At 41.0% G+C, this 57671-nt stretch carries 46 protein-coding genes, 1 pseudogene and 1 riboswitch (1 of these 48 running past the window's edge); of the genes and pseudogenes, 28 read left to right on the top strand and 19 right to left on the bottom strand.

The genetic code is table 11. The features are described from left to right. The first annotated feature begins 110 nt into the window (after window positions 1-110). The 10 genes from CWC16_RS16525 to adk all read left to right on the top strand — a co-directional run bounded on the left by CWC16_RS16525 (window position 111) and on the right by adk (window position 11195). Window positions 111-968 carry an HvfB family MNIO-type RiPP peptide maturase gene (locus CWC16_RS16525; RefSeq protein WP_502705078.1) on the top strand — a complete coding sequence of 286 codons (858 nt, stop codon included), beginning with the start codon at window positions 111-113 and terminating at the stop codon, window positions 966-968. A gap of 10 nt (window positions 969-978) precedes the next feature. Beyond that, window positions 979-1731 carry an HvfC family RiPP maturation protein gene (locus tag CWC16_RS16530; RefSeq protein WP_138542303.1) on the top strand — a complete coding sequence of 251 codons (753 nt, stop codon included), beginning with the start codon at window positions 979-981 and terminating at the stop codon, window positions 1729-1731. 71 nt (window positions 1732-1802) lie between these two features. Beyond that, window positions 1803-1925: a hypothetical protein gene (locus tag CWC16_RS20370; protein WP_004588125.1), complete on the top strand. Its 123-nt coding sequence runs from the start codon at window positions 1803-1805 to the stop codon at window positions 1923-1925. A gap of 172 nt (window positions 1926-2097) precedes the next feature. Beyond that, window positions 2098-2643: an adenine phosphoribosyltransferase gene (apt, locus tag CWC16_RS16535; protein ID WP_138542304.1), complete on the top strand. Its 546-nt coding sequence runs from the start codon at window positions 2098-2100 to the stop codon at window positions 2641-2643. Between the two features lie 3 nt (window positions 2644-2646). Further along, entirely contained in the window at window positions 2647-5109 is a 2463-nt protein-coding gene (gene dnaX, locus CWC16_RS16540) for a DNA polymerase III subunit gamma/tau (RefSeq protein ID WP_138542305.1), read from the top strand. A gap of 59 nt (window positions 5110-5168) precedes the next feature. Beyond that, window positions 5169-5495 carry a YbaB/EbfC family nucleoid-associated protein gene (locus tag CWC16_RS16545; protein WP_055015242.1) on the top strand — a complete coding sequence of 109 codons (327 nt, stop codon included), beginning with the start codon at window positions 5169-5171 and terminating at the stop codon, window positions 5493-5495. A 5-nt stretch (window positions 5496-5500) separates the two neighbouring features. Beyond that, window positions 5501-6109 carry a recombination mediator RecR gene (recR, locus tag CWC16_RS16550; RefSeq protein WP_055015241.1) on the top strand — a complete coding sequence of 203 codons (609 nt, stop codon included), beginning with the start codon at window positions 5501-5503 and terminating at the stop codon, window positions 6107-6109. Between the two features lie 295 nt (window positions 6110-6404). After that, a complete protein-coding gene (locus CWC16_RS16555) occupies window positions 6405-8309 on the top strand; it encodes an MFS transporter (protein ID WP_138542306.1) in 1905 nt (634 codons plus the stop codon). 145 nt (window positions 8310-8454) lie between these two features. Next, window positions 8455-10368 carry a molecular chaperone HtpG gene (gene htpG / locus CWC16_RS16560; RefSeq protein WP_024033368.1) on the top strand — a complete coding sequence of 638 codons (1914 nt, stop codon included), beginning with the start codon at window positions 8455-8457 and terminating at the stop codon, window positions 10366-10368. A gap of 182 nt (window positions 10369-10550) precedes the next feature. Then, a complete protein-coding gene (adk, locus tag CWC16_RS16565) occupies window positions 10551-11195 on the top strand; it encodes an adenylate kinase (RefSeq protein ID WP_055015238.1) in 645 nt (214 codons plus the stop codon). Between the two features lie 107 nt (window positions 11196-11302). On the opposite strand, the gene tpx is transcribed toward adk, so the two are convergent. Beyond that, on the bottom strand, window positions 11303-11890 hold the full coding sequence (gene tpx, locus CWC16_RS16570) for a thiol peroxidase (protein ID WP_138542307.1): 588 nt from the start codon (window positions 11888-11890) through the stop codon (window positions 11303-11305). A 216-nt stretch (window positions 11891-12106) separates the two neighbouring features. Here tpx and CWC16_RS16575 point away from each other — a divergent pair, with 216 nt between their 5' ends. Both CWC16_RS16575 and CWC16_RS16580 read left to right on the top strand, forming a co-directional pair. Then, the gene (locus tag CWC16_RS16575) at window positions 12107-13111 is read left to right on the top strand and encodes a response regulator (protein WP_055018510.1); all 1005 of its coding nucleotides are present in this window, start codon (window positions 12107-12109) and stop codon (window positions 13109-13111) included. A 3-nt stretch (window positions 13112-13114) separates the two neighbouring features. Next, window positions 13115-14086, top strand: coding sequence for a sensor domain-containing diguanylate cyclase (locus CWC16_RS16580; RefSeq protein WP_138542308.1), 972 nt, complete (start codon window positions 13115-13117; stop codon window positions 14084-14086). 115 nt (window positions 14087-14201) lie between these two features. Here CWC16_RS16580 and CWC16_RS16585 read toward each other — a convergent pair whose 3' ends face one another. The 4 genes from CWC16_RS16585 to CWC16_RS16600 form a co-directional block, all read right to left on the bottom strand. Beyond that, window positions 14202-15716, bottom strand: coding sequence for a SpoVR family protein (locus tag CWC16_RS16585; RefSeq protein WP_138542309.1), 1515 nt, complete (start codon window positions 15714-15716; stop codon window positions 14202-14204). 17 nt (window positions 15717-15733) lie between these two features. Continuing rightward, on the bottom strand, window positions 15734-17017 hold the full coding sequence (locus CWC16_RS16590) for a YeaH/YhbH family protein (protein ID WP_138542310.1): 1284 nt from the start codon (window positions 17015-17017) through the stop codon (window positions 15734-15736). A 26-nt stretch (window positions 17018-17043) separates the two neighbouring features. Continuing rightward, window positions 17044-18966, bottom strand: a complete 1923-nt coding sequence (locus CWC16_RS16595; protein WP_138542311.1) for a PrkA family serine protein kinase — start codon at window positions 18964-18966, stop codon at window positions 17044-17046. Window positions 18967-19175: 209 nt separating this feature from the next. Further along, window positions 19176-19757 (bottom strand): Fe-Mn family superoxide dismutase, encoded by a 582-nt coding sequence (locus tag CWC16_RS16600; RefSeq protein WP_055015231.1) that lies wholly within the window; start codon window positions 19755-19757, stop codon window positions 19176-19178. A 266-nt stretch (window positions 19758-20023) separates the two neighbouring features. Between CWC16_RS16600 and CWC16_RS16605 the strand changes: the two genes are divergently transcribed. The 4 genes from CWC16_RS16605 (at window position 20024) to CWC16_RS16620 (ending at window position 28568) form a co-directional block, all read left to right on the top strand. Further along, window positions 20024-20362 carry a Grx4 family monothiol glutaredoxin gene (locus tag CWC16_RS16605; protein WP_016709200.1) on the top strand — a complete coding sequence of 113 codons (339 nt, stop codon included), beginning with the start codon at window positions 20024-20026 and terminating at the stop codon, window positions 20360-20362. A 666-nt stretch (window positions 20363-21028) separates the two neighbouring features. Further along, complete coding sequence (gene gltB / locus CWC16_RS16610) at window positions 21029-25486, top strand: glutamate synthase large subunit (RefSeq protein WP_138542312.1); 4458 nt, start codon at window positions 21029-21031, stop codon at window positions 25484-25486. 9 nt (window positions 25487-25495) lie between these two features. Continuing rightward, entirely contained in the window at window positions 25496-26911 is a 1416-nt protein-coding gene (locus tag CWC16_RS16615) for a glutamate synthase small subunit GltD family protein (protein ID WP_055015228.1), read from the top strand. Between the two features lie 637 nt (window positions 26912-27548). Continuing rightward, window positions 27549-28568: a GGDEF domain-containing protein gene (locus CWC16_RS16620; protein WP_249929296.1), complete on the top strand. Its 1020-nt coding sequence runs from the start codon at window positions 27549-27551 to the stop codon at window positions 28566-28568. A 12-nt stretch (window positions 28569-28580) separates the two neighbouring features. Here CWC16_RS16620 and CWC16_RS16625 read toward each other — a convergent pair whose 3' ends face one another. The 4 genes from CWC16_RS16625 to nadK all read right to left on the bottom strand — a co-directional run bounded on the left by CWC16_RS16625 (window position 28581) and on the right by nadK (window position 32205). Beyond that, the gene (locus tag CWC16_RS16625) at window positions 28581-28892 is read right to left on the bottom strand and encodes a hypothetical protein (protein WP_138542313.1); all 312 of its coding nucleotides are present in this window, start codon (window positions 28890-28892) and stop codon (window positions 28581-28583) included. A gap of 37 nt (window positions 28893-28929) precedes the next feature. Next, window positions 28930-30603: a DNA repair protein RecN gene (gene recN / locus CWC16_RS16630; protein WP_055015225.1), complete on the bottom strand. Its 1674-nt coding sequence runs from the start codon at window positions 30601-30603 to the stop codon at window positions 28930-28932. Between the two features lie 75 nt (window positions 30604-30678). After that, window positions 30679-31245, bottom strand: a complete 567-nt coding sequence (locus CWC16_RS16635; protein WP_138542314.1) for a hypothetical protein — start codon at window positions 31243-31245, stop codon at window positions 30679-30681. 75 nt (window positions 31246-31320) lie between these two features. Continuing rightward, the gene (gene nadK / locus CWC16_RS16640) at window positions 31321-32205 is read right to left on the bottom strand and encodes an NAD(+) kinase (RefSeq protein ID WP_055015249.1); all 885 of its coding nucleotides are present in this window, start codon (window positions 32203-32205) and stop codon (window positions 31321-31323) included. 280 nt (window positions 32206-32485) lie between these two features. Here nadK and CWC16_RS16645 point away from each other — a divergent pair, with 280 nt between their 5' ends. After that, a complete protein-coding gene (locus CWC16_RS16645; protein WP_055015223.1) occupies window positions 32486-33451 on the top strand; it encodes an HrcA family transcriptional regulator in 966 nt (321 codons plus the stop codon). A gap of 58 nt (window positions 33452-33509) precedes the next feature. Beyond that, complete coding sequence (gene grpE / locus CWC16_RS16650) at window positions 33510-34124, top strand: nucleotide exchange factor GrpE (protein WP_138542315.1); 615 nt, start codon at window positions 33510-33512, stop codon at window positions 34122-34124. A gap of 28 nt (window positions 34125-34152) precedes the next feature. Here the strand turns inward: grpE and CWC16_RS16655 are convergent, their stop codons facing one another. Continuing rightward, the gene (locus tag CWC16_RS16655; protein WP_138542316.1) at window positions 34153-35355 is read right to left on the bottom strand and encodes a Bcr/CflA family multidrug efflux MFS transporter; all 1203 of its coding nucleotides are present in this window, start codon (window positions 35353-35355) and stop codon (window positions 34153-34155) included. A gap of 195 nt (window positions 35356-35550) precedes the next feature. On the opposite strand from CWC16_RS16655, the gene CWC16_RS16660 reads away from it, so the two are divergent. Beyond that, a complete protein-coding gene (locus CWC16_RS16660; RefSeq protein WP_138542317.1) occupies window positions 35551-36348 on the top strand; it encodes a M48 family metallopeptidase in 798 nt (265 codons plus the stop codon). Window positions 36349-36568: 220 nt separating this feature from the next. Here the strand turns inward: CWC16_RS16660 and CWC16_RS16670 are convergent, their stop codons facing one another. The 3 genes from CWC16_RS16670 to CWC16_RS16680 all read right to left on the bottom strand — a co-directional run bounded on the left by CWC16_RS16670 (window position 36569) and on the right by CWC16_RS16680 (window position 39984). Continuing rightward, on the bottom strand, window positions 36569-37594 hold the full coding sequence (locus tag CWC16_RS16670; protein WP_055019805.1) for an alpha/beta fold hydrolase: 1026 nt from the start codon (window positions 37592-37594) through the stop codon (window positions 36569-36571). Between the two features lie 153 nt (window positions 37595-37747). Beyond that, on the bottom strand, window positions 37748-38536 hold the full coding sequence (locus CWC16_RS16675; RefSeq protein WP_138542318.1) for a nucleoside-binding protein: 789 nt from the start codon (window positions 38534-38536) through the stop codon (window positions 37748-37750). 134 nt (window positions 38537-38670) lie between these two features. Beyond that, window positions 38671-39984, bottom strand: a complete 1314-nt coding sequence (locus CWC16_RS16680) for a Na+/H+ antiporter NhaC family protein (RefSeq protein ID WP_004588096.1) — start codon at window positions 39982-39984, stop codon at window positions 38671-38673. Between the two features lie 339 nt (window positions 39985-40323). On the opposite strand from CWC16_RS16680, the gene dapB reads away from it, so the two are divergent. The 7 genes from dapB to CWC16_RS16715 all read left to right on the top strand — a co-directional run bounded on the left by dapB (window position 40324) and on the right by CWC16_RS16715 (window position 49875). Continuing rightward, window positions 40324-41121, top strand: a complete 798-nt coding sequence (dapB, locus tag CWC16_RS16685; RefSeq protein WP_138542319.1) for a 4-hydroxy-tetrahydrodipicolinate reductase — start codon at window positions 40324-40326, stop codon at window positions 41119-41121. A 364-nt stretch (window positions 41122-41485) separates the two neighbouring features. After that, the gene (gene carA / locus CWC16_RS16690; RefSeq protein ID WP_004588094.1) at window positions 41486-42622 is read left to right on the top strand and encodes a glutamine-hydrolyzing carbamoyl-phosphate synthase small subunit; all 1137 of its coding nucleotides are present in this window, start codon (window positions 41486-41488) and stop codon (window positions 42620-42622) included. 16 nt (window positions 42623-42638) lie between these two features. After that, entirely contained in the window at window positions 42639-45857 is a 3219-nt protein-coding gene (gene carB, locus CWC16_RS16695) for a carbamoyl-phosphate synthase large subunit (protein WP_055015214.1), read from the top strand. Between the two features lie 46 nt (window positions 45858-45903). Further along, on the top strand, window positions 45904-46380 hold the full coding sequence (gene greA / locus CWC16_RS16700) for a transcription elongation factor GreA (RefSeq protein WP_055015248.1): 477 nt from the start codon (window positions 45904-45906) through the stop codon (window positions 46378-46380). Between the two features lie 354 nt (window positions 46381-46734). Beyond that, complete coding sequence (locus CWC16_RS16705) at window positions 46735-47793, top strand: S66 family peptidase (RefSeq protein WP_055015209.1); 1059 nt, start codon at window positions 46735-46737, stop codon at window positions 47791-47793. 66 nt (window positions 47794-47859) lie between these two features. Then, a riboswitch (FMN riboswitch) is annotated at window positions 47860-48040 on the top strand. A gap of 241 nt (window positions 48041-48281) precedes the next feature. Further along, window positions 48282-48935: a 3,4-dihydroxy-2-butanone-4-phosphate synthase gene (ribB, locus tag CWC16_RS16710; protein ID WP_138542320.1), complete on the top strand. Its 654-nt coding sequence runs from the start codon at window positions 48282-48284 to the stop codon at window positions 48933-48935. Window positions 48936-49290: 355 nt separating this feature from the next. Continuing rightward, window positions 49291-49875, top strand: coding sequence for a class I SAM-dependent methyltransferase (locus CWC16_RS16715; protein WP_138542321.1), 585 nt, complete (start codon window positions 49291-49293; stop codon window positions 49873-49875). Window positions 49876-49927: 52 nt separating this feature from the next. Here CWC16_RS16715 and CWC16_RS16720 read toward each other — a convergent pair whose 3' ends face one another. From CWC16_RS16720 to CWC16_RS16730, 3 genes and pseudogenes are all read right to left on the bottom strand, one after another. After that, window positions 49928-50581: a nitroreductase family protein gene (locus CWC16_RS16720; RefSeq protein WP_138542322.1), complete on the bottom strand. Its 654-nt coding sequence runs from the start codon at window positions 50579-50581 to the stop codon at window positions 49928-49930. A gap of 78 nt (window positions 50582-50659) precedes the next feature. Further along, window positions 50660-51448, bottom strand: a pseudogene (locus CWC16_RS16725) (glycine betaine ABC transporter substrate-binding protein). A gap of 118 nt (window positions 51449-51566) precedes the next feature. Beyond that, window positions 51567-52670, bottom strand: coding sequence for an L-dopachrome tautomerase-related protein (locus tag CWC16_RS16730; protein WP_138542323.1), 1104 nt, complete (start codon window positions 52668-52670; stop codon window positions 51567-51569). Between the two features lie 503 nt (window positions 52671-53173). On the opposite strand from CWC16_RS16730, the gene CWC16_RS16735 reads away from it, so the two are divergent. Both CWC16_RS16735 and CWC16_RS16740 read left to right on the top strand, forming a co-directional pair. Beyond that, window positions 53174-54109 carry a LysR family transcriptional regulator gene (locus CWC16_RS16735; RefSeq protein WP_138542324.1) on the top strand — a complete coding sequence of 312 codons (936 nt, stop codon included), beginning with the start codon at window positions 53174-53176 and terminating at the stop codon, window positions 54107-54109. A gap of 13 nt (window positions 54110-54122) precedes the next feature. Beyond that, entirely contained in the window at window positions 54123-54308 is a 186-nt protein-coding gene (locus CWC16_RS16740) for a VOC family protein (RefSeq protein ID WP_249929297.1), read from the top strand. A 365-nt stretch (window positions 54309-54673) separates the two neighbouring features. Here CWC16_RS16740 and CWC16_RS16750 read toward each other — a convergent pair whose 3' ends face one another. The 3 genes from CWC16_RS16750 to CWC16_RS16760 all read right to left on the bottom strand — a co-directional run. Then, window positions 54674-55564 carry a dienelactone hydrolase family protein gene (locus CWC16_RS16750; RefSeq protein ID WP_138542326.1) on the bottom strand — a complete coding sequence of 297 codons (891 nt, stop codon included), beginning with the start codon at window positions 55562-55564 and terminating at the stop codon, window positions 54674-54676. Between the two features lie 105 nt (window positions 55565-55669). Then, entirely contained in the window at window positions 55670-56689 is a 1020-nt protein-coding gene (locus CWC16_RS16755; protein WP_138542327.1) for an alpha/beta hydrolase, read from the bottom strand. Window positions 56690-56959: 270 nt separating this feature from the next. Next, window positions 56960-57671, bottom strand: the 3' portion of a protein-coding gene (locus CWC16_RS16760; RefSeq protein WP_138542328.1) for an efflux RND transporter permease subunit. Its footprint extends 2438 nt past the window's final position; only the last 712 of its 3150 coding nucleotides appear in the window; the start codon falls outside the window, past its right edge — the gene reads right to left on this strand; its stop codon occupies window positions 56960-56962.

Genomic DNA, 57671 nt, shown 5'->3' on the forward strand with positions numbered 1-57671 from the left:
GGCGAAGGCAAATGTGGCGGCCAATAACAGGCTGATTTAAGTACCTGATTTACTCGGATATACGTTATGCTAAAAGGGCCAAAAGGCCCTTTTTGTTTAAGGAGATAATGATGAGAGCAACACAAAACTCAGCATTTGGAATGGTGGGCTTAGGTCTTCGTCGAGAGATGCTTGATGAACTACTAGCGCATACGCCAAAGCAAATTGATTTTATGGAAGTCGCGCCTGAAAACTGGCTTAAGCTCGGAGGGCGCTTTAAAAAACAATTTAAAACCTTAACTGACGCCAATAATTTTGTTTGCCATGGTTTATCGCTTTCTATCGGGTCGCCTGAACCTCTTGATATTGAATTTGTTAAATCGCTAAAAACGTTTTTTGATCAGCACAACATTAAACTATTCAGTGAGCACCTAAGCTACTGCTCTGGAAAAGGGCATATGTACGATTTAATGCCAATTCCTTTTACTGAAGAAGCTATTGCGCACGTTGTACCTCGCATCAAACAAGTGCAAGATGTTTTAGAGCGACAAATAGCCATTGAAAATGTCTCTTATTACGCGGCACCTGGCCAGCAGTTATCTGAGCTTGAATTTACTAATACGATTTTAGAGCAAGCTGATTGTAAACTACTGCTAGATGTGAACAATATTTATGTTAATTCAATTAATCATGGTTACAATGCTGAGACGTTTTTATTAGGGTTGCCTTCAAAACGCATTGCCTATGGCCACGTAGCTGGGCACTACAATGAAGCCGATGATTTAATTGTTGATACCCACGGCGCTGATGTTATTGACCCCGTATGGGACTTGCTTGATAAAGCGTACCAAGCGCATGGGGTGTTTCCTACCTTATTGGAGCGTGATTTTAATATCCCAAGTATAAATACACTTACAAAAGAGCTTGATATTATTCACGACTTACAAAATAAGCAGTTATGCGCATCGCCTACTCAGCAATTAGCATAAAGGAAGAAATATGAGCTTTATTGACAGTCAAAATGAGTTTATGGCGCACATACGAGAGCCTGAGCATAACCCAAAGCCTAAAGGTATTGAAGATAGACGCATGGCGATTTACCGCGACTTATTTTTTAATAATATTGCAGGGTTTATCTCATCTGGGTTTCCGGTGCTTAAAACGTTATACACACAACAGCAATGGCAAAAATTAGTAAGAGCATTTTTTAGTGAGCATGACTGCAAGTCACCTTATTTTTTAGACATAGCAGGAGAGTTTATTAATTACTTATCGAGCAGTTATACCCTGCAAGAATACGACTATGCATTTATGCTGGAGCTGGCACATTACGAGTGGATAGAGCTTGATGTTTCCGTGGCTAATGAAGATACTAGCGAGCAACGCTTAAAAAGTACTGAACTGACCAGTTCTGCACTTTACTTATCGAGTGTTGCGCGTAATTTAAGCTACCAGTATGCGGTTCAACATATCAGCACAGAGTATATACCCAGCACGCCATCTGAGCAGCCTAATTACTTTGTTGTATACCGCAATGATAACGATGACGTGCAGTTTTTAGCCACAAATGCAATGACCGCTTTACTACTTTCAATAATAGAATCAAAAGCGGGCATTGAATTTGAGAGTGTATGCCAGCAGGTTTTAGTTCATGCGCCTAATTTTAGTGAACAACAAATTGCGCAAGGCGCGTTAAGTACGCTTAATGCAATGTCCGAGCGGGGTATTATCGTGACAAAAAATCAACATTAAGGTCTTTATAGATTATTTTACTTCGTCTATCATGGCAGCCTTATTTGTCGTGCTTAAAAAAGGTTATACCAATGTCAGATGATAAAGACTTTAAAGATCCGTTTAACGCTACTTACTTTATTGCTTTTTTAGCAGTTTTTGTGGGTATTGGCTGTTTAAATGCGATTTTAGGCTGGATCACAAGCCTAACTTAAAGCTCCTAGTTCTATTAAGGCTGTTGTTTTTATCAGCCTTATGCTTCTTTTCTTCCTCCACCCGTATAATTTTCAAACCACCTCGGTATTAATAACAGCAAACTCGCATTTTAACGTCAGTTAAGGTTATAATCAGCTGCTTTGAAATATAAACTATTGAGCAATTAAACTTATGACTCAAGTAACACCCGCTATTATTAAAAACAGTATCGCAACCATTGCCGACTATCCTAAACTAGGCATTATGTTTCGTGATGTAACAACACTAATGGCAAATCCAGAAGCCTTTAAAGCAACAATCGATGCTTTTATAAACGAATATAAAAACCAAGGCTTTACAAAAATTATTGGAACAGAATCTCGCGGCTTTATTTTTGGTGCGCCGCTATCATACGCGTTAGGGATCCCTTTTATTCCTGTTCGTAAGCCAGGCAAGCTACCACGCGAAGTGATTCGCCAAGATTACCTACTTGAATACGGCGAAGACACATTAGAGCTTCATGTTGATGCTATTGTCCCAGGCGACAAAGTATTATTAGTGGATGATTTATTAGCTACCGGTGGCACAATTGAAGCCACAGCAAAGCTAGTTGCAAAATTAGGCGGCAAGGCCACTGATGCTGCGTTTGTTGTTTCATTACCAGAGCTTGGTGGTGAGCAGCGTATAGAAAAAATGGGTATTAAAATCTTAAAACTTGTTGAGTTTGAAGGCGAGTAATTGATGAGTTATCAGGTTCTAGCTAGAAAATGGCGTCCGCAAACCTTTCATGAATTGGTTGGCCAGTCTCATGTAAAGCAAGCGCTTGTTAATGCGCTTACACAAAATAGACTGCATCACGCTTATTTATTCACTGGAACCCGCGGTGTGGGTAAAACAACCATTGCACGCATTTTTGCTAAAAGCTTAAATTGTGATGAGGGTATATCGGCATCTCCTTGTGGACAATGTAGTAGTTGTACTGATATAGAAGCAGGGCGCTACATTGACTTACTTGAAATTGATGCCGCTTCTCGCACCAAAGTTGAAGATACTCGTGAAATTCTTGATAACGTTCAATATGCACCTACACGCGGACGTTATAAAGTTTACCTAATAGATGAAGTGCACATGCTCTCGAAGCATAGCTTTAACGCGTTATTAAAAACGTTAGAAGAGCCGCCAGAGCATGTGAAATTTTTACTGGCAACCACCGATCCGCAAAAGTTACCTGTTACCATTTTATCGCGCTGTTTACAGTTTAACTTAAATGCACTTTCGCAAAGCGAAATTAAAACTCAGCTTGAGCATGTACTTACTCAAGAGCAACTAAACTTTGATAAAGATGCGCTAAGTATTATTGCAAAAGCCGCCGATGGTAGTATGCGAGACGCCTTAAGCTTAACAGATCAAGCTATTGCGCAAACCAACGGCGACATAAACAACCAAGCCGTGCAAGCCATGCTTGGTTTAATGGACACACATTACAGCCAAAGTTTGCTGGCTGCTTTGTTAGCACAAGACGGTGGTGCACTAATGGATGAAATAGCCCAAGTAGCGAGCCGTAACCCTAACTATATTGCACTACTTGATGATTTAATTGCATTAACTCACCTTATTCAGTTAACTCAACTGGTCCCGCAGGCAGCGCAACTTGATGATAAAAACGCCGATTATATTAGCCATGTTGCACAGCACACTCAGGCTCAACAAGTACAGGTGTATTATCAGTTACTATTAAATGGTAAAAAAGACTTACAATGGGCACCAGAGCCTCGTTTAGGCTTTGAAATGATAATGCTACGTTTATTAGCATTTGAATCTGCAGGTACAACACCTGCTCAATCGCTTCCTGAGGCAAGCAACACACAAAGTGCAGCAACGCCTGCGCCTACCAATAGTAAAGGCCGTGCCGATGCGCTGCGTGATATATTAAATAAAAATAAAACGCCATCGCAAAACGAAACCCCAGCTGCGCAACCAATGGTTGAGCACAGCCAAAGCACTGCACAAAGTCATACAACTGATGAACCAGTAGCGCACCCGCCCACAGAGCAGCTAACTCGCTCGCCAAGTGAGCAACACAGCAACAGCGTAACACCTGCGGCTCAAAGCCCCCAAAACGATATGTCGAGCCCTGTGCAGCAAAATGAACACATTGCTAAGAATGACGAGGCCGCTGAGCGCAAAAGTGAAGACGATGCATATTTGCAACACAGTAATATGGAGCAAAGCTTAGCTGCACAATTTGATGATGTTATGAGCAGTGCTGTAGATCAAGGTTATAACCCGGCACCTGTAGCGCCACATACACAATCCGCCGCTGAAAACGCCGATACTAAAGATAGCAGTGTGCGTGAACAAGAAGCTCAAGCACAATCAGCTATTGCGCGAATTTTACGTGATAGAAATATATCGGGGGCAGGCAGGCTTTCAGGGGGAAGTGTAAATACCACTGAGCATGCGCAAACACCAAAAGCGCCTGATCAAGCAGCGCCATTCATTGAAGAAACACCACACAATACACGCTCGCAAGCGAGTGAGCCACAAAATGATTCACCGCCATGGCATGACCACGCGCAAGGTGACAGCGAAAAAAAGCCAGCGCTCCCAGTAACAGGGAGCCAAACGCCAGCTGAGCCAGTAACGCAAAGCCAGCCAGCGCGTAAGGTTGATTTTAAAGAAAAGCATCAAACAATTACTGAAAACTTAGCCCCTGAGCTGCTTGAGCAAATTAACCCACAAAAAAAGCCAGAGGTAATAGAGCAAGAGCCTGCTATACCGGTTCCAGATGATTTTCAAAGTCCAATTAGCGAGATTAAATTTGCGCATCAGCAAGATGAGTGGGCTTATTTAATTAAGCGTATGGGGCTTGGTGGGCGAATGCGTCAATTTGCATTACACTCGATTTTTACCAAGCAAGGCGACAGTTTACATATTGACGTGGATGAATCTCAAAAACACTTAGATACGCCCATGCTTAGGCAAAAGCTCGATGCAGCGTTATCAAGCATTTACGGACATAACGTATCGCTAAGTATTAACTTTGCAAAAGGGGTGATTGACTCGCCTTATTTAATTCAGCAAAAAATTGATGCAGGGCGGCATCAGCAAGCTATTGATGTGATCACATCAGATGAAAACATAGTACAATTTCAGCAGCTATTTAGCGCCGAAATTGACGAAAACAGTATTCAGGCATTGTAATTAAATACAATCGCCCTTATCTTCATGACAACTAGAGTTTAAAAGAAAGAGAGAAAATTATGTTTAAAGGTGGAATGGGTAACATGATGAAGCAAGCGCAGCAAATGCAAGAGCGCATGCAAAAAGCCCAAGACGAAATCGCAACAATGGAAGTTGTTGGCGAAGCCGGCGCAGGCCTTGTAAAAGTAACCATGCTTGGTAATCATAACGTGCGTCGTGTTGAGCTTGATGATAGCCTGATGGAAGATGACAAAGACATGATTGAAGATTTACTTGCAGCAGCATGTAATGATGCTGTTCGTCGCGTTGCTGACGAAACGCAAGAGCGTATGAGTAAAGTTACTGGCGGTATGCAATTACCACCAGGTATGAAAATGCCGTTCTAATAAATATGCAACTTTCAGATAGTTTAACACAGCTTATAGAAGCGCTACGTTGCCAACCGGGTATAGGCCCTAAGTCTGCTCAGCGCATTGCATTTCATTTACTGGAACGCGACCGTAAAGGCGGGACCCAACTTGGTAACGCATTAACCAAAGCCATGTCTGCGGTTGGGCATTGTCAGTCGTGTCGCACCTTTACTGAGCAAGCTCAGTGTGATATTTGCTTAAGCACAAAACGCCAAGACAGTGGCGTGCTCTGCGTTGTTGAGTCGCCTACCGATGTGTTGGCTATAGAGCAAACAGGCCAATATCTTGGTTTGTACTTTGTATTGATGGGGCATTTATCGCCGATTGACGGGATTGGCCCCAAAGAAATTGGCTTAGATATACTTGAACAAAAGCTCTCGCATGGTGCAATTAACGAAGTGATTTTAGCTACCAACCCCACCGTTGAGGGCGAAACCACTGCACATTATATTGCCCAACTTTGCCATAAATATAAAGTTGGCGCTTCGCGTATAGCGCATGGTATCCCTGTGGGTGGCGAACTCGACTTAGTGGATGGCACAACGTTAATGCACGCATTTAGCGGCCGACGAGCGGTTGTGCAGGACTAGCGAGCGGCTGTGCAGGACTAGCATCACTATCTGAAATTGTTTTAAAAGCCTACATAGTAAAATATGTAGGCTTTTTTGTGTTTGCTCTTTTAATACCGTATAACGTGTGTGAGCTTAGCAATAATCATATTTATTAATAAATGAGTTAAACTTGGCGCTGTTATGTTATAAATTATTGACTAACAACAACTAAATAGCGTGATTGTTGCAAGGCACTTGCGCCCTAAAGGGCCACTCAAGTGGGCGAGTTGATATAAGCAAACATCAGGAATTTATCTGATTAGTAAGGAGTACTATGCAAAATAATAAACACGGCAATAAAGACGGTTTGCTCAGCAGTAAGCGTTTTTTACCGCTATTTGTAACGCAGTTTTTATCGGCTATGAATGATAATGTGTATAAGCAATCTGTGCTTATATTATTGGTGTTTCAAGCTGCAACCCTAGGCGATGGTGCGCTATATTCAAACCTTGCAGCGGGCTTATTTATATTACCGTTCTTTTTGTTTTCTGGGATGGCGGGGCAACTGGCCGAAAAAACAGAAAAATCAAAGCTCATACGGCTTGTTAAATTTTGCGAAATACCAATTATGGTTATTGGCGCGGCCTCTATTTTTACGCAATATGTGTGGCTAATGCTTACAACCGTGTTTTTTATGGGGCTGCAAAGTACCTTTTTTGGCCCACTCAAGTATTCTATTTTACCGCAGCACGTTGCACCCAACGAACTAACAAAAGCCAATGGCTTAGTTGAGTCTGCCACGTTTGTAGCCATTTTATTGGGCACTATTTTTGGCACCTATTTTATTACCCAAACAACAGGCCCAACGGTAATCAGCATCGCGGTATTAGTATTAGCTGTACTTGGCTTTTTAAGTAGCCGGTTTATTCCTATTAGTGAAGCGAATGATGCAAACTTGCGCTTTACCTATAATATTTTTACTTCCACTAAAGATGTATTTAAAGCGCTTAATGCTCAAACAGAATCGGTTGGTAAATCGGTGTTGGGTATAAGTTGGTTTTGGCTAATAGGCGCGGTTATTTTAACGGCATTACCTAATTACGTTAAGCATGTAATGGGTGGCGATGAGCTCGTTGTAACCAGTGCGCTGGTGGTTTTTTCGCTAAGCATTGCTGTGGGGTCTTTGTTGTGTGAAAAGCTCTCACGCTCACGTATTGAGCTGGGAATTGTACCTTTTGGCGCTATTTTAATAACGTTATTTTTGTATTTGTTAAGCCAAGAGCCGGCTATTAGTGAATATATCGTGCCCTCTGAAAATTTATTAACACTAAAGCAAGTGCTCAATACGGGCGATATGATATGGCATTTTTTTTGGATGGCAGGTATTGGTATTGCATCTGGCTTTTATACTGTGCCGCTGTATGCGCTTATTCAGCAGCGTACCGAGGAGGCAAGTCGTTCGCGGGTGATTGCTGCTAATAATGTGCTTAATGCGCTCTTTATGGTTGGCAGTGCCATATTAAGTATTGTAACGCTCTCTGTTTTACAGTGGCATATTTCGTCGTTACTGTTACTTTTGGCGGGGCTAAATTTACTTATTTCTATTTATATTTACACTAAGGTGCCGGAGTTCTTCTTGCGCTTTGTGATCTATATTCTAGCCATATGTATGTATCGTGTGCGTACAAAAGGGCATGAAAATATTCCAAGCGAAGGCGCAGCCGTTATTGTGGCTAACCATGTTAGCTTTGTAGATTGGATGTTTATTTTAGCGACTTCGCCTAGGCCTATACGCTTTATGGTGTTTGCGCCCATTTATCATTCAAAAGCATTGCATTGGTTATTTAAAATGGCAAAAGCTATTCCAATTGATAGCGAAAAAGCCAACCCAAAGGCGTTTACCAAAGCATTTGATGAGGTTGCCGCAGCGCTTGAACGCGGTGAGTTAGTTGGTATTTTTCCTGAAGGCAAACTAACAAGCAATGGAGAAATGGACATGTTTAGACGTGGCATTGAGCGCATTATAGCGCGCACACCAGTGCCTGTTGTGCCCGTTCACTTAGGTGGTTTATGGGGCAGCATGTTTAGCCGTAAAGCAAAATGGCAACTACCGCGTCTTAAATGGTCGTTAGTCTCGGTGAGTGTAGGAGAGCCGATTGACGCAGAGCAGGTAAGCGCTAATTATTTACACGAACGAGTTAGTGCTTTAAAAGCCCAGTACGCTCAAAACACACCGTAATTTAACCCCAGCAGCCACATTTATATGTGGCTTTTCATTTATATAAGTGCAAATGCTGCTTTTTTAAATTTTTCCCTTGAAGTTACTCCACCTCACCCCATATTAAGTGCATAACGCAGACACTTTGCTAATTGGAGATACATAAATGACTGCAGCACAAAAAGAAACATTAGGCTTTCAAACAGAAGTAAAACAACTATTAAACTTAATGATTCATTCGTTATATTCGAATAAAGAAATATTTTTACGTGAGCTTGTATCAAATGCATCAGACGCTGCCGATAAGCTACGCTTTTTAGCGCTTTCTAATGGTGACCTTTACCAAGGTGATGCCGATTTACGTGTACGTATTAGCGCAGATAAAGAAGCGAACACAATTACCATTTCTGATAATGGTATTGGTATGACGCGTGAAGAAGTGATTAGCTCTTTAGGCACTATTGCTAAGTCGGGTACTGCTGAGTTTTTCAAAAACTTAACCGGTGACCAAAGCAAAGACTCTCAATTAATTGGTCAATTTGGTGTTGGTTTTTATTCAGCCTTTATTGTGGCTGATGAAGTGACAGTACGCACGCGTAAAGCAGGTGAAACACAAGCGTACGAGTGGCAGTCACAAGGTGAAGGTGAGTACACGTTACAAGAGATTGAAAAAGAAGGTCGTGGTACGGATATTATTTTACACCTGCGTGAAGAAGAAAAAGAATACGCGGATGAATACCGACTGCGTAGCATCGTTACTAAATACTCAGATCACATCTCTACACCTGTACAAATGTATAAAGCAGAAGTGCCTGAGTCTGAAGGCGAAGATGGCGAAAAAATCCCAGCCGTTCCAGGTGAGTGGGAAAGCATTAACCGTGCAACCGCTTTATGGACACGTGATAAGTCAGAGGTTTCTGATGAAGAATACAAAGAGTTTTACAAGCATGTAAGCCATGATTGGGAAGAGCCGCTAAACTGGGCGCACAATAAAGTAGAAGGTAAAACTGAGTACACAAGCTTATTGTACATCCCTAAAAAAGCGCCGTTCGATTTATGGAACCGTGAGCGCCAAAGTGGCTTAAAACTGTATGTTCAACGTGTTTTCATTATGGATGACGCTGAGCAGTTTATGCCAAGTTACCTGCGCTTTGTAAAAGGCTTACTTGATTCAAATGATTTACCGCTAAATGTATCGCGCGAAATTTTACAAGATAACAAAGTAACGCAAGCTATACGCAAAGGGTGTACGTCTCGTATTTTAAAAATGCTAGAGCGCATGGCTAAAAACAAAGCCGAAGACTATCAAACATTTTGGAACGAGTTTGGCCAAGTAATCAAAGAAGGCCCAGCAGAAGATACAGCAAATAAAGAAGCCATTGCTAAATTATTACGCTTCTCATCTACGCATACCGACTCAGAAACACAAGATGTATCGCTTGAGCAATACATTGAGCGCATGAACGATGAGCAAGATAAAATTTACTACGTGGTTGCTGATTCGTTTACTGCGGCTAAAAACTCTCCGCACTTAGAAATCTTCCGCAAAAAAGGCATCGAAGTATTATTACTAAGTGACCGTGTTGATGAGTGGATGATGAGCCACTTAACTGAATTTAACGAAAAATCGTTCCAGTCAATCACCCGTGGCGACCTTGATTTAGGTAAACTTGACGACGAAGAAACGAAGAAAGCGCAAGAAGAGTCTGAAAAAGAAGTAGAAGGCTTAATTGAACGCATTAAAACAGCGCTAGGTGAAGAAGTTAAGGAAGTACGCTTTACGCATCGCTTAACAGATTCTCCTGCCTGTGTTGTGAGCGATGAGAACGACATGAGCTCGCAAATGCAAAAGCTTATGGAGTCAGTAGGCCAACCTGTACCAGAGGCCAAGCCAGTGTTTGAGCTTAACCCTGAGCACCAGTTAGTTAAGCACTTAAACGATGAGCAAGACGAAGATAAGTTTGCACAGTGGTCTCATGTATTACTAGACCAAGCTTTACTTGCTGAACGTGGCACATTAAAAGACCCTACCGGTTTTGTAACACGCTTAAACAAATTAATGCTTGATTTGAATAAGTAAGGCTAACAGGCTCTTTTAAATGCTAAAATAGCTCAAAAGATAACCATAATTATAAAGGAAGCGTATGCTTCCTTTTTTTATGCGATCTAAAGTAGGCAATTAGTATAAGTTGCTTGAGTATCTGCAGCGCTTGTGGAAGAATTCAGGCTTTAAAATAACTATCCATACTAGGGGACAATGATATGCGCATTATTCTTTTGGGCGCGCCAGGTGCTGGTAAAGGTACGCAAGCTCAGTTTTTAATGGACAAATACGGTATTCCACAAATTTCTACCGGTGACATGCTTCGTGCAGCCATTAAAGAAGGTACACCACTTGGTTTAGAAGCTAAAAAAGTAATGGATGCAGGTCAGTTAATTTCTGACGATATCATCATTGGTTTAGTTAAAGAGCGTATTGCTAAACCAGATTGTGAACAAGGCTTTTTACTTGATGGCTTCCCACGTACCATTCCACAAGCAGATGCAATGAAAGAAAATGGCGTTGTGGTTGATCACGTTATTGAGTTTGACGTTGCTGATGAAGTAATTGTTGAGCGTATGGGTGGCCGCCGTGTGCATCCTGGTTCTGGCCGTGTTTATCACGTTGTTTACAACCCACCAAAAGTGGAAGGTAAAGATGATGAAACAGGCGAAGAACTAATTATCCGTGCAGATGACACGGAAGAAACAGTTCGCAAACGTTTAGGTATTTACCATGAGCAAACTATGCCATTGGTTGATTATTACCAAGCTGAAGCAAAAGCGGGCAACACGCAGTACCATAAACTTGATGGTACGCAAGCTGTTGAAACAGTAAGCCAGCAATTAGCAGAGCTTTTAGGTTAATATAATCTAAACACAGCTTAGGTATTAAAAAACCGCCCTCAGGCGGTTTTTTTGTATTTATTAGCTTTTAACAATTTAAAATTAAACCATTTGGTAAAACTTAGTATCTACAACGCTTTTAACTTTTCTATTACTGGGTCGTAGTTTGGCTCGGTTGATAAATTAGACACGAGTTGTTTGTATATCACTGTGTGGCTCTTATCTAAAATAAATACGGCGCGGGTAAGCAGCCCCATATCTTTTATAATTAAGCCATATTTTTGGCCAAAGTCTCGCCATACAGAGTCAGAAAGGGCAGTGACTTTGTCAATATTCTGGGCATTACAAAAGCGTTTTTGAGCAAAAGGTAAATCGGCGCTAATTGTCAGCATCGCAACAGCAGGGAATTGCGATGCCACTTTTTCGTTGAAATGCTTTGTTTGTAAGCTACAAATACCTGTATCTAAACTTGGTACCACGCTAATCAATACTGCTTGCCCTTTATAATCATCAAGATTTACAGGAGCAAAACCACCATCAACTACTTTAAAATTTGGCGCATTATCACCTACACTCACACCTTTACCTAGCAAGGTGACAGGTTTACCCTGAGCAGAGACCTTACCTGCATCAAGCGTGTTTTCGGGGTACTGTGATGCGTGCCCAACTGAGCTTAAAGCAAGCGTGCTTAGTGCAAAAATAAGAGAGCGTACCATAGGTTATTTCCTTTTAAATTAACGCAATAGGTTTGAGTGTATTATACTGAATATCACTAACCAAGCGATTAAATATCACTGTAAAAGTAATAATAAGTTCTGTGATATATAAATTGTAAACTCGAAGAACTTTTATTAACATGTAGTTACAAAATGTATCTTTAATAAAGTCATAAGGCCTATTGACAACATTGGGTTAAATAATAGAGAGATAGTATGTCAACATCCGTATTAATATGTGACGACTCAAAATTAGCGAGGCGCCAGCTAGCTCGCTCTTTACCAGATGACTGGGATATTAAAGTAGAGTTTGCTCAAGATGGTGTTGATTGCATCAAAAAACTAAAAATAATCGAGCCCGAAATACTTTTTCTTGATTTAAACATGCCTGAAATGGACGGGTACGAAGTCCTTATGGCCATGAAAGAGCAAGGTCTTAATATCCTAACCGTGGTGGTATCTGGCGATATTCAGCCAAATGCGCACCAACGTGTTTTAGAGTTAGGGGCTATTGATTTTATCCAAAAGCCTTGCTCTGCTGAAAAGCTCGCAGATATTATTGAGCACCACGGTATTAAAGATAAAGCCATGCGCGAACGACTCGCCCACTCTTTGGGTGAGCAAGTAGACCCAGATGTGCGCGATATATACCAAGAGCTTACAAATGTTGCTATGGGTCAAGCGGGGGATTTACTTGCACGGCTTTTAAATGTGTTTGTAGAGCTGCCGATTCCGAATGTGAATGTGCTTGAAGTTAATGAGCTAGACATGGCGTTGCAGTCTATTGATAACAACGCAGCTACCTCGGGCGTTTGCCAGGGCTTTATTGGCGGTGGCGTATCTGGCGAGGCGTTGCTATTACTAAATGACTCAAGCTTTAAAGAAATTGCGTCATTAATGAATTACGATGGTGAGCTTAACGACAAGGTTGAACTTGAGCTGCTTATGGATATTAGTAATATTCTAATAGGCTCAATTTTAACGGGGCTCTCTAAACAGCTTGACATGTCTTTTAGTCAAGGCCACCCCATTGTACTTGGCCAGCATCGCGATGTATCAGAGTTGGTTAAATCGAATAAATCTCGTTGGCAAAGAACTTTAGCAATAGAGATAAGCTACGGCATCGAAAACCACGATATTAACTGTGACCTTATGCTGTTATTTACCGAAGATTCACTGAAGACTTTGAAATACAAAGTTGCTTACCTATTAGAAGACTAAGTTATGGCCGCTGATTTAGAAATGAATGAAATCCATTGGTTAATGGATATGTTTAACACAGTTGATGTGGGCCTAGTTGTACTGGATAGAGACTATAAAGTGTGCGTATGGAATGGCTTTATGGAAAACCATTCGGGGCTATTGCCCAGCGCTGTAAAGGACAAAGATTTATTTGATTTATTCCCCTCAATTGACGAAAAATGGTTTAGAAGTAAGTCAGAGTCTGTATTTGTACTTAAAAACCGCTCGTTTACTATTTGGGAGCAGCAACCTTACATTTTTCGTTTTAAAAATTATCGGCCAATTACTGGTAAAGCGGATTACATGTACCAAAACGCGACTTTTATTCCACTTACCAACACATTGGGCGAAGTAAGCCATATTTGTATTATTATTTACGATGTTACCGATGTGGCAGTAAATAAAAAAGAATTGGAAGATTTAAACAAGCGTTTAGAACAAGTCAGCCAAACTGATAGCCTAACGCAACTGTATAATCGCGGGCATTGGGAAAGCACGCTGCACCAAGAGTTTTTGCGCGTTAAGCGCAGTGGTGGTAGCAGCACACTGTTAATGTTTGATATCGACCATTTTAAAAAAATTAATGATGAGCATGGTCATAGCTGTGGTGATGAGGCGCTTCGCCACCTTTCAGATTTGCTTCGAACGACGCTTCGCGAAACCGACATAGCAGGACGATATGGTGGGGAGGAGTTTGTTGTTACTTTACTTGATACCGACAAACAAGGCGCAGCAACATTCGCCGAGCGCTTAAGAGCACTGATAGAGGCCAACCCTTTTATTTATAAGCATACAAAAATAGAGATGACAGTGAGTGTTGGCTTTGCAGGCAATAGCCCAGAGTTTGCAAAGCATGAACGTTGGATTGAAGCTGCTGATAAAGCGTTGTATTACTCAAAAGAGCATGGTCGTAACAGAGTAACTGATTTTGAGGATATAAAAAATGACGCATAAGCGTCATTTTTATTATGTGCTATTAAAATAATGCTACGTGAGTAATACTTAGCTCTGCGAGCTTACGCTGTTTTTATGCCCACAAATGCTAATGACTTTTGCTTTTCCACCTTACTTACTCTGAAATATGGCGTGTGTCATCAGCTGGGCATTGGCCAAGCGTAGAGACATCGCCGCTACTTGTCTCTTGCTGTAGTTGCACCTTAAACCCCCATAACCTGTAAAGGTGTTTTAGCACCTCTTTGTGGGAGTCCGCGAGGGGGATATTATTGTGAGGAACATAGCGCAATGTTAAAGAGCGATCGCCCCTAATATCAACATTATACACTTGAATGTTAGGTTCGTGATTACTCAAATTATACTGCGCTGAAAGCGCTTCGCGTACAGCCCGATAGCCGCTATCGTCATGAATTGCGCCTATTTCAAGATGTGGGTTACGGCTATGATCGACAATAGTAAATAACTTAAAATCACGTATTAGCTTTGGTGATAAAAATTGGCTTATGAAGCTTTCATCTTTAAAATTTTCCATCGCAAAATGCAGAGTGTCAAGCCAATCAGTCCCTGCATACTCAGGAAACCAGCGTCTGTCCTCATCTGTTGGGTTTTCGCAAATACGGCGAATATCTACCATCATATTAAAGCCTAGGGCATAGGGGTTTATACCTGAATAGTAATTGCTGTTATAAGGTGGCTGATAAACTACGTTGGTATGACTTTGCAAAAACTCCATCATGAATGAGTCGGTTAATTTACCCTCTTCATATAAGTGATTTAAAATAGTGTAATGCCAAAAGGTTGCCCACCCTTCGTTCATCACTTGGGTTTGTTTTTGTGGATAAAAATATTGCGATATTTTTCGAACAATACGTATTACTTCTCGCTGCCAAGACTCTAATAGTGGCGCATTTTTCTCGATGAAATATAAGATATTTTCTTGCGGCTCTTGGGGAAAGTGTCTTTCTTGCTTTTTAGCTTCCTGTTGTTGCTTAGGGATAGTACGCCATAGCTCGTTTACTTGTGATTGCATGTAATCTTCACGCTCTTTTTGACGCTTTTGCTCTTCAAAAAGGGATATTTGCTGCGGGCGTTTGTATCTATCTACACCATAATTCATCAATGCGTGACACGAATCAATCAAGTTTTCTACTTGAGTAATGCCATATTTTTCCTCACAACGGCTAATGTAATTTTTAGCAAACACTAAGTAATCTATGATGGAATCGGCGTCAGTCCATGTTTTAAATAAGTAGTTCCCTTTAAAAAATGAATTATGGCCATAACAGGCATGCGCCATAACCAAAGCCTGCATGGGAAGTGTGTTTTCTTCCATTAAATAAGCAATACAGGGATTTGAATTAATAACAATTTCGTAAGCCAGCCCCATTTGGCCACGTTTATAATTTTGTTCTGTTTGGATAAATTTTTTACCATATGACCAATGGCTGTATCCTATTGGCATGCCAACGCTTGAATACGCATCCATCATTTGTTCTGCTGTAATGACTTCGATTTGATTAGGGTAAGTGTCTAATCGGTAATGGGTGGCAACGCGGGCTATTTCAGTTTGGTATTGCTCAAGCAGTTCAAAGGTCCAGTCTGGACCATCACTAATTCGTTCATTACTCATCGTAAACCTCGCTTAGGCTAAGCAGCGCCTTGTTGTTGACGATTTTTTTTAAAGAGCTCCCTAAACATAGGGTAAATATCTTCAACACGTTGTATATGTTGTATAGCAAAGTTGCTATGAGTGTGGGTTATGTTTTGGTATTCGCGCCATAAGCTTTGATGCGCACGCGTGGTAATTTCTATATAAGCAAAGTAACGAACGGCGCTAAGTAGCTTATTGCGTAATATTTCTGCGCAGTGGGGGGTATCGTCTGCCCAGTTATCGCCATCGGATGCTTGCGCCGCGTATATGTTCCACTGCTCTGAATCATAACGCTCTTTTATTATATCGTTCATTAATTTAAGAGCACTGGAGACAATAGTGCCTCCCGTTTCCTGAGAATAAAAGAACTCTTGTTCGTCGACCTCTTTAGCTTGTGTATGATGGCGTATATACACTACCTCAATGTCTTTATAACTACGGGTCAAAAATTGATACAGCAAAATATAAAAACGCTTTGCCATGTCTTTTGTGGCCTGATCCATCGAGCCTGATACATCCATAATACAAAACATAACGGCTTTGCTAGTGGGGTGGGGGCGTTTTTCATAATTACGAAAACGTAAGTCGTAGTTATCGATAAAAGGTACGGATTTTATTTGCTGTTTGAGTTGCTCAATTTCCTCTTGCAATAATGCTACGATAGCTTGGTCGCTGGCCGCTTGCTCAAGTTCCATCGCAAGTTGGCCTTCAAGCTCTGCTAAGCGCCTTTTTTTACCCGCACTCATGGCGACTCTCCTGGCGAGTGAGCCCTGCAATGAGCGTACTATATCAATATTACTGGGCATACCATCGCTACAAAAACCAGCCCGATGAGTTTTCATTTGTACAAGCTTATCTAGCTGGTTTTCTTGTAAGTTGGGCAGCGCTAAGTCTTCAAAGAGCAAATCAAGGTATTCATCTTTAGAAATAGAAAACACAAAGTCATCTTGGCCTTCGCCTGAATCGCTCGCATCGCCATCGCCTGCACCACCACCTTGGCCGCCTCTGGGGCGCTCAATTTTGTCACCTGTAGAGAATTGATCGTTGCCAGGGTGAATTTGTTCTCTGTCACCCCCTTTACCTTGGTGAAAAATGGGCTCGCTAATATCTCGTTGCGGGATAGATATACTCTCCCCTGAACTTGAATCGGTAACGCTGCGTTTATTAACTGCATCAGACACTGCTTCTTTTATTTGCTTTTTATAGCGCCTAATAAAGCGCTGACGATTAAGCGTGCTTTTGTTTTTACCATTTAAGCGTCTATCTATAAAATGCGCCATACTGTTCCCCCTAAACTACATGAAGGTTACTGCGATTTTCTAACCCGTAAATACCACTCAGAAAGTAAACGCACTTGTTTTTGCGTGTAGCCTTTTTCAACCATGCGGTTAACAAAGTCCTCGTGCTTTTGCTGATCCTCTGCTGAGGTTTTAGTATTAAAGGAGATAACAGGGAGAAGATCCTCAGTGTTTGAGAACATTTTTTTCTCAATAACCGTGCGCAGTTTTTCGTAGCTTGTCCATAGTGGGTTTTTACCATTATTGTGAGCGCGTGCACGTAATACAAAGTTAACTATTTCGTTCCTAAAATCTTTAGGATTAGAAATGCCGGCGGGTTTTTCTATTTTTTCAAGTTCTGCATTTAACGATGCGCGGTCAAATAGTTGTCCTGTATCTGGGTCTCTATATTCTTGATCTTGTATCCAAAAATCAGCATAAATTACATAGCGGTCAAAAATATTTTGCCCATACTCAGAGTACGACTCTAAATAAGCGGTTTGGAGTTCTTTGCCAATAAACTCAACATATTGTGGAATTAAATAGCCTTTTAAAAAGCTTAAATAACGCTCTTCCACTTCAGCGCTAAATTGTTCACGCTCTATTTGTTGTTCCAATACATAGAATAAATGCACTGGATTGGCGGCCACTTCAGTGGTATCAAAATTAAATACGCGTGACAAAATTTTAAAAGCAAAACGGGTCGAAAGGCCAGTCATACCTTCGTCAACCCCTGCGTAATCACGGTACTCTTGATAAGATTTCGCTTTAGGGTCAGTATCTTTTAGGGTTTCTCCATCGTATACTCGCATTTTTGAATAAATGCTTGAGTTCTCAGGCTCTTTTAAACGAGAAAGCGTAGTAAATTGTGCCAGTGTTTTTAACGTACCTGGTGCACAGGGGGCGCTTGCCAGTTCACTGTGCTGAATGAGTTTGTCGTATATTTTAATTTCCTCGGTAACACGCAAGCAGTAAGGAACTTTTACAATATACACCCTATCTAAAAACGCTTCGTTGTTTTTATTATTTTTAAACGTTTGCCATTCTGACTCATTTGAGTGAGCTAAAATCATGCCGTTAAAGGGCAGGGCGCTAATGCCCTCTGTACCGTTGTAATTACCCTCTTGCGTTGCGGTAAGGAGTGGATGCAGCACCTTAATAGGTGCTTTAAACATTTCTACAAACTCCATTAAGCCTTGGTTTGCTAAACATAATGAGCCTGAATAAGCGTAAGCGTCTGGATCGTTTTGAGCAAAGTGCTCAAGCTGACGAATATCTACTTTGCCTACCAATGCTGAAATATCTTGATTGTTTTCATCACCAGGCTCGGTTTTGGCTATACCAATTTGATTTAAAATAGAAGGGTAGCGCTTTAAAACTCTGAATTGGCTGATGTCACCATTAAATTCTTTTAGTCGTTTTGCAGCCCATGGCGACATAATGGTTTTTAAATAACGGGGCTTAATACCGTATTCTTTTTCAAGCACATTTGCATCTTCTACGGGGTCAAACAAACAAAGCGGGTGGTCGTTTACCGGCGAGCCTTTAATTGAGTAGATAGGTACCTGTTGCATTAAGTATTTTAGTTTTTCAGCGATTGAAGATTTACCTCCCCCTACTGGGCCGAGTAAATAAAGGACTTGTTTGCATTCTTCTAGTCCTTGAGCCGCATGTTTTAAATAAGAGACAATTTGCTCTATGGCATCTTCCATGCCGTAAAAGTCTTCAAATGCAGGGTAGCGTGCAACAACTCGATTAGAAAACAAGCGGCTTAAACGTGCGTCGGTTGCAGTATCAACCATTTGTGGTTCACCTATTGCCATAAGTAAGCGCTCGGGTGCGCTGGCATAAGCTGATTTATCATTTTTACAAATTTCTAAAAATTCGCTGATGCTGTATTCTTCTTCTTGTGCTGCTTCGTATCGTGCTTGGTAGTGCTCAAAAATAGTCATAATAACCTCCGAAACCCACTTTAAAAAGGTGCTTACTTTTTAAAGTCTAGTCTCAGTTTGAAATTTTTGTGCAATAAAATTAAAAATTTAAGTGAAAAAAGATCATGTGGCTAATTTATCAATTTAGCACGTATAAAGGCGGCTTAAATTTTTTAAAGGCATAAAAAAAGACGCCGAAGCGCCTTTTTAAATCAGCCTATAGTGGCTAATTAAGCGAAGTTAGCGTTCGCGAATTCCCAGTTAACAAGCGCCCAAAAACCTTTAAGGTAATCTGGACGCACATTACGATAATCAATGTAGTATGCGTGTTCCCATAAATCCACAGTTAGGATTGGTGTAACACCTTCGTCTGTAAGCGGCGTTGCTGCGTTAGATGTGTTTACGATATCTAATGAACCGTCAGCTAGTTTTACTAGCCATGTCCAGCTAGAGCCAAAGTTGTTAACAGCTTTGTCGTTTAGTGCATCTTTAAACGCGTCAAATGAGCCCCATTTCGCGTTGATAGCGTCAGCAATTGCACCTGTTGGTTCACCGCCGCCATTTGGAGATAGGCAGTTCCAGTAAAAAGTGTGGTTCCAAATTTGTGCAGCATTGTTAAATACGCCACCTTCAGATGAGCAAACAATCTCTTCTAAAGATTTGTTCTCAAATTCAGTACCTGGAATTAAACCGTTTAATTTAACAACATACGTGTTGTGATGCTTACCGTGGTGATACTCAAGAGTTTCTTTTGAAATGTGAGGCTCAAGTGCATCAATTGCATATGGTAGTGACGGTAGTTCAAATGCCATTTTTTATCTCCATCTTCTTTTGGTTGATAACTCGCTTGGTAGTACGTAATGCCTGATAGAACAGACCACTTACCTATACCAAACGAGAATATAGTGTTACTATAATTGTTGAGTATTTTACTCAAGTTTAAGCAAACAGCAATGCTATTGCTAAAGACTATTTCAATTGCGGCTTTATTTGCCCATTTTAAGTTATATATTTGTGGCCACAATGATTTATTTTCAAGCCCCGGATATATCAAGCTATCGTCATTTTGAGGTTGTAGATGGAAACCATTGATAAAATTAAACAGCAGATTTCTGAAAACCCAATTATCCTTTACATGAAAGGGTCACCTAAATTACCAAATTGTGGTTTTTCTTCACAAGCGTCACAAGCTCTAATGTCATGTGGCGAACCATTTGCCTATGTTGATATTTTACTTAATCCAGATATTCGTGCTGAGCTACCAGCATACGCTAATTGGCCTACCTTCCCACAGCTTTGGGTTGAGGGCGAATTGATAGGTGGTTGCGACATTATTATTGAAATGTTTCAGCGTGGTGAATTACAGCCATTGATCACTGAAACTGCAGCTAAATATAAAGAAGCTGACGCAGAGTAATAGTTACTTTGCTAAATTACTAAAGCCACGTTGAACGTGGCTTTTTTGTATGGAATTTAGCTTCTACTTATACCTGCCTTTTATTAATAATTGACGATATACCTTGCTGTAACAACTCATCACTTAACTAAAGTGCGTGCGATTCCTCAAGCAACCTTATAACGAGCCTTAATAACCCACCTTGTAGTTATATATTTTTAAATTCAGGTCTAGTTAGATAAAAATTCACTAAATGTGCAGTAAAACTGACACAAGTTTTAATAACTATACTCATGAACGCTTAAAAATCGTGATCCTAATCCTTAAATTCCCTAAAACCATAGTAAACTATCTAAATGTTAACTGAATTAGCTTAACTTTAGTGAATATTTATTCATTGTGATTCAGCTTTACGTTTACGTAAAGGGTCGGTTGTTAAGCCCTTTATTTTTACAAAATGTTAAAATTGACACCAGTGTCATAAAAAAATAACGGTTAAATAAGCACTAATTGTTAAAAGTTATGAGTTAAAAAGAAATCTTGCCTTGAAGTGAGAAATATTCAAGAATGTGAATATGTATTCAAAATAATATTGACTCTATTTACTATAGAGGCTAGTTTTGTGCGTCTGTTAGCAAATCGTCGAGCAGTTCATTCACGTTAACAGTGCAGCAAGGGGAGGGGTCTATGTTATACGACTCAAAATTAGAAAAAGATAATTGTGGCTTTGGCTTAATAGCCCAAGTAAATGGTCAAGCTAGTCATCGGCTTATTCGTACAGCTATTACTGGACTTGATCGCATGCAACACCGCGGTGGTATATCTGCCGATGGTAAAACAGGCGACGGCTGTGGTTTATTACTGCAAAAACCTGATAGTTTTTTTCGTGCCATTGCTAACGAGCATAACTGGCACTTAGGTAAAAATTACGCCGTAGGCATGGTTTTCTTAAATTCAGATCCCGTTTTAGCACAAGCTGCAAAACAGGTTTTATGTGAAGAATTAGAACAAGAAACACTTAAAATACTTGGTTGGCGTGAAGTGCCTACTGACCCTTCAATGCTAGGTCCTATTGCTACTCAGCAGTTGCCTGGTTTTGAACAAATTTTCGTTAGTGCGCCTGAAGGTTGGCGCTCTAAAGATTTAGAACGCCGCTTATATGTAGCACGTCGCCGCGCAGAAAAGCGTTTAGCAGAGGATGAGTCATTTTACATTGCTAGTTTATCTGGGTTAGTAACAATCTATAAAGGCCTTATGATGCCTGCTGATTTGCCTAACTTTTATTTAGATTTAGCCGACATTCGTATGACTAGCGCTATTTGTGTTTTCCATCAGCGTTTTTCTACTAACACACAGCCGCGTTGGCCTTTAGCGCAACCATTTAGGTATTTAGCACACAATGGTGAAATTAATACCATTGAAGGCAACCGCCAATGGGCCCGTGCACGTTCGTATAAGTTTTCTTCGCCACTTATTCCTGATTTACAAAGCGCAGCACCGTTTGTAAACGAAACTGGCTCTGACTCATCAAGCCTAGACAATATGCTGGAGCTGTTTTTAGCGGGTGGCATGGATTTATTCCGTGCTATGCGTATGCTTGTGCCACCTGCATGGCAGAAAAATCGTGCTATGGATGATGACTTACGTGCATTTTACGACTTTAACTCTATGCACATGGAACCATGGGACGGCCCAGCAGGTATTGTAATGTCTGATGGTCGCTTTGCAGCATGTAACCTTGACCGTAATGGCCTTCGCCCAGCGCGCTATGTTATTACACAAGACGGCTTTATCACACTTGCCTCTGAAGTAGGTATTTGGGATTACACTGCCGATGAAGTAGTTGAAAAAGGCCGTGTTGGACCAGGTGAATTATTAGTAATTGATACTAAGCTTGGCAAAATTTGGCACTCAGACGAAATCGATCAAGATTTAAAATCACGCCACCCTTATAAGTCATGGCTTGAAGAAAACGTTAAGCGTTTAACACCATTTGAAGAACTTACTGAGCAAGACGCGGGTAATCGCTCGTTTGATGACGAAACGCTTGCTAAGTACCAAAAAATGTTTGGCTACACGAATGAAGAGCTCGATAGTGTTATTCGTGTAATGGGTGAAAACGGCCAAGAAGCGACAGGCTCAATGGGCGATGACACGCCATTTGCTGTGCTAAGCGAAGGGCATCGTTCACTGTATGATTACTTCCGCCAAAAGTTTGCGCAAGTAACTAATCCGCCAATCGATCCGCTGCGTGAAAACCACGTAATGTCATTGGCAACGTGTATTGGTAGTGAGCAAAACGTATTTAATGAAACCACAGGCCATGCTAAGCGCCTACAGTTTGATACGCCAATTTTAATGTATGCTGATATGCAGCAGCTACTAAATGCCGATGACGAGCATTACAGCTACTGTAAAATTGATATTACATACACTGCAGAGGAAGGTTTAGAAAAAGCGGTTGCACGTATTTGCGACGCTGCACAGGAAAAAGCAGCTGCCGGCTGTGTAATGCTTATTTTATCTGACCGTAACTTTAGCGAAATCCAATTACCAATTCCTGCTGCAATGGCGGTAGGTGCTGTACAAAAGCGCCTTGTAGATAACAACTTACGTTGTGAGTCGAACATTATTATTGAAACGGGCAGCGTACGCGATGCACACCAATTTGCTGTATTACTTGGTTTTGGTGCAACCGCAATATACCCATACCTTGCATACGAGTCACTGGTCGCGATGAGCGACAGTAAAGTGATTGAAAAATCGTACTGCGAAGTGACGCTTTCGTACCGAAAAGCTATTAATAAAGGCCTTTACAAAATTATGTCTAAAATGGGCATAAGTACGATTGCATCGTACCGTTGTTCAATGCTTTTTGAAGCCGTTGGTTTATCAGATGCCATGATAGAGATGTGTTTTAAAGGTGTTGCAAGCCGTATTAAAGGCGCCTGTTTTAGCGATTTTGATAGTGATCAGCAAAAGCTACATAAACTTGCTTTTAGTAAGCGTAAGCTACTAAGCCATGGCGGCTTATTAAAATACGTGCACGGTGGTGAGTACCATGCTTACAACCCAGATGTTATTCAAACGCTGCAAAAAGCGGTACGCTCTGGAGATTACAAAGACTACGGCGCTTACGCTGATTTAGTTAATAACCGTCCTATTGCAACGCTACGCGATATGTTAGCGCTTAAATTACCTGAAAAAGGCATTAGCGTTGACGATGTAGAACCTGCCGAAAACCTATATAAGCGTTTTGATTCAGCAGCAATGAGTATTGGCGCACTTTCGCCTGAGGCGCATGAAGCGCTTGCCATTGCAATGAACCGCTTAGGCGGGTGTTCAAATTCTGGTGAAGGTGGCGAAGACAAACTCCGTTACAACACCGAGAAAAACTCACGAATCAAACAAGTTGCCTCGGGTCGTTTTGGTGTAACGCCGCACTACCTTCGTAATGCTGATGTAATTCAAATTAAAGTGGCGCAGGGTGCTAAACCAGGCGAAGGCGGACAATTACCAGGCGAAAAAGTAACGCCGTATATTGCAAAGCTTCGTTATTCAGTGCCGGGTGTAACATTAATTTCACCACCACCGCACCACGATATTTATTCTATTGAAGATTTAGCTCAGCTAATATTCGATTTAAAACAAGTAAACCCAGAAGCGATGATATCGGTGAAGTTAGTGTCAGAGCCGGGTGTAGGCACAATTGCCACAGGTGTAGCCAAAGCGTACGCCGACTTAATTACTATCTCAGGATACGATGGTGGCACAGGCGCAAGCCCGCTTACGTCTGTAAAGTATGCAGGTAGCCCTTGGGAGCTTGGCCTGGCAGAAACTCAGCAAGCACTTGTTGAAAACGGCCTTCGTCACCGGATTCGCTTGCAAACAGATGGTGGTTTAAAAACAGGTTTAGATATCATTAAAGCCGCTATTTTAGGTGCAGAGAGCTTTGGCTTTGGTACGGGCCCAATGGTGGCGCTAGGTTGTAAATACTTACGTATTTGTCATTTAAACAACTGTGCGACCGGTGTTGCAACGCAGGATGAAACACTTCGTCAAAAGCATTACCACGGCTTACCAGAAATGGCGATGAACTACTTTCAGTTTATAGCGCAAGAAGCACGCGAGATCATGGCAAGCTTAGGTGTTGCTAATCTAACTGACTTAATTGGCCGTTTAGATTTACTTGAAGCAATTGAAGGTAAAACAGCGAAGCAAAAGAAAATAGATTTATCGTCTGTGATTGCTCAGCCAAATAACCCAACGGGCGAAACCTTATTTTGTAGTGCGCCAAATAGCTCTCATTATTTAGGTGAACTAAACGAAACGTTACTAGGTAAAGCACAACAAGCAATTGATACTTCTTCGGGTATTTCGCTTGTGAGCCGCATATGTAATACAGACCGTTCAGTTGGCGCAATGCTGTCGGGTTACATCGCCTCAAAGCATGGCAACCAAGGTATGGCTGCAGATCCAGTATCGATTGAGCTACATGGTACTGCAGGGCAATCATTTGGTGTTTGGAATGCTGGTGGCCTTGAAATGACCCTTATTGGCGATGCAAACGACTACGTGGGTAAAGGCATGGCTGGTGGTAAGCTTGTTATTCGCCCACCGCTGGGGTCGTCGTTTGAAAGCCATAAAGCGACTATTGTGGGCAACACATGTTTGTACGGTGCTACGGGCGGTAAATTATTTGCTGCAGGCTGTGCAGGCGAGCGTTTTGCTGTTCGTAACTCAGGTGTACAAGCGGTAGTAGAAGGCGTAGGCGACAATGGGTGTGAATACATGACCGGCGGTGTTGTTTGTGTGCTTGGAAATGTTGGGGTTAACTTTGGCGCGGGTATGACAGGTGGTTTTGCTTATATTTTAGATGAGCGAAACGACTTTGAAAAACGCATCAACCCAGAGCTAGTTGAAGTAGTAACACTTGATGATTTAAGTTCGCACCAAGAGCATTTACGCGGCTTAATTGCCGAGCATTTAGAGCTTACAGGTTCATGTCGAGCAGAAACCATTTTAGCTAATTTTGAACTGTATTTACCTATGTTCAAACTAGTTAAACCAAAATCAAGTGATGTAAAAAGTTTACTCGGGCACCGCGCTCGTAGTAGCGCAGAACTTCGTGTTCAAGCGCAATAAGGGGGCAGTATGAGCGAAAATGTATATCAATTTATAGACGTGCAGCGCGTAGATCCGCGCAAAAAACCAATCTCGTCGCGTAAAAAATCTTTCGTGGAAATTTACGAACCCTTTTCTGAGAACCAGGTAAATTCACAAGCTGACCGTTGTTTAGATTGTGGTAACCCTTACTGTGAATGGAAATGCCCAGTGCATAACTACATTCCACAGTGGTTAAAATTAATTAGAACAGGCCGTATTTTAGAAGCGGCTGAGCTTTCTCATCGTACAAACAGTTTGCCAGAGGTATGTGGACGTGTTTGCCCACAAGACAGACTGTGTGAAGGATCATGTACGCTTGATGAAGAGTTTGGTGCAGTAACCATTGGTAACATTGAAAAGTATATTACCGATACGGCATTTAAAATGGGCTGGAAACCAGACATGTCATACGTGACATGGACGGATAAAAAAGTGGCGATTATTGGTGCGGGCCCGGCTGGTTTAGGGTGCGCAGATATTTTAGTGCGTAACGGTGTAAAACCAGTGGTTTTTGACCGTCACCCAGAAATTGGTGGATTACTGACTTTTGGTATTCCTTCTTTCAAACTTGAAAAAGAAGTAATGCAAAAGCGCCGTGAAATTTTCACCGAAATGGGTGTTGAATTTAAGCTAAACGTTGAAGTGGGTGTAGATATCACTATGGACGAAATTTTAGCTGACTACGACGCGGTATTTTTAGGTGTAGGTACATATCAGAGTATGCGCGCTGGTCTTGAAAACGAAGACGCACCAGGCGTACACGATGCACTACCATTTTTAATTGGTAACACAAATCGCGTTATGGGTTACGATGAAAAAAACCAAGCGTGTATTGATATGGCCAATCAAAAGGTTGTGGTACTTGGCGGTGGTGATACCGCGATGGACTGTGTGCGAACTTCTATTCGCCAAAATGCAGCTAAAGTAACGTGTGCTTATCGTCGTGATGAAGAAAATATGCCAGGCTCTAAACGTGAAGTTAAAAACGCTAAAGAAGAAGGTGTAAACTTTACTTTTAATGTACAGCCAACGGGCATTGTACTTGATGATAATGGCCATGTTGCCGGCGTTAAAATGGTTAAAACTCAACTTGGTGAGCCTGATGAAAACGGCCGTAGCCGAGCAGAAGTAGTACCGGGCTCAGAGCACGTACTTGAGGCAGACCAGGTTATTATGGCGTTTGGCTTTAAACCACACAAACTGGACTGGTTAGAAAAGTATGATGTAGAAATTAACCACTGGGGCGGCATTAACGCACCAGAGCAAGGTGAATTTACTCATCAAACAACGAATCCAAAAATATTTGCAGGTGGCGATATAGTGAGAGGCTCTGATTTAGTTGTAACAGCTATTTTTGAAGGCCGTAACGCTGCTGAAGGTATTATGGATTATTTAGAGGTTTAATTACCGCGTTACGTTTTTAAATGTAATAAAGGCAAGTTAACGGGCTTAATGCCGATCAACTAAGGCATATTTAATGATCCATTGACCGAGCTACTGGTTAATATATAAAGGCTTCTGAATTGATTCAGAAGCCTTTTCTTTTGCAACTCACTTCCGCAATTTCTCTGCCAATGGGCATGCATTAAACACAGAATTACTAAGGTAACCCAGTGATTTCCTTTGTCCTGTGTTTATTAAGCAATGTGCAGAACTTGTAGGTGAAGCAACGATAAGACGTAAAAGATTACCTGCCGAGATGGCAGTATAAACCGTCATTTGTATGTCACTTTATCGCGAAGACCCACGCAGGAATATTGTCAGTAAATTAAGTTTAGCATTGCCCAGTAAAACAAGAGCGAGCTTATCCAAGGTATGTGCTACCTAAACCCCGTAAGTGCCCCAATAAAAACGCCAGATAGCTCTTAACTGATAGGCTCGCTTCTTTAAGTGAAAAAGTATTAAAAAATTGCCATTAACCAACAATTAACGAGTAAATCTTGCTTAAAGTGCTATTTCAGTACAAACTTGCAGCTAACTTCTTTTTTGAATCCTCGGATAATGAGTTTTTAAAGCTCACTTGCAATTAAAAAATAATAATATGAATGCATACTCAGACAACAGAGAAAGAAAGCTAATTGTACGCTTTTTTTCGACTATCGGATTTATAGCTACCTTCGCTATGGCGTGTAATGCATTGTCTAATACTGATGTAATACTTGGTACTATGCTGTTAGTTTCTGCGGGGTTTTATGCGTGGGCTTTTAGCCTTTACCGTGCAGTCGAAAAATCAGCGACGACCATTTTATATAATCTTTACTGTTTAATGCTCTATTTAGTGATCACGGGCGGAGCTGAAGGAACCGGCCCCATTTGGATATTTATTGTATCACCGGTGACTTATTCAATCAGAGGCCTTAAAAAAGGAACTGTTGATATCATAGCTTTTTTATTTGCAGTGATCGCCGGATTTATCATCACAGATAGTTTTAATATTTACGATTACCAACCTGAAGCACTGCCGCTGAGGGTAGTTATCTCCTTTATTATAGTGGCCTTATTAAGCGGTTTTTACGAGCGCTCACGCGAAAAATACAATGAAAAAATAGTTGCGCTAAGTATCAAAAATGAACGCCTCGCCACAATAGATCATTTAACTGATTTACCAAACAGACGTTTCATGATGAAAGAGCTGGCGCAGCTTAAACATCTTCATAAAAAAACTAAACAGCCTTATGTAATTTTGTTAGCTGATGTTGATAATTTCAAAAAAATTAATGACAACTACGGCCACGACTTTGGTGATGAAGCGTTAACTCAACTTGCCAATATTTTAAAAAAGAGTTTGCCAAAGCAAGCTATAGCTTCGCGTTGGGGCGGTGAAGAGTTTTTAATTGCATTACATAACAGCGACAAAGAGCAGGGGCAGAGTATTGCAGAAAAAATTCATGCAGAATTACAAAAAAAACCAGTGCGTATGAATGGAAACTCGGTGGTATTAACCATAAGTATAGGGCTTGCGCAAAGCCAGTTAGCTACAACTATAGCCCAAGACATAAAACTGGCCGACGAGTTGTTATACAAAGCAAAAGAGCAAGGTAAAAATAGAACGTGCTCTTAGCACCTATATTAGTCAGTCCATAGAAAAGCTATCAAGGCTTGGGCGGCTTTTACTTTTTCGCCGCTGCACACTTAAATAGCATATTGCACTGCACAGTATTTGTGCTAGTAAAAGTAACCATTGGTGATTTGCCACAATGTTGCCAATAATAAACCACTGCCATACACTCACAGTTACTTGATAAACCAATATAATTTTTAAAAAGCTAAAAAGCTTTTGTTTAAATTCTGCGTGCTTAAATTTACTAAACCCAATAAGCAAAAAGCTAAAAACTACAAGTAGCCACCCAGTAACATGGCAAAAATTTATCAGCATGTTTTGCATTTAAAACGTCTCTCTACTGTTGTAGCAAAAGTATAATTTAGGCGTGTGCCATAATAAGCTCTTTTGCATTTGCCTTAGCGGTTTTACTTATATTGTCGCCACCAAGCAAGCGCGCAATTTCGTTAATGCGTCCGTCTTTATTTAGGCTGAGCATTTGGGTAAAAGTCTCGCCTTGTGCAATTTCTTTTGCTACAAAAAACTGCTGGTGCGCACTGCTTGCAACCTGCGGTAGATGAGTTACACAAATAACCTGTGTTGATTTTCCTAGTTGGCGTAGTAACTTCCCTACAGAGGAAGCGGTAGGGCCTGATATTCCAACGTCAACTTCGTCAAAAATAAGCGTTGGCGTTGTCACTTTTTGTGCAATAATCACCTGTATAGCTAAGCTTATACGCGACAACTCACCACCCGAGGCTACTTTAGCTAAAGGCTGCAATGGCTGCCCAGGATTAGTAGAAACCAAAAATGAAACACTATCAAAACCTAGCGCGTTGGGTTGGCGTTCAACTTCTTGGTTAAGCTGAATTTCAAAGACCCCATTTTCCATCGACAGGTTAGCCATGCTGTCACTAATTAGTTGGTTTAAGGTATTAGCATATTTTTGACGGCTTTCGCTTAATTGTTCGCCGGCTTTTTGGTATGCACTGAGCGCATTACTTATTTCATCGTCTAATTGTGCCAAACGTGAGCTATTGTTGCTAATTGACTCCAGCTCTTGTGTTAAACCTTGATGAAACTCAACCAGCTCTTGTGGCTTTATGTGATGCTTACGGGCTAAGTCCATTGCGCCACTTAAGCGGGTTTCCACCTCTGTTAATCGGGTGGGGTCTAGGTCGGCTTGCTCTGCATAGTTTCTTACTTCTCTGCTTGCTTCTTCTACTTGAACTGCGGCTTCATCTAATAATGCAGCCACACCAGCTAAACTTTCATCATAATTTGCAAGCTCGGCAAATTGCTGTGCGCTGTGTTGAAGCATAGAGCAGGCATTTTGTTCATCACTTTCGTATAGGTGCTGCAGTTCGCGCTGACACGCTTCTAAAATAGTTTGGCTATTACTTAGTTTGTAGTGTTCGGCTTCTATTTTTTCAAACTCGCCGTCTTGTAAGGCAAATTCGTCTAATTCGGCAACTTGGTATTCGAGTAATTGTTTTTGCGCAGCTTGCTGTAGCTGCTGTTGCTCAAGCTGTTTAAATTCTTTTTGTAGGTTTGCATAGAGCTTATAGCTTTGACTAACCGCTTTTACAAGCTGGTTATGGCCTGCATAGGCGTCAAGCAGCTGCAGCTGGTGTTCAGCTTTTAAAAGGTGCTGATGAGCATGTTGCCCGTGAATAGAAATTAAGTATTGTCCCAGTTCTTTAAGTTGAGCGGCTGTAACAGCGCTGCCATTGATATAGCTTTTACTTCGACCATTTTTACATACAACACGTCTAAGTAGGCACTCGTTGTCGTTACTGGTGAGCATGTGTTGTTCTAAAAATGCTTTGGCAAGAGGGAGAGCAGTTAAATCAAATTGTGCACACACTTCGGCTTTATCTGTACCTGGGCGAACAGCCGACGCTTCAGCGCGTTCGCCAAGGCACAGTGAAAGAGCATCAATGGCAATAGATTTACCCGCGCCGGTTTCACCCGTGATCGCCGTCATGCCGTTATGCCACTCAGTGCTTAAATTACTTACAATTGCAAAATTTTTAATTTCTAAACCAATTAACATACTGTTCATCCATCCAGTGAATTAACTGTTAATTTATACAGTGTTTAGGTTTTTTGCAAATTAATTTTTTACTTTTTAAGCAACACTGGCATTTTGAGAAAGCTGTTCATCAGTATTCGCACTTTCATCAGAAGGGCCTTCTTCAGCATTTTCAAGGGGTTCGCTAGGATTTACAGGTGTGTCAGTTTTAATTTGTAGAATCAATGAAGGTAAAATTTCTTGATAAAACGCTTTATTAAAAAGTATACCTTGCTGCGGTAACTCACTCACAAAGTACTGTATATTGTCTTGCAGAGCTTGGGTGTTTTCATTTAGCACTGCTTTTTGAAACTCAATCGAAAGCGTACTTACTAAACTGTCGTTAATATCTTCTAAATGCTGTAGGTTTTCCTCTGTATGAGGTTGAACCACAAAAAAGTTACTCACAATTGCCTGAATTTGCGCTACATATTTAGGTCTTATTATTTTGGCTTCTAATAAATTGTTAAGCTTAGTTTTAAGACGAGTGTTTACGTGGGTAACACGTTCGTTAAATTGTTTCTTTTTGATTTCTAGGGCTTTTTTTCTATTGTTTTCAACCCTAATGTAAGCGCCAAGCAAAGTGATAAGTAATAACAAAGCAAAGATAACAACATAAGTCATTGCTAGATATTCCTAGTTTGATTAATTTTTATTTGTTCTGTATTTTGCGCTAAAGCACTACACATGGCAATAAAATTAGTATAAACGGCTGCCCCAATTAAGTTTAGTACGTAAAACGTTGTAGTAAGAGTAGTTTTTTGGGTGAATTAAGCGCAGTTTTCTATCTGCTTTTTTAATTACGACTTCATCGCCGGGTAAAACGGCAAGCACGACATGGCTGTCGCAACTGACTTGTAAACTGTCGGTGTTATCAAGGCTTAACTTTAAACGTACCTCATTATCTGCATCAACAACTAATGGCCTGCTCGATAATGTATGCGGAAACATAGGTACGAGTGAAATAGCATTAAGCTCAGGCGTTAAAATGGGACCACCACCCGATAAAGAATAAGCTGTAGAGCCTGTCGGGGTTGATACAATTAAACCATCAGAGCGTTGAGAAAACACAAAGTCATTATTGATAAAAGCCTCAAACTCAATCATGTGGGCTACTTTATCGGCATGCAGCACCGCTTCGTTGACGGCTGAATTGGCGCTTTTAAGTTCATTATGACGGTATACTTCTACTTCGAGTAAAAAACGTTTCTCTTCTAAATAGTCGCCACTTAATACTTGCTCAAGGCTGCCTTCAAAGCCTTCGGGGTTTAAATCGGTTAAAAAGCCCAAATTACCCCTGTTAACCCCAATTACAGCGACATCAAAGCGTGCCAACACACGTGCAGCACCAAGCATATTGCCATCACCCCCTACAACAATAGCAAGGTCAGCTTGTTCGCCTAAGCTAACAAGGTCAACTTGATGCGTATCAGGCACATCAGATAATTGCCCGCCGGTGCGCTTTTCTACAATCACTGTAAAGCCAAGAGCCGATAAAAAAGTATGTAAACGTTGTAACGTAGCCGCAGCTTTAGGGTGGTTTGGCTTACCTATAAGGCCAATAATTTTAAACGGTGAGTGCATAATGGCTGCAATAATAGTAATAATATTTTTGTAGAGTAACTCAAAACACAAATGTTTGAAAACATAGATTTAGCTATATGATAATGATTCAATTAAGGCTTTATATTACAAAGCTGCTAAGTAATAGTTATTAGCTTAATATATTAAATTCCACTTTAACTTTGGTATTTACTGTTTAAAAATAGTGCTTGCAGCGTTTTATTGGAATACCTGCAATAGCATATTCACTTAAAGCGTGCTTTAGGCTTGAATTTGTTTTAACTGCCCCGATATCTCTTTCATGCAACAAGATGTAGATAACATGAATATAAACCCTCGAGATCAACAAATTTTTTCAGCAGTGATGAGCCTTTATTGTAATGGTGAAGGATTGCCCGTTCCATCAACAAAAATAGCGAAGCAAAAAGGCATGGCGGTATGCTCTGCCACTGTACGAAATGCTATGGCGCGACTTGAAAAAGTAGGCTTGTTATATTCCCCCCATACATCAGCAGGGCGTGTGCCAACAAACCAAGGGTTTGATTATTGGTTTGATGAGTTTTTTCCGTTAGCTGATATTGCAAATTATTGGCAACCAGAGCAAACACAGTTAGTTGAGCTTGCGCATGGGCTGAGCCAAAAGTATCAAGTATGTTGCTGCGTTGGCCTACCTCAGGCAAGTTCACAACAAGTATTTAGAGTAGAAGTGCTGGAGTTCGATTCTAACAATTGGTTGGTATTACTCATAGACAGGGCAGGGCAAAGCCACAATATTTGCATCAACAAACCTGATGACTCATCAGACGCAGTGCGCTATCAATTTGCTACTTGGCTAAACACGGTTTTCAGCCAACAAACTTTAATGGAGGGTTTGTACCGCATGCAAGCCATGGCAAACACCGCACCGCGTAACTGCCATGACTCACTCACACAGTGGACACGCCAACTTAGTCAAAAGTTAGGGTCTGATAACAGCATTGTCGTCGGCGAAAACTATTTATATAAAAAAATCGACTGCGAACAAAGCTTAAATATTGGCGTTTCATTTTTAAATTTTGTCGAAGATAAACTCGCATTTAAAAATGGTGTATCAGTATTAAACACTGAAAACTTACCGTTTACTGACTGCAATGAGCTGATTGTAATTAGTGTTCCGTATTTTCAGGAGCAAGAATATCAAAGCCGTTTTTGCGTAATTTGTCCTAAATCGGCGCAAATTGAACAATTAATCCAAGAATTTAAATTATTAGAGCCATCTAACTCTTGAATCTTTTTATTCAATCCCCATAATTACCGCAGTTGTAAAGAATTGGAGCACGTATTTTATGTCTGAGCAGACACAAAACCCAGAGCAAGAAGTAGAACTAAACGAAGAAGTAGCTCAAATGGAAGCTGATGTTGAGGCTGCAGTAGAAGCCGCAGAGCAGCATGAGGCAGACCAAGAGCAAAGCCCTGAAGCTGAGATTGCAATGTTATATGCAGAGCTTGAAGCTGCAAAACAAACAATTGCAGATCAAAAAGACAGTGTTGTACGCGCCGCCGCTGATGTAGATAATATTCGTCGTCGTGCCGCACAAGACGTAGAAAAAGCACATAAATTTGCACTGGAAAAGTTTGCTAACGAATTACTACCGGTAATCGATAACCTAGAGCGCGCTATTGAGTTTTCTGATAAAGAAAACGAAACCTTAAAGCCAGTGCTTGAAGGTATTGATATGACAGTTAAAAGCTTCAACGATGCAGTTGCAAAGTTTGGCGTTGAAATTGTTAACCCACAAGGTGAGCAGTTTAATCCAGAATTCCATCAGGCTATGTCTATCCAGCCGAGTAACGATGTATCACCAAATACAGTACTTGCAGTAATGCAAAAAGGCTATACTTTAAATGGACGTTTATTGCGCCCAGCTATGGTTATGGTATCTAAAGAAGCCGACGCTTAATTAGTTACTGCTTGTTATAAAAAATGCCTCATGATGAGGCATTTTTTTTGTCTATTTTATAGTGGATTAATTGCACAAGTATAGTCAGTAGCACAGCGCTAAACATTAAGCTCGAAAACGGCACAGCGCTTTTAGCATGCATAACTGCCAGAAGAGGACCTACAAGTGCGCCACTGCCAAAGCGCAGCGTACCGATGACAGCTGTAGCGGTGCCGGTGTTTTTTTCAAACTTCATTAATATCAACGAATCAGCATTACTCGCTGTTACCCCCAAGCTCATCATTAATGGCGCAATAGCCGCTACAATATAATATAAAGAAAGGTGTAACAAACTAAATGTTAGCAGTGCCAGTCCTGAGCAAAAACCACATACAAGTCCAATGTAGAGCATTTTACGAGAGCCGATTTTTGGCACTATTCGGGTATTTAAAAAGTTACCAAACATTAGAGCCATGACATTAAAGGCAAATAAAATCCCGAATAATTGCTCGGAGACATCATATAAATCAAGGTATACAAAAGGCACTGAGGTTAAAAAACAAAAAAAGCCAAACGAGACAAACATCGAGCTTAAAATATCTGCACGGGCATCTTTATTACTCAGCACAGTTTTATAACTGTCAAAAAACAAGGCTAGGCCTTTTTTTTCATTTTTATGAATGGGGATATCTATTAAATATACTTGAACAAGCGCTAATATTAAAAAGCTATATCCAGCAAGCACTAAGAATATAGTAGACCATACCGAAAACCCTAAAATAAATGACCCAACAGAGGGAGCAACTAAGGGGGCTACCATCATAATCATAGAAACATACGACATGCCTTTAGCGGTGTTTTTTTGATAAATATGCCTAATTATGCCAGGCACAACCACCGTGGCCGCCGCCCCGGTGAATGCTTGAACGGCTCTAAGCACCCAAAAAGTGTGTATTTCACTGGTAAAGGCCAACGCAAATGAACTTGCACCAAATAAGGTTAAGCCAATACGGGCTAGTTTTCGCCGTCCGAGTTGATCGGCAACAGGGCCAAAAAATAGCATACCTAACGAGTAGCCAGCCAAATAAATACTTAGCGAAATTTGTACGTTTGGCATACTGGTTTGTAAATCGTTCGCTATAACCAACATGGCCGGTAAATACATATCAATAGCTAATGGCGTTATAGCCACAATACTGGCTAACAAAGGTAACAATATTCGGGTATTAAAAGACGAGGCCGAGGCGTCCATGTAATCACTCAACATTCTTTAAAAACAGGGCCTACAGTGTAACAGGGCAAAGCAAGGGTATAAACTGAGTTTAACTAGTAAGTTAATTTATTTACATACAATAAAAAGCGAAGCAATAAAGGAGCAAAGATTCTAAACTGGCACTGTGTTTGCTATTCTACAGCTAATAAAAAATAAAGACTTGAAGGAACCACCATGAAAAAACTAGCCCTTGCCTTACTCGCAACTGCAGTTTTAGCAGGCTGTAAAACATCGCCTACGGGGCGTACGCAAATAGCACTGTATTCAGACCAACAAATGAGTGAAATGGGCTCGGCCAGTTTTGCTCAAATGAAAGAATCGCAGCCAATTAATAAAGATGCAAAAACCAATGCGTATGTAAATTGTATTGCTGATAAGGTCGTGGCTGTTTTACCACAAGAATATGCTTCTCAAAACTGGGAAGTTGTTGTATTTGAAGATGAGTCGGCCAATGCCTTTGCACTACCTGGGGGCTATATTGGTGTACATACGGGCTTATTAAAAATAGCCACCAATCAAGATCAGCTTGCAACAGTACTCGGGCACGAAGTGGGCCACGTTATAGCAGAGCATTCAAATGAGCGCGTATCACAAAGCTCAATATTAGATACAGGTATGCAATTAGGAAGCGCTGCACTTGAGATGGGTAACGTGCAATACCGTAACGAAATTATGCAAGGTCTTGGACTCGGCGCACAGTATGGCGTAGTTTTACCGTTTAGCCGCTCGCACGAATCAGAGGCCGATACAATTGGCCTAGATTTAATGGCGCAGGCGGGCTTTAATCCACAAGAGTCGGTAACGCTTTGGCAAAATATGAGCGCAGCGGGCAGTGGTAGCACACCAGAGTTTTTATCAACTCACCCAGCACCGAGCAATCGTATTAAAAATTTACAATCACAAATGAGCGAAGCGCTTAGCGAGCAAAGTACGGCTAAATCGCAGGGTAAAAACCCGCAATGCACGCTGTAAATTAGTTTTTATATAAAAGCCCTGTAAGCAGTTTACTTACAGGGCTTTATTTTATTAAGTATCAAGCTATTACTCATACCAATCCGCGTAAGTAAGTGATCTATTTTGGGGATGGATAAACGTGTTGATAGCAAGGCAAAAAATTCGCTATTTAGTTGTTCTAAATGAGAATTTTTTAACGCAGATAGCGACACGTTTAGCCCCGTAAAATGATTAGATATTATTGCGGATTGGTATTACTTAGTGCTTGTTTAAACACTGCTTTAAAGCGCTCAAAATCTTCTACTTGTGGTAAGTGCCCTAAATTATCAAGTTCAAACAATTGTGCATTAGGAATAAGCGCAGCAGCGTGTTTTCCTAATTTGTCGTAACGCCCCAGCTCGTAATCAATTCCGTCTTTTTTCCAGTTTCGGCCAGGCCCCGTTCTGTCGCGTGTGCCAATAATTAATTTAACTGGCACGGATAGGTCTTTAAATTCAGTGATCACAGGTTGGGTAAAAATCATATCGTAGGTTTTTGCGTTAACCCAGGCAATTTGCTCTTTATCTGGGCCTTGTATCTGTCCTGTTATAAAGTCAGTAAGGGCAGAGTAGGTGGCATTCCACTTTCCATCGTAATAATTTTTTTGCTGGTACTTTTTAACACCCTCGGGGGTTTTGTTAAGCTCATTTTTATAAAAGAAGTTGGTGTCTTTGTATTTTACATAGTGTAGATAGTTTTCAAGCCCTATTGGGTTAAGCAAAATCAGTTTAGAGGTTGTATCTGGGTACATTAATGCAAAGCGGCTCGCTAGCATCCCGCCCATAGAGTGGCCAACAACAATCGACTTCTGTAAATTTAGCGAGTCCATTAATGCGCGTGTATGATGAGCTAGCGCCGCAAACGAATATTGATAGTTAGTCGGCTTAGAGGATTTACCAAAGCCAATTTGATCAGGGATCAACACGCCAAAGCCAAGCGATTGTAAGTAACGTGCTGTGGGGCTCCAGTAGTCGGCATTAAAGTTTTTACCGTGCATTAGCGTAACGGTAGGCATATTTTTTTTAGTTGGCTTTAAATGAATATATGCCATTTTTAGGGAATGTTTTTGTGACTCAATATTATAGTAATTTACTTTAAAGTCGTACTGGTAATTAGTTAAAAGGGCATCATAAGCGAGGGAGTGAGAGTGTTCTGTACTACTGGCAAACGTATTATTCGTTAATGCTAACAATGTAGAAAAACATATAACTTTAAATGGCGACATTTTGTTACTCCTTTAAAAGAAGAGCCATAAGCTCAAAAGAAGTAAGACAATAACCAAGTATTACAGGCTGTTCAATTAAATAGTGTTCAAGGCATAAAAAAACGGAGCGCTTTAAAGGACTCCGTTAATGTATTTTAAACTTTAAGAGACTACTTAAAATGTCCACTCAACATGTATTTGTGGTACTGACTCAGTGACCTCGGTCCCTAGCTTGTTGTGCCAATATTGTAATTCCATACCCAGTAACAGCGTGTTTTCTTTCATTTCTAGGGCGTGGCCCATATCCCACACTAAAATAGGCTGTGCAAGTATCCACGCTTCTACGTCGTTACCAAATTCATCTTCGCGCTCTGCGATGTATTCAGCGTGTCCTTTAAAGCTAAATTTTTGCGAGCCTAGGGTAAACGGGTATTCAAAGGCAACATCAAACATCCAGCTATTAGTTTCAATAGGAGCGCCGCCTTTTGCTACGCCTTCACTGTCGTCAATATAGGCAGTCACAAGTGTTTGAAAAAAGTTGAACCCGGGTACATCCCAGCTTAATTTAACACCCGGCAAGTACTTCATCATTTTAGCATCGCCTGCAACGTTAATTCCGCCAGTTAGGCCTACATCTAATAATGCACCTGCGCCAATTTTTTCACCGCTGATAGCCGATAAGCTTAGCGTTGAATACCATTCGCCGTAAAAGTCATTATCTTGGTAGCCGTCGGTTGTATCGTCTTTGCTGTAATCAATAAAGAAAAAGTTATCACCGTAATCATAGCCCGATGCATGCTGCAGCGAGTAAACAGTCGTATCTGATTCTTGCTTGGTAAATGGGTTTTTTTGATCGCCATTATTAACATGTAATGCGGTACTGCTCCAGTCAGCAGCAAGGGCAGAAGATGATAAAGCGATTGACGTAAGGGTAACGAGGGGGAGTAATTTTTTAAATTTCATAATCTGTATTTAACTATAATTTTAGTGACACGCGAAAGCGCGCATTATAGCACAAGGTCTTGATTTGTAGATTATTATTTTAACATATGTTGCAGCTTACTTATTAAGCTGCAACATCGGGTTTTGCACAAAGTTTAGGCTTTATTACGGCGCAAACAAATAACGGCAATGGCAGTAAAAGCTAAAATAAAGCAGTAGTAAGATGAGGTTGATACTTCCCACGGGCTAATTTTAAACGTAGCACCTAACAGTAATGCTTGAGCACCATAGGGTAGTGAGCCTTGCGTAACACATGCAAAAATATCGAGCAAGCTTGCAGAGCGTTTACCACTTATTTCACCATCATCAGCAAGCTTTTTAGCAATAGGGCCAGCAACAATAATGGATACCGTGTTATTGGCTATACACACATTGCTGGTTAATACCAAGGCTGCTATACCAAGCTGATCAGCTACTTTGCGGTGCCACTTGGCAATCACTTTTGTAATGGCTTGAATTTTTTGTGCCAGAAAATCAAGGCCGCCGTTAATACGAATAAATTCAGATAAGCCACCAATGAACATAGAAAGTAAAAATATTTCCTGCATATCGGTAAAGCCTTTGTAAATATCTTTTACAAAGCTTGCACCTTCGTAGCTGCCGGTAAAGCCCATTAGCGCAGCAAATACAATACCGCTAAATAGCACCACAAACACGTTCATACCGGCTACAGCCAATACTAAAATAAAGGCATAGGGCAGCACTAATAATAAATCAAAATCTTTTGTTTCTACTGCTTGTGGCGCAGGGGTTAAATAAAGCAGCAAAGCAATGGTTAATACTGCGGCAGGAACCGCTATTTTTAAGTTTTCTTTAAACTTGTCTTTCATTTCACAGCCCTGCGTACGTGTTGCAGCAATGGTTGTGTCTGAAATAATAGAAAGGTTATCACCAAACATTGCGCCCGATACTATCGTACCGGCCATTAGCGCAGGGTCGATACCAGTTTTAACCGATACCGCATAAGCAATTGGCCCGATAGCGCCAATGGTACCCATAGATGTACCCATTGCGGTAGAGACAACCGCTGCAATTAAAAATAGACCAGGCAATAACAGCGACGGGGGTATAAGTGACAAGCCAGCATTTACCACTGCATCTACGCCACCGGTTGCACTTGCAACGGCCGAAAACGCACCGGCAAGTAAATAAATTAAACACATGGTAATAATGTTGTTGTGTCCTGCACCTTTAATAAAGGTTTCAACACATTGGTTTACAGTGCCTTTGTTTAAAATAAAGGCAAGCATAATAGCGGGTAAAATTGCAACCGGGGCAGGGAGCTGATAAAAAGCGTAATCGACCCCTTGAGATTGTAAATATAAACCTGAGCCTAAAAAAAGGGCTACAAAAGTAAGAAGGGGAAGCAAAGACAATATTGCTTTGTTTTTATTAAATGTTGGCTGCATAAGTATTCCTCATAACCAGTTAGTATAACCACAGCCAAAACTCCTCTTTTAGCTGAATTTAGTAGATCACGCTTTAGTAAAAAGGTGATGACCACAGCGCCCGCAAGCCAAAGACCAAATCGACGCGAAAGAGAAGTTTAAATGTATAGATGGCTAAAGTAAACTGGTATTGTTATTATTATTTAATTAAAGGCTTACCTGACTATTGCACGACTTTTAGATAATATCTACCGGTGTGCGATTATATGCGACTAATAATTGTTCAATGCAAGTGTAGGTCGGCAAATTAGTCAGGGTACGCAACAACAGATCCAACTAAATCAGATTAAGGCAATAACAATGAATCGAATAGGTGTTTTTGGTGCTAACGGCAGAATGGGCTTAGCCTTATTAGAAGCTGCGACAATTAAAGAGCAAACACAACTTGGTGGTGCGTATGTTCGCAGCAACTCATCGTTATTGGGTATTAATGTAAATCAAGTAAACAGTGCAGCCGACAAAACCATTTGTTTTAGCGACGAGAATAAGGTTGTTGATGTTGATGTACTTATCGACTTTACGTTACCAGCAGGTATGCGCAATCACTTAAAAACAGCGCTCGATAAAAAACTGCCTATGGTTATAGGTACCACAGGTTTAACGAGCGAAGACATGGCATTATTAGGAAATGCTGCTAAACATATTCCTATTGTGTTTGCGCGTAACTACAGCGTTGGCGTTAATGTGCTACTCAACCTAGTGCAAACTGCGGCCACTAAATTTGGTGATGACTTAGATATAGAAGTTTTTGAAGCGCATCATCGTCATAAAATAGATGCACCATCGGGCACGGCATTGGCCATTGGTGAATCTATTGCACAGGCTAAAGGGTGGGATCACGATGAAGTAGCAGTATACGACCGCAGCCAAGTAGAAACCGCAAAATCGCAAAATGAAATTGGCTATTCGGTCTTAAGAGGCGGGGACATAGTAGGTGAACACACTGCCTATTTCGCAACTATGGGCGAAAGGCTTGAATTAACCCACAAAGCAAGCTCGCGAATGACCTTTGCGTTAGGTGCTATAAGGGCTGCGCAGTGGTTACAAAACAAACCGGCAGGACTTTATGATATGCAAGATGTGCTAGATCTGAAGTAGTTTAGTTACTTTTTTAGCTGTTTGGGTCTATTTTTGCCTAAAGCGACTTATTTTTAGTGTTTATCTAAATAACGTTAGACCTAAATAGCATCTTCATGTAGAATGCAGCCAATTTGCCAAAAATTACTAAATGCGTGTTTCCAATTATACCCAAGTGGCTAGTAAAACCAGGGGTTTCAGTGGGAATGAAAAGAGTTTTAGGCAAGAAAAATGATTGAAGGTTTAGCGTTTTATATCGGCATCATTTAAGACTGCGTAAAACAATTTAAGCTCACAAAAAAATCTGGTTCTGACGATCCCTCTGGGTATTGGCGGGGTGTTAAGCATTTGCTTACTCCCGTTTTTTACTGTTAGGAGGTTTAACTTGACTAAATCCGCTCTGTTAGTCCTAGAAGACGGCACAGTGTTTCGCGGTACTGCAATCGGCGCTGACGGCATGTCAGTCGGTGAAGTAGTATTCAATACGTCTATGACTGGTTATCAAGAAATTTTGACTGATCCATCATACGCGGAACAAATCGTAACTTTGACGTACCCACATATCGGCAATACGGGTACCAACAGCGAAGACGAAGAAGCGAATCAAATTTGGGCTAAAGGCCTAGTGATCCGTGATTTGCCACTGCTAGCAAGTAACTTTCGTAACGAGCAATCGTTAGATGATTACTTAAAACAACGTAATATTTTAGGTATTGCGGACATCGACACCAGAAAGCTTACCCGTATTTTGCGCGACAAAGGCGCACAAAACGGCTGTATTATTGCCGGTGACGAGTTAGACGAAAACAAAGCGTTACAAGCCGCGCAAACCTTCCCAGGTTTAAAAGGTATGGATTTAGCAAAAGTTGTCTCAACCAAGGAAAATTTTGAGTGGCGCGAATCAAGCTGGACATTAGGCCAAGGATTTAAAACCCTTAGCAGCGATGATGAAAAGTTTCATGTAGTAGCCTACGACTTCGGTGTTAAACGTAATATTTTACGTATGCTAGTTGATCGCGGTTGTAAATTAACCGTTGTACCAGCGCAAACCTCAGCCGCCGATGTACTTGCTTTAAACCCAGATGGTATCTTCTTATCTAATGGCCCAGGCGACCCAGAACCCTGTACTTACGCTATTGATGCGATTAAAACCTTTTTAGAAACCGACACACCAATCTTTGGTATTTGTTTAGGGCATCAATTATTAGCATTGGCCTCAGGTGCTAAAACAGTAAAAATGAAATTTGGCCACCACGGTGGTAACCACCCAGTAAAAGACTTAGACCGCGATGTAGTAATGATCACCGCACAAAACCACGGTTTTGCTGCCGATGAAGACACACTACCAAGTAACTTACGTGCCACGCACAAATCGTTATTTGATGGAACACTACAAGGTATTCATCGTACTGATAAACCAGCGTTTAGCTTCCAAGGTCACCCAGAAGCAAGCCCAGGCCCGCACGATGCAGCCCCATTATTTGACCACTTCATCGACCTGATGCAAGCGCGTAATAACTAATTTAACTGGAGTAATAATGCCAAAACGTACCGATTTAAAAAGCATTCTTATCTTAGGCGCAGGCCCAATTGTAATTGGTCAAGCTTGTGAATTTGATTACTCTGGTGCTCAAGCGTGTAAAGCACTTAGAGAAGAAGGCTTTAGAGTTATATTAGTTAACTCAAACCCAGCGACTATCATGACCGACCCTGAAATGGCCGATGCAACGTACATCGAACCTATTCATTGGGAAGTCGTAGAAAAAATTATTGAAAAAGAAAAGCCAGATGCAGTCCTACCAACGATGGGTGGTCAAACGGCACTAAACTGTGCACTTGATTTAGATAAGCACGGCGTACTGGCTAAACATGGCGTTGAGCTAATAGGCGCAACTGCTGATGCAATCGACAAAGCAGAGAACCGTGAACGCTTTGACGTAGCCATGAGAAATATTGGCCTTGAATGCCCGCGTGCAGAAATTGCTCACTCTATGGATGAAGCACACGACACGCTAACCCGAATTGGTTTTCCGTGTATTATTCGTCCTTCTTTCACTATGGGTGGCACCGGGGGCGGTGTGGCTTACAACATGGAAGAATTTAACGAAATCTGTGAGCGCGGCTTAGATTTATCACCAACAAGTGAGTTGCTGATTGATGAATCACTGATTGGCTGGAAAGAATATGAAATGGAAGTTGTTCGTGACAAAAAAGACAACTGTATCATTGTATGTTCTATCGAAAACTTTGACCCAATGGGTGTACACACAGGTGATTCAATCACCGTGGCACCAGCACAAACCTTAACCGACAAAGAGTACCAATTAATGCGTAATGCCTCTATGGCAGTACTGCGTGAAATTGGTGTAGAAACCGGTGGTTCAAACGTACAGTTTGGTGTAAATCCAGTTGACGGGCGTATGGTTATCATTGAGATGAATCCACGTGTATCTCGCTCATCTGCTCTTGCATCAAAAGCAACGGGTTTTCCTATTGCAAAAATCGCTGCTAAATTAGCGATTGGCTACACGTTAGATGAACTTCAAAACGACATTACAGGTGGCAAAACACCCGCGTCATTTGAGCCTTCAATCGACTACGTAGTAACAAAAATTCCTCGCTTTAACTTTGAAAAATTTGCCGGCGCGAACGACCGCTTAACAACGCAAATGAAATCAGTGGGCGAAGTAATGGCGATTGGTCGTAACCAGCAAGAATCGTTACACAAAGCATTACGTGGTCTTGAAGTTGGCGCAACGGGCTTTAACCCAATTGTGGCACTTGATGATCCGAAAGCCCGCGAAAAAATCATCCGTGAACTACGCGAGCCAGGCGCTGAGCGTATTTGGTACATTGCCGATGCAATGCGCCACGGTATGAGCGTAGAAGAAGTTTTTGAACTAACCAAAGTTGACCCTTGGTACTTAGTACAAATAGAAGACATTTTAAAAGACGAAGCAAAGATTGCTGAAGGTGGCATGGCCGGCTTAAATGCAGAGTTTTTACGTAAACTTAAGCGTAAAGGCTTCGCCGACCCACGTATTGCTGAAATTGCTGGTGTATCTGAAGCCGAAATTCGTAAAAAGCGTCATCAATTAAACATTGTCCCTGTGTACAAGCGTGTTGATACGTGTGCTGCCGAATTTAGCTCAGATACCGCTTACATGTACTCATCGTACGATGAAGAGTGTGAAGCGAACCCGTCAGACAAAGACAAAATCATGGTAATTGGTGGCGGTCCTAACCGCATCGGCCAAGGTATTGAGTTTGACTATTGTTGTGTACACGCAGCCCTTGCGCTACGTGAAGACGGCTATGAAACCATCATGGTTAACTGTAACCCTGAAACGGTTTCTACCGATTACGATACCTCTGACCGTTTATTCTTTGAGCCAATTACACTTGAAGACGTGTTAGAGATTGTACGTGTTGAAAAACCAAAAGGTGTGATCGTTCAGTACGGTGGCCAAACACCACTTAAACTAGCACGTGAACTGGAAGCGAATGGTGTGCCAGTAATTGGTACTTCACCCGATGCGATTGACCGCGCAGAAGACCGTGAGCGTTTCCAACAGTTAGTAGAGCGTCTTGATTTACTACAACCAGAAAACGCAACGGTTACATCAACGGAAGAAGCATTACTTAAATCAGTTGAAATTGGCTTCCCATTGGTTGTACGTCCATCGTACGTACTGGGTGGCCGTGCAATGGAAATTGTATACGATGAGCAAGACTTACGTCGATACATGACCGAAGCAGTACAAGCGTCAAATGAAGCGCCAGTACTACTTGATCACTTTTTAGATAACGCGATTGAAGTGGACGTGGATGCAATTTGTGACGGCGAGCAAGTCATTATCGGCGGCATAATGGAGCACATTGAGCAAGCAGGTGTTCACTCGGGTGACTCAGCGTGTTCATTACCTGCACACTCTTTATCACAAGAAGTGCAAGATGTTATGCGCAAACAAGTAACAGATATGGCACTTGAGCTTGGCGTAGTGGGCTTAATGAATACACAATTTGCTGTAAAAGATGGCAAAGTGTACTTAATTGAAGTGAATCCACGTGCGGCGCGTACTGTACCGTTTGTATCAAAAGCGACCGGTATTGCACTTGCAAAAGTAGCAGCGCGTTGTATGGCGGGTCAGTCTTTAGCAAGCCAAGGCATTACTAAAGAAGTAATTCCACCGTATTACAGCGTTAAAGAAGTGGTTTTACCATTTGCTAAGTTCCAAGGTGTGGATCCTATCCGTGGCCCAGAGATGCGCTCTACAGGTGAAGTAATGGGTGTTGGCGATACTTTCGCCGAAGCGTTCGCAAAAGCACAATTAGGTGCAAGCAACACTTTACCACGCGGTGGTCGCGCGTTACTATCTGTACGTAACAGCGATAAGTCTCGTGTTGTAGAACTTGCTAAAACCATGATAGACCTAGGTTTTGAAATTGATGCAACAGGTGGCACAGCAGAGGCTTTAAAAGAGGCTGGTATTGAAGTACGCCGTGTAAACAAAGTATATGAAGGCCGCCCGCATATTCTTGATAACATCAAGAATAAAGAGTACAGCTATATCGTAAATACCACCGAAGGTCGCCAAGCGATCGAAGATTCGAAGGTGTTGCGTCGTGGTGCATTGCAAAACAAAACCAACTACACGACAACCTTGAACGCGGCATTTGCTAACTGTACTGCTAACCAAGCGGACGACCGTAGTAAAGTGACGTCAGTTCAAGAGCTACACCAGCGATTGAACTAAGGAAATGTACCAAGGCCATTAGGCCTTGGTGTTAAGTGAGAAAAGTATGCAATCAATTCCGATGACAGTTCGTGGCGCAGAGTTACTGCGCGAAGAGCTTAACGAATTAAAAACAGTTACCCGCCCTAAAATCGTAAATGACATTGCGGTGGCGCGTGAACATGGTGACTTAAAAGAAAACGCTGAATATCACGCTGCGCGTGAGCAACAGGGTTTTTGTGAAGGCCGTATTCAAGAAATTGAAGCTAAGCTTTCAAATGTGCAAATTATTGACGTAACTAAAATGCCTAATACCGGTAAAGTTATTTTTGGTACGACTGTCACTATCGTAAATGTAGAGACAGATGCTGAAGTAACCTACCGTATTGTGGGTGATGACGAAGCGGATATTAAAAATAATTTAATCTCTGTGAATTCACCAATTGCGCGCGGATTAATTGGTAAACAAACAGATGATGCTGTTACCATTAAAACGCCTAAAGGCGACGTTGAGTACGAAATCATTGACGTTGAGTATATTTAATATTTAGCTCACAGTAATGTGCAAGCAAAAACCGATGCAATTGCATCGGTTTTTTTATGCCTAAAAACTAGCTAATGCCAACTTATCCTCATAAACCCCATATATAACACCACCCCTCAAAATAGACAGCTGAGTTAAACGGATTGGCATAATTGGATTGCTAAAAAAGCGTGTGCCATTACCCGTTAAAAAAATTTATAAATAAAATGGTGGCTGCATTAATGCTAAACACACTCTACGCTTATTCATATTGCATAAAGAGTGTGCGTGTTGATATAGGTACATTCATATAGGTAATGTGTAAATGCATAACGGCTTTTACACAGTGGAATCACTTTATTAAAAGGAACACTCATGGCTAATATACTTTATCCAGCACCTTTAAAAGTAGGCTCTAAAATTGCTATTTGCTCGCTTTCGTCGGGCTTAAAAGAAAAATACCATGCACGACTAGATAGAGTGATAGACGGTTTGAAGAACCGTGGTTACGAGGTAGTAGAAGGGGAGTTTTTACGCCAAAATAAACCCCGCGATGAATTAGATGCAAAAGCCCATGCCAAGCAATTGATGGGCTTTTTGCTAGACGATGACGTTGCCGCCATTATGCCACCAATGGGTGGAGAGCTTGCAATGGAAATTTTACCACTACTTGATTTTAACGCCATTAAAGAGGCTAAGCCTAAATGGCTGGTGGGGTTTTCTGATGTGAGTACAATTGCCTGTGCACTTACGGCTAAGTGCCAATGGGCAACACTTCATAGTGCCAACTTAATGCAGCTTCATCCAGATGAAACAAATCCCTTTAGCTTACAAATTTTTGAAACCATTACCTACGAATCGGGTAGTAAATTTGAGCAAGGACCCTCTGCTTATTATCAAAAAAATAAACCTAATTACGCACAAAACCCCGATGAGCTGTTAGCACCAAGCGAGCCTACTCAGTGGCAGTGCTTAAATTATACCGATGAGCGCACAATAGAGATGTCTGGGCGCTTATTTGGCGGCTGCCTTGATACGGTAGGATTATTACTTGATTCACCTTTTTTAGCATTGCACGACTTTAAAAAACACAGTGCGAACGAGGGCCTTATTTTATACCTAGAAAACTCAGAGCTTACTCCTACCACCGTGGCACGCTTTTTACTGTCGCTCAAACTTGCCGGTGTATTTGATGATATTAACGGCCTTATTTTAGGGCGCAGTGAAATAACACAAAGTCATCACGATGCCTTTGATTACCGCCATGCGCTAGATGTGGCATTGGGTGGGTGCTTGTTTCCGGTAATAATAGATGCTGATATTGGCCATGTGCAACCAAATTTAAACTTAGTTAATGGCGCAAAATGCTCACTCACGGCCGATATAAATCAAGGTAAAGTGCTCAATGCCTCACTGAACACTGAGCTTATTTAACGTTTATTTTTGAATAACATGGTCATACACGCGTATAATGCACAGGCCGTGAACAGATAAGTTCAGGTACATTCTCAGGGCGGGGTGAAATTCCCCACCGGCGGTATGTTTTACTCATGACTTTATGAATAAAATGAGCCCGCGAGCGCTTTATTTAATAATCGTTTTTAATGTATTAAATAAAGGTCAAGCAGATCTGGTGAGAGGCCAGAGCCGACGGTTATAGTCCGGATGAAAGAGAATATAGCTTGTAGCGTATGCAAACACGTGGCCTGTGGCTGCGTGTTTAATACCAATCTGCAATAATACTTAATCATTTTGAGGGGCTAAAAGTGTCGCTATCAACACGTTTTCCCGCCTCAAAATTGATCACTCAATTATGCGGATTGGTATAAGCTGTTTAGTGGTAAAAGTGCGCAATTTAGTTTGTGTGTTTTGCCATGTCTTTCAGTGTCCTGAATCTATTTATTTTTATGTGGAATATAATAATGATTCAGTCTTTACTAAGCCAATTTGGCGAAAGCCACACCCGCGTAGAAAACGCCATTGCTGCTTTGCAGCAAGGCCAAGGGGTACTTGTTGTTGATGATGAGGACCGCGAAAACGAAGGTGATTTTGTTTTTTCTGCCGAGCATTTAACGGCCCAACAAATGGCCGAAATGATCCGCGAAGGCAGCGGTATTGTGTGCCTGTGTATGGGTGATGAGCGCATTAAGCAGCTCGATCTACCGCAAATGGTAACTAACAACACCAGCCAAAATAACACAGCCTACACAGTAACCATTGAAGCTAAACACGGTGTTACAACCGGCGTATCGGCAGCCGACAGAGTCACAACGATTAAAGCCGCCACAGCCGATAACGCAAAACCGAGTGATTTATCGCGCCCAGGGCATGTATTTGGCTTAAAAGCACAAACAGGTGGGGTTTTAGTTCGCCGTGGTCACACCGAGGCGTCTGTAGATTTAATGCAGCTGGCTGGTTTGAAACCGTTTGGGGTTATCTGTGAACTCACAAATCCAGATGGCACCATGGCACGCTTACCACAGATAAGCGAGTATGCTAATAAACACAGCATGACCGTGGTATCGATTGAAGACCTAGTGCAGTACTTACAAATGCAAGAACTCAAGGTCAGTTAAGGTTTATTAAGCATGACCTAAGTAAAACCCAGCTTTATTGCTGGGTTTTTGTTTTTCAATAAGTAATTAATTACTCGTTTTTATTTGAAAATGTTTCTCGGCTAAGCGGCTTTTTCAAAAATTCTCAGCCTGCAAACTTTGCCTAAATAGTCAGTGCAGCCGCACACAGTTTATTATTTAGGTGAAACGATGAAAATTAACACGCTTTATGGATAGTTATAACCAGCACATTTCCAACGCCACTTTTTATTTAATCTTTTTACGTATTTACTCACCATGTTATTCGTGGAATTATTAAGCAAATAAAGCGTACTTTATACATGCTTGTGTAAACAAATTTAGCTCAGGAGAAATTATGTGGGATGAAAGGTATAACACTCAGCAATACGCTTATGGCAAAGAGCCAAACGATTTTTTAGCCCAGCAATATAAGCAATTACCTAAAGGTAATGTAGTGAGCTTAGCCGAAGGTGAGGGGCGAAATGCGGTATTTTTGGCAAAAATGGGTTATCGCGTTACCGCGGTTGACGGCTCAAAAGTAGGGCTTGAAAAAGCGGCAAAGCTTGCCAAAGAGCACAACGTAAACATTGAGCTAGTACACGCCGATTTAGCGAAGTTTGATTTTGGAAAAGAAAAATGGGATGCGGTAGTCTCTATTTATTGCCCTTTACCAAGTGCTGTGCGTTCAGCGGTATATAAGCGCGCTGTTAAAGGTTTAAAGCCTGGTGGGGTGTTTTTACTTGAGGCCTATACGCCTGAGCAAGTAAATTATAATACCGGCGGCGGCCCAAGTGTCGATACTAAAACCTCAAAAAGCGATTTACAAAACGACTTAACCGAGCTTAGCTTTGTACATTTAGAAGAATTAAGGCGAGAAGTGTTTGAAGGCACATACCACACGGGGTTAGCATCGGTACTGCAGGCTATTGCTAAAAAATAAAATGAATATAAAAGCTTAGCGCTCATTAGCGCTAAGCTTTTTTACTCGGTTTTTATAAAACCTTAATAACTTGCTCTTTTGCTAAGCGAGATTTAGGTAACTTAGCGTTATAATCTTCAGTGTCATCGTGATAGCCAAGTACCAGCGCTACATCACAAATATAGCCATCGAGCTCGTCTTCAAACACTTCACCAATAAGCTGTGCATCTACACCTTCCATAGGCGTTGAATCAATACCTAAGCGTGCTGCGGCGTGCATTGTGTTGCCCAAGGCAATGTAAGTTTGCGCTTTGGTCCACATCGCATTGTTGCCTTGCTCATCGGTATTCATATCAACAAAGGCAAACGCGCCAAATGCTTGTTCGCGGTTTTCACTTTGGGTACGGCCATTTTTAATATCTGCATCAATGACTTGTGCGTAATCATCACGTTTATATTTAGGGTTGTAAGCAAATAAAATAACGTGCGATGCAGTTTTAATATGCGGCTGATTAAATTGAAATTTATTTTCAAACGTAGAGTGCATACGCTCTTTAGCTTCGTCTGATTCGATAACAATAAATTTCCACGGCTGCGAGTTAATAGATGAAGGAGAAAGACGCATAGCTTCGTAAATTACATCTAAGTCATCTTGAGGAATACGCTGGGTTGTATAGCGTTTAGTTGTATAACGTTTTTCTAAATCATTAATAATTGGATGGGTCATGGTTATCTCCGTTAAGTGGCAATTTTAGCCAAGTAGTGTCTATATTGAGCCTTTTTTAAAAAAACAAAGCACAAATTACTATTTAATTGGATTGTTATTAAGCCAATTACGCGTTACGTCATCGAGGGGCTGTAAGTTCTTGCATACTTTATAGTCGAGCTCGGCAATGATCTCATTGGAAAAGCGTAATTTATCAAGGGTGTTTATCTGTGCTTGATTAAACAGCACTTGTTTATCTTCTCGTAGGAGTAAAACAGCTCTATCAACAACGCCTAGTAAGCCTTTTGGTTCTTTAAGCGCTCGTATTGTGTGCTTGTAATGCAAAAATTGTGGCTTCCATAATGGCACTACGCACCAAGTTTGGGTGGCTACTGCGTTTTCAAACGCGCTAAAACAATCAAGCTCTGTGCCGGTTAAAAACTCATATCCTGCGCGCGTCAGCCCATATTCTTTCATCATATTAATAGAAAAACGGGTAATACCAGCACCGACATAAATGCCCTGAATTGTTTTTTCCATTTATATAAGCACATTTGGTTTAAGCAAATCACTAACTTCATTCACTGCACTTTGCGGTACGTAATCTGGTAAGCCCCAATGTGCATAAGGCTTATAATGCAAGCCAAGCTCAATGAGTGGCATTACTTGCTCTACATCGGCTTTGTAAATACCGTGGCTTGAAGGAAGCCACGGTGATGCGAGTAAATCTACTTCACCCGATTTAAGGTTTTTAAAGTTATTTTCATGCGGCGCATAAATACGCTCAACGTTAAAGCCCATATCAGTTAAAACATGGCTCACTAAAGAAGCCGTAACATGGTGAAACGATAAATCGGTTACGCCCAATTTTAAAATTGGTTTACGCATAGGGTCTACCTTATTTGAATACCAGTAATTAAGTTGAACTAGAGCAAATATGTTTAAAATATTTCGTTGATATAACCTTTTAACGGGCCAGTACAAAAACAGGCTCCTAGGCACTTTTTTACTGATTAAAACGAAAGCGTGTTAATACGTAGGGTGGTTTTGCATTACCAAAGCCTTGGCTAAATGCAGGGTGTTGATGGAGCTGATCTTGTGTTACATAAACCCAACCATTGCTTAGCGTTAGGCTATCTGGCCATGATAATCGTTTATCTTGAACAATTATTTCGTAGTGGCCTTTAGTGGTTAAGCCAATGGCATTGTTTTCAAGGTCGGTTACTAAAATACCGCCACCTGGCGCGTAGGTCATGCCATCGCTTGGGTTTTTAGGGCCAAACACTTCAATGCTTTGTGCTTTTTCAGCATCTGAATACGTGCTATTGGCGAGCGTTTTTGCCGGAATTCGGTAAACGCGTGTGCCTGTAAATGCGCCAAAGTAGACCCATTCGTTCTTATCATCAATGGTAATTGGGTTTAAACCAAAACGTAGGTGTGTCGTTTCACCTTCTGCTGATTTAGAGGCAACGGGAGAGGCTTCGATGACAATATCGCGTTCCTCTGGCATTAGCTTAGCATTGCCTTCAAGTACGCGTGTTGATTCACCCGTTTTTAAATCAACCACTATAAAAGCAGGTTTGGTTGCACCCATAAAGTTACCGAATGACATATCGGCAATGTAAATTTTGTTGTTACGCTCATCAATGACAAAGTCTTGTAAAAATGAGTTAGCAAGTACGGCGTCTTTATTTAATTCAATGGTATTAACTAAGGTATTGGCAACGCTGTCCCAGGCTATAAGTTTTGGGGCTACTTTCTCGCTGCCCATGTCTAAAATCCACACCATACCTTTACTATCGCTATGTACACCAATTACAGCTGCAAGGCCTACTTTGCCAGGCTCAGGGCCGTCTGCCCAATCGACTGTAGGGAAAGGTTGTTGAGCACCATTTGCCATAATTTCAATTACTCGCGTTTTTGGTGCATCAAGCGGGTGCATGCTTACAATCATTCGCCCTGCAGGTGTTATAGTTATACCTGCACCGCGATATTTATTAACCGTGGTCACCGTTTCAAGGGCGCCAACGTCTGCTGCATAGGCGCCTGAAGCAGCAGTTACTGCTAGTGAAAGAGATGCTATTGCTAGGGTGGTTTTTAATCGTTTCATACATTGATACCCGTTATGCTAAAAAATAGGATAAAGCGATTTAAATAGCCTAAATGGCTTCGCTTGCGTTGAGGTGAATAATAGGTGAGTGTTTTTAATCAATAAACAGGGTAATAATTGAATCTTTATCAAAAAATATTGTTTAATAGCTGGCTGAGCTTTTTATGAATGTATTTTAAAGCGTGCGGTTAATACCTAGTGTCGTTATACACATACTTAAAAGCGTTTAATAAATGTATTTGTTCTTAACAGTATTGAGAGTTATTAAACTAACATAGGGTTACTAAAGATTGTCCTAATTTAATAAATAGTGGTTAGTGACTAGGTAGTGGGTACTGTGTAATATTAGCCTTTATATTGATAAATCACGCAATACCTAAGCATTGTCAAATATAAATAGACAATAAATCACTTTTTGATTGCTCAACACGCATGTAAGCAAACCTAAAGCGCTTAATTTTGCCAAAAATAATAATTAAAAGTTGATAACGGATTAATACACAATGCTTTTAGAAGACTTACAGGTAATTTTAAAAGTAGCAGAGTTTAAAAGTATTACTGCTGCCGCATCCAATTTAGATATGCGCACCGCTACAGCAAGTGCTGCTGTTAAAAGGGTAGAGCAGGATTTAGGCTTTGAACTATTCATACGTACTACTCGTCATTTAAGGCTTTCTGCCGCCGGTGAGCGTTATATTCCGCAGTGCCAACAAGCAGTGACGATGCTTGAACAAGCTAAAAATACACTTAAAAGCGATGACGATATAATTGATGGCGAGCTGCGTATTGCACTTTCTTCTGATTTAGGGCGCAATATTGTGATCCCCTGGCTTGACGAGTTCATGCAAACTCACACTCAGTTAAGCCTTCGCGCCAATATTAGCGACAGTAATATCGACTTTTATCGTGACTCGGTCGACATTGCGCTGCGTTATGGTAAACCTAACGATGCCAGCATGTACGGTTTTAAAATTTGCGACGTACCGCGTATTTTATGCGCAGCACAAAGCTACCTTGATACACACGGTACGCCTGCTCATCCACATGATTTAACATCACATAAAGGGCTGTTTTATCAACTTCAAGATATAATTAAAGATGTGTGGCTGTTTAGTAATGGCAGCGAAGAGTTTAAAGTAAAGCTCAACGGTGGCCACGCAACTAACGATGGCGATTTAGTAAGGCGTTGGTGTGTGTCGGGCAAGGGGCTGGCGGTTAAATCCTGCTTAGATATGTCTAATGAATTACTTACCGGTAATGTTGTAAGTATTATGCCAAGTTTTAAACCCACGCCTACAGAGCTTTGGTTGGTGTGCCCAAGTAGGCAGTCAATCACTCCGGCAGTGCGCTTACTTCGCGATGCCTTTAGAGAAAAAAGTGCCGGTATTTTAAAAGCCCTTATTGCAAAAGGAATTGTTGATAAAAGCGTGCTTGGCTAATGAAGAACTGAAAATGCAAGCTCATGATATTAGAGTGTTTATGCCGTGTAAAAATTATCAGCAATCGTGCGACTTTTATCAGGCGCTTGGCTTTAATGTTGAGCCTGCATCAGCTGATTTAAGTATTGCAACATCAGGTGAATGTAGTTTTTTTTATACCAATCGTGTTAAGTTATTAGGCATTTATAGCGGCAGTTAAATAGCGTGATAACAAGGCATAAATATCGCCATGTAGTTGTTCTACATAAGAAATTTATAACGCTGTTAGCGCTCTATTTAGCACGCTAGAATGATTAAATATTTAAGTCGATTGGTATTAAACGTTACTACAACCAAGAATTTGCTGAAAATTTAATGCTGCAAGTGTGCGTATTAAACATAAACGAAGCCTTTAACACCATTAGCAAATTAACTCACTTTGATATTCGCTATGAAGGGATAAAACAAGAACCGTGGGGTAAAGTGATTTATTTATGGGGACCATCTGGTGAGCTTTTACATATTACAGAGCTCAATTAACTTAAAAAATGCCACCCATTTTAAGCTGGTGGCATTACCTGATTATTAACTTAGTTTTTCATTAAAAAACGCTAAGGTACGCTGCCAAGCAAGTTCTGCTTTTTGCTCATCATAACGCCCAGTAGAGTCGTTATGGAAACCATGATTAGCGCCTTCGTACATGTGCATAATGTACTCAACATTGTTAGCTTTTAAGCTTTTTTCATAATCAGGCCATGTAGCGTTAACGCGTTTATCAAGCTCACCTAATTGAATCATTAGAGGCGCTTTTATATTTTTGTGCAGTGACTCACTGGCAGGTGTGCCATAAAAAGGCACGCCCGCGCTGAGTAAATCACTCTCAACCGCCGCTAAGTAATTAACAATATAACCACCAAAACAAAAGCCCACAGCCCCTAATTTGCCGTTACTATTTGAATGATTTTTTAAAAAGTGCGCAGCGGCTACAAAGTCATTTTGGATTTTAGCTCTGTCCATGGTTTTTTGCATGGCACGGCCTCCATCGTCATTACCCGGGTAGCCACCAAGCGCAAAGAGTGCATCGGGTGCAAAGGCAATAAAACCTTTTTTGGCTAAGCGCCTTGCTACATCTTTAATATATGGGTTTAAACCACGGTTTTCGTGAATAACTAATACAACCGGCAGTTTACCTTCAATTTTACTCGGCACAGCTAAGTAGCCTTTGCCTTTACCATGCCCGTTTGGCGAATCAAATTCTTCGTAGGTGGCTTTAATATCGTCATCGTTAAACGATACTTGCTCTGCAAACGCATAATTAGGTAACAGGGCACTGGTTAGTACGCTCATTGAAAACCCAAGTGCAGCTAACCCACCTAGTTTTTTCATAAATGTACGTCGGTCTATTAAACCGTGGGCGTATTCGTCATACCAATCAAAGGCTTCTTGGGGGATATGATCTGATTGCGGGGTATTCATGGCTGCTCCTTTCATTATTATTAGTTATGTATTGTTATTTATTACCATAACGTATTAGGGATAAAAAACGAGCAATATTTTTCTCAATTATTAGGACTGTTGAAGTTATTCATCAAGCAAGGAAAGGAGCACATTCCTTTGTTGTGTGGAAATTAAAGAAACCATTTCAATGTGATTTAAATCTTTTACCTCATAAGTGCTCACTCTTGGGTTATTAAGAGTAAGCAACCTACTATATGGACTTACTTTGTCTGTATTACTTGAAAAGATGTAAGTGTGCCTAGCATGCGGGGTCTTATTTAGATTATTTAATAAGTTGAGTTTGTTAAGAGCTACTTCACTTTTTTCTATTATTTTAGCCGCGACTTCGTTTAAATAATCATCGCCAAATAGTTTGCTATAAATAGGGTGTGATAAGTTAGCAATTGTGTTTAGTGCGGCCTCAAAATTAATCATTGGGGCATAAAGTATATGCTTACTAATGTTCAGCTTAGATGCCAACTCAACTCCCGCAATTGCGCCCATTGAGTAGCTAATTAAGGAAATATCAGTGTAGTTTTCTTTATTTACATAATTGACTAGCACATCAAGCGAGTTTAAACCAAATCTAAACTTCTCGTATTGATTAGTTGCAGGCATCACTATCACGTTTTTTCCAGTGACATGGCTAAGCCATCTTGCTTGCATGGTGTAAATCAAGCTGTCTACGCCATACCCCGGAAAGATGATTAAAAGCCCGCTCTTTTGGCTGTTTGATAAATTATCTGAAGTAAGTTGGTATTCAAAAACATCATCTTCAGTGCTTCCTTTAACAATCAAACTTAACGAAAGTGTATTACCATCCAGTAGGTAGCTTTCGATATCCTTAGGTGAGATAAATCTAAAATCAAGACAATCTACTTCGCTACTACAGTAATGGATTTGTACTCCAGATAAAGCGATAAAGCTCTCAAATTCTTTAGGGAGAACTTTCTGCGGAGGTTTAGTTATTTGATAAGCAATATAGCTCTGACACCCACTTAAAAAAATAACTAAAGAAATAATCAGTATGTATATGCGCATTAAAGTCCCTTTAATTTTCAAGCTAAAATTTTTTTGATTAATTAATGCCAGATAACCCTTCATCTACACTTGTTAAAAATCAAGTACCACAAATGCGAACGATATAGCAATAGCGCCTAATATCACTAGTTTACGGCTGTATTTTTGTAACTAGGTGTGGTTAAGACGGAAAAAGTATTAAATAGAATAAGCTGTACATGTGGCACTGTTACATCCTTTTATGTTCGTGAGTCCATATAAATGTCTAACTTATCAGCTGAAAATAATTTAAACAATTGATAAAAAAGCTCGGCGTATTAGGCCGAGCTTTAATGGTTGGGAGATAAACTTTAATTATTTGGTAGTGGGTGTTGGTTGAATACTTATAGGTTGCGATTTACCAAATAGTTTACGGGTAAGGCGCTTAGCGTCTTCTAGTGCTACGTACTGGCAAGGTATAAGTATCAAGGTAATTACCGTGGCAAAAAGCACACCAAAGGCCAGCGATACCGCCATAGGAATAACTATTTTAGCTTGTAAGCTAGTTTCCATAATAATTGGCATTACCCCAATAAATGTAGTGATTGAGGTAAGCAATATAGCTCTAAAGCGCTTTGCACCGGCTTGCATAACCGCTTGTTTAATAGCCATACCTTCCGCGCGTGCTTTATTTACAAAATCAACCATAACGAGGGAGTCGTTTACTACAATACCCGCTACCGCAATAATGCCAAACATAGACAGCCCGCTCATGGTCATACCTAATATTACGTGACCAAACATTGCACCTACCACACCAAATGGAATAACCGACATTATAATAAGCGGCTGCGAGTAAGAGCGAAGCGGTATAGCTAATAACGCAAATATAATCATCAGCGATATAGCAAAGTCGCGTAACTGCTCATCGGCGCTGTCCATCTCTTCTTGTACGCGTCCAGCCACATTACTTTTAACGCCTGGGTAGCTTTTTAGCAGCGAAGGTAAATAGGCATCGCGAATTTCTTGTGCAATGGCAAACGGCTCAACTTGGTCAGTATTAACCGCTGCCCACACATTAACGGTA

This window comes from Pseudoalteromonas sp. S3776 (assembly GCF_005886915.1).
GTDB lineage: Bacteria > Pseudomonadota > Gammaproteobacteria > Enterobacterales > Alteromonadaceae > Pseudoalteromonas.

What these genes read in the sequence shown, in the direction of transcription:
- CWC16_RS16525 (WP_502705078.1), top strand. Translation starts at nt 111, where the DNA reads ATGAGAGCAACACAAAACTCAGCATTTGGAATGGTGGGCTTAGGTCTT.
- CWC16_RS16530 (WP_138542303.1), top strand. Translation starts at nt 979, where the DNA reads ATGAGCTTTATTGACAGTCAAAATGAGTTTATGGCGCACATACGAGAG.
- CWC16_RS20370 (WP_004588125.1), top strand. Translation starts at nt 1,803, where the DNA reads ATGTCAGATGATAAAGACTTTAAAGATCCGTTTAACGCTACTTACTTT.
- apt (WP_138542304.1), top strand. Translation starts at nt 2,098, where the DNA reads ATGACTCAAGTAACACCCGCTATTATTAAAAACAGTATCGCAACCATT.
- dnaX (WP_138542305.1), top strand. Translation starts at nt 2,647, where the DNA reads ATGAGTTATCAGGTTCTAGCTAGAAAATGGCGTCCGCAAACCTTTCAT.
- CWC16_RS16545 (WP_055015242.1), top strand. Translation starts at nt 5,169, where the DNA reads ATGTTTAAAGGTGGAATGGGTAACATGATGAAGCAAGCGCAGCAAATG.
- recR (WP_055015241.1), top strand. Translation starts at nt 5,501, where the DNA reads ATGCAACTTTCAGATAGTTTAACACAGCTTATAGAAGCGCTACGTTGC.
- CWC16_RS16555 (WP_138542306.1), top strand. Translation starts at nt 6,405, where the DNA reads ATGCAAAATAATAAACACGGCAATAAAGACGGTTTGCTCAGCAGTAAG.
- htpG (WP_024033368.1), top strand. Translation starts at nt 8,455, where the DNA reads ATGACTGCAGCACAAAAAGAAACATTAGGCTTTCAAACAGAAGTAAAA.
- adk (WP_055015238.1), top strand. Translation starts at nt 10,551, where the DNA reads ATGCGCATTATTCTTTTGGGCGCGCCAGGTGCTGGTAAAGGTACGCAA.
- tpx (WP_138542307.1), bottom strand. Translation starts at nt 11,890, where the DNA reads ATGGTACGCTCTCTTATTTTTGCACTAAGCACGCTTGCTTTAAGCTCA.
- CWC16_RS16575 (WP_055018510.1), top strand. Translation starts at nt 12,107, where the DNA reads ATGTCAACATCCGTATTAATATGTGACGACTCAAAATTAGCGAGGCGC.
- CWC16_RS16580 (WP_138542308.1), top strand. Translation starts at nt 13,115, where the DNA reads ATGGCCGCTGATTTAGAAATGAATGAAATCCATTGGTTAATGGATATG.
- CWC16_RS16585 (WP_138542309.1), bottom strand. Translation starts at nt 15,716, where the DNA reads ATGAGTAATGAACGAATTAGTGATGGTCCAGACTGGACCTTTGAACTG.
- CWC16_RS16590 (WP_138542310.1), bottom strand. Translation starts at nt 17,017, where the DNA reads ATGGCGCATTTTATAGATAGACGCTTAAATGGTAAAAACAAAAGCACG.
- CWC16_RS16595 (WP_138542311.1), bottom strand. Translation starts at nt 18,966, where the DNA reads ATGACTATTTTTGAGCACTACCAAGCACGATACGAAGCAGCACAAGAA.
- CWC16_RS16600 (WP_055015231.1), bottom strand. Translation starts at nt 19,757, where the DNA reads ATGGCATTTGAACTACCGTCACTACCATATGCAATTGATGCACTTGAG.
- CWC16_RS16605 (WP_016709200.1), top strand. Translation starts at nt 20,024, where the DNA reads ATGGAAACCATTGATAAAATTAAACAGCAGATTTCTGAAAACCCAATT.
- gltB (WP_138542312.1), top strand. Translation starts at nt 21,029, where the DNA reads ATGTTATACGACTCAAAATTAGAAAAAGATAATTGTGGCTTTGGCTTA.
- CWC16_RS16615 (WP_055015228.1), top strand. Translation starts at nt 25,496, where the DNA reads ATGAGCGAAAATGTATATCAATTTATAGACGTGCAGCGCGTAGATCCG.
- CWC16_RS16620 (WP_249929296.1), top strand. Translation starts at nt 27,549, where the DNA reads ATGAATGCATACTCAGACAACAGAGAAAGAAAGCTAATTGTACGCTTT.
- CWC16_RS16625 (WP_138542313.1), bottom strand. Translation starts at nt 28,892, where the DNA reads ATGCAAAACATGCTGATAAATTTTTGCCATGTTACTGGGTGGCTACTT.
- recN (WP_055015225.1), bottom strand. Translation starts at nt 30,603, where the DNA reads ATGTTAATTGGTTTAGAAATTAAAAATTTTGCAATTGTAAGTAATTTA.
- CWC16_RS16635 (WP_138542314.1), bottom strand. Translation starts at nt 31,245, where the DNA reads ATGACTTATGTTGTTATCTTTGCTTTGTTATTACTTATCACTTTGCTT.
- nadK (WP_055015249.1), bottom strand. Translation starts at nt 32,205, where the DNA reads ATGCACTCACCGTTTAAAATTATTGGCCTTATAGGTAAGCCAAACCAC.
- CWC16_RS16645 (WP_055015223.1), top strand. Translation starts at nt 32,486, where the DNA reads ATGCAACAAGATGTAGATAACATGAATATAAACCCTCGAGATCAACAA.
- grpE (WP_138542315.1), top strand. Translation starts at nt 33,510, where the DNA reads ATGTCTGAGCAGACACAAAACCCAGAGCAAGAAGTAGAACTAAACGAA.
- CWC16_RS16655 (WP_138542316.1), bottom strand. Translation starts at nt 35,355, where the DNA reads ATGGACGCCTCGGCCTCGTCTTTTAATACCCGAATATTGTTACCTTTG.
- CWC16_RS16660 (WP_138542317.1), top strand. Translation starts at nt 35,551, where the DNA reads ATGAAAAAACTAGCCCTTGCCTTACTCGCAACTGCAGTTTTAGCAGGC.
- CWC16_RS16670 (WP_055019805.1), bottom strand. Translation starts at nt 37,594, where the DNA reads ATGTCGCCATTTAAAGTTATATGTTTTTCTACATTGTTAGCATTAACG.
- CWC16_RS16675 (WP_138542318.1), bottom strand. Translation starts at nt 38,536, where the DNA reads ATGAAATTTAAAAAATTACTCCCCCTCGTTACCCTTACGTCAATCGCT.
- CWC16_RS16680 (WP_004588096.1), bottom strand. Translation starts at nt 39,984, where the DNA reads ATGCAGCCAACATTTAATAAAAACAAAGCAATATTGTCTTTGCTTCCC.
- dapB (WP_138542319.1), top strand. Translation starts at nt 40,324, where the DNA reads ATGAATCGAATAGGTGTTTTTGGTGCTAACGGCAGAATGGGCTTAGCC.
- carB (WP_055015214.1), top strand. Translation starts at nt 42,639, where the DNA reads ATGCCAAAACGTACCGATTTAAAAAGCATTCTTATCTTAGGCGCAGGC.
- greA (WP_055015248.1), top strand. Translation starts at nt 45,904, where the DNA reads ATGCAATCAATTCCGATGACAGTTCGTGGCGCAGAGTTACTGCGCGAA.
- CWC16_RS16705 (WP_055015209.1), top strand. Translation starts at nt 46,735, where the DNA reads ATGGCTAATATACTTTATCCAGCACCTTTAAAAGTAGGCTCTAAAATT.
- ribB (WP_138542320.1), top strand. Translation starts at nt 48,282, where the DNA reads ATGATTCAGTCTTTACTAAGCCAATTTGGCGAAAGCCACACCCGCGTA.
- CWC16_RS16715 (WP_138542321.1), top strand. Translation starts at nt 49,291, where the DNA reads ATGTGGGATGAAAGGTATAACACTCAGCAATACGCTTATGGCAAAGAG.
- CWC16_RS16720 (WP_138542322.1), bottom strand. Translation starts at nt 50,581, where the DNA reads ATGACCCATCCAATTATTAATGATTTAGAAAAACGTTATACAACTAAA.
- CWC16_RS16730 (WP_138542323.1), bottom strand. Translation starts at nt 52,670, where the DNA reads ATGAAACGATTAAAAACCACCCTAGCAATAGCATCTCTTTCACTAGCA.
- CWC16_RS16735 (WP_138542324.1), top strand. Translation starts at nt 53,174, where the DNA reads ATGCTTTTAGAAGACTTACAGGTAATTTTAAAAGTAGCAGAGTTTAAA.
- CWC16_RS16740 (WP_249929297.1), top strand. Translation starts at nt 54,123, where the DNA reads ATGCAAGCTCATGATATTAGAGTGTTTATGCCGTGTAAAAATTATCAG.
- CWC16_RS16750 (WP_138542326.1), bottom strand. Translation starts at nt 55,564, where the DNA reads ATGAATACCCCGCAATCAGATCATATCCCCCAAGAAGCCTTTGATTGG.
- CWC16_RS16755 (WP_138542327.1), bottom strand. Translation starts at nt 56,689, where the DNA reads ATGAAGGGTTATCTGGCATTAATTAATCAAAAAAATTTTAGCTTGAAA.